The organism is Rahnella sp. CG8, from assembly GCF_023701875.1.
Taxonomy (GTDB): domain Bacteria; phylum Pseudomonadota; class Gammaproteobacteria; order Enterobacterales; family Enterobacteriaceae; genus Rahnella; species Rahnella aceris.
Genome location: NZ_JABAED010000030.1, coordinates 1 through 51,429 on the forward strand (window position 1 = coordinate 1; position 51,429 = coordinate 51,429).

The following is a 51,429-nucleotide window of genomic DNA, read 5'->3' on the forward strand; positions in this document are numbered from 1 at the left end:
CCCCCCCCCCCCCCCCCCCCTTTTTTTTAATGATACGTAGACCACCTAGAGCTACACTCTCCTCTTCGTCGGCAGCGTCTGATGTGTATAACTGACAGGCGGGGGGATCCGGGGCTTTCTGGTCACAGGCGCTTATCAGAAATAGGATGAGCAGAGCGGGAGAGAAACGAATGTCCATAATACTTCCCCTCATAAACAACACACGAAATAATAAATTAAGACAGAATATATAAGGACATTTAATGTGCTGTGCCAATATATTATATCTCTGACCTATTCTTATTGAGACTCAGGTTATCTGTTGTTTTTGTTAATCTAATTGTTTTTTCAAAGCCGGGAATTAACACTATTTAACACGGTATATTATAGTTTATACAGCTTTACGTATCTTGCCAGAAATTAACATCACAATTCTTGCATTACCCGCATCATTCATGAACCCTTTCAGGGATCAAGGAGTCAGGCATCATGAATAATCCAGCGCCATATTCCGTGAATAAAACAACAGAAACACTGTGGTATCAGCAAAGCGTAGAAGAAAGCCTTACCGGGCTACAGTCCGGGCCTGACGGGCTCTCACCCGAAGACGCGAAAAATAAACTCCACCATTACGGTCCTAACGTCCTGCCGCAAAAAGAAGGTAAATCTCTGTTTATTAAGTTTATCTCGCACTTTAAAGATATTCTTATCTATATATTATTAGCGGCCGCTGTCGTCACGGCCATTATGGGGCACTGGGTTGATACACTGGTGATATTAGGTGTGGCGGTTATTAATGCTTTAATTGGTTTCATCCAGGAAAATAATGCTGAGAAATCATTGAAAAGCATTCAGAATATGCTTTCCAGTGAAGCGCTGGTATTACGCGGCGGACAACAGGTCACCGTCGGTACCGATGAAATCGTGCCGGGAGATATTGTTCTGCTGCGCCCCGGTGACAAAATCCCTGCCGATTTACGTCTGATTGACGTGCATAACTTACGTGTCGAAGAAGCCATTCTGACCGGTGAATCGACCGTGGTTTCGAAAAAGACCGGGGCGCTGGAAGGTGAGAAGTCGATTGGCGACCGTAAAAATCTCGCATTTTCAGGCACCACCGTCAGTTCCGGTACCGCCAGCGGCGTGGTATTTGCCACCGGCGGCCAGACCGAACTCGGCCATATCAATGAAATGTTGTCCTCCATTGAAGACAACAAAACGCCGCTATTGGTGCAGATAGATAAACTGGGGAAATCCATTTTTGTCATCATTCTGTTCATGATGGTGGCATTGCTGATTTTTGGTTATCTGCTGCGCGACATTCCGTTTGCCGAGCTGTTGCTGTCAGTGATCAGCCTGGCGGTGGCGGCGGTGCCGGAAGGGTTACCGGCGATCATTTCGATTATTCTTTCGCTCGGCGTACAGGCGATGGCGCGTTCCAAAGCCATTATCCGCAAGCTGCCCACGGTGGAAACACTGGGTGCGATGTCAGTGATTTGCTCGGATAAAACCGGCACGCTGACCATGAACGAAATGACCGTCAAGGCAGTGATTCTGGCGGATAATGTCTGGACGGTAGAAGGCAACAGTTACGAGCCGATGGGCAGCTTCTCGATTGCCGGTTCGGCGTCGCCGCTGCCTGCAGATTCTTCGCCTTTGCTGACCCAGTTCCTGCGTACGGTAGATATCTGTAACGACAGCACACTGTCGCAGGATGCGCAGGGGCACTGGGGCATTACCGGTGGCCCGACGGAAGGGGCGTTGAAAGTATTGGCAGCCAAGGCGCATTTGCCAGAATTGCCGTTTAACCTCAGCAGTAAAATCCCGTTCGATTCTCTCTATAAATATATGGCGGTGGCCGGTGAGAAAAATGGCCAGTCGCAGATCATGCTGACCGGCGCACCGGACGTGCTGCTCAAACTGTGTCAGTTCCAGCAGACGCCGGAAGGGGCGGTGCCGCTGGATCACGCCTACTGGGAATCGGCGATCACGCAATATGCCAGTGAAGGATTACGCATGGTCGCAGCGGCCTGGAAGCCGGTCGATCATCCGGTTGCTGCACTCGATCATCCGGAACTCAGTCACGGCATGGTGCTGATCGGCATTGCCGGCATGATGGATCCGCCGCGGCCGGAAGCGATTGTGGCGATTGGCGAATGCCAGCAGGCGGGGATCCGCGTCAAGATGATCACCGGTGACCATCAGGAAACCGCGATGGCGATCGGTAAAATGCTCGGTATCGGTAACAGCGAGAATTCCATCACCGGCTATGAGCTGGAGCATATGGATGATGCGCAACTGAGAACGGCGGCGAAGCAGTTTGATATTTTCGCCCGCACCAGTCCGGAACATAAACTGCGTCTGGTCAAAGCGTTGCAGGATACCGGAGAAATTGTCGGCATGACCGGCGACGGCGTGAATGATGCACCGGCGCTGAAACAGGCCAACGTCGGCATTGCGATGGGGATTAAGGGTACGGAAGTAACCAAAGAATCCGCCGACATGATCCTGGTGGACGACAACTTTGCCACCATCGCCAACGCGGTCAGGGAAGGGCGGCGGGTTTACGACAACCTGAAAAAAACCATCCTGTTTATTATGCCGACCAACCTGGCGCAGGGGCTGCTGATCATTATCGCCATTCTGATGGGCAATCTGCTGCCGTTAACACCCGTGCAAATCCTCTGGATGAACATGGCGACTTCCGCCACGTTGTCCTTCGGGCTGGCATTTGAGAAGGCTGAAAGCCGCGTGATGCGCCGTCCGCCGCGTAACGTCAGCGCACACGTCATGGATAAATACGCCATCTGGCGCGTGGCCTTTGTCGGGCTGCTGATTTCCATCAGCGCCTTCATGCTGGAAGCCTGGCTGCAGCCGCGCGGTTATGAACCTGAATTCATCCGCACCGTGCTGTTGCAGACGCTGGTTACCGCGCAGTGGGTGTACATGATCAACTGCCGCGATTCGGATAACTTCTCGCTCAGCCGCGGTCTGCTGCACAATAAAGGCATCTGGATTGTCACCCTGGTGCTGTTTGCGTTGCAGGCGATCATTATCTATGTGCCGCTGATGAACACGCTGTTCGGTACGCGTCCGCTGCCGTTCATCTATTGGATCATCGGCCTGATGATCGGTGTGGCGCTGTTTGTGATTGTTGAAATAGAAAAAGTGCTGACCCGCCGCTGGCGCAAAGCGAGTTAAGGCAAGCCCCTGGGATATTTTCCTCTCAGGGGCCTGTATATTACCGCAGAGAAAATACTCACCCGCTCACCTTCCCGCGCTTCAGCAGCCCGCATAAAAAACATCAACCAGCCGAAAGGCTGGTTTTTTATTGCGCATTCACCTCTCTTAATTGTCTGTAAATTCAACATATTGAAAAATTTACTTTTTAATATTTATCCGAGTTATCTGATAGCCACAATGATTTAAATGCTAATTACCCTGATTTATCTGCACGAATTTACGTTAAAAAGGCATTTTTATAAGAATAGTCTTGGTATTAACAGGCATGGATAATCAAATAATTATTATTATTTGCATGAAAATAAAGAATTAATTCTGTTTACCCTATGAGTTAAGAATGTTCTTGGGTAAATTAGGGGTTACTGGCCCGGTTAATCGCTATGCATAAATGTGTATAAAAGAGCAATAGGTTAGTTTTTTTGAGCGGTTTTTCAGATAATGACTCAATAATGAAATTTGAATGTTTAGTTTTCGTAAAAAGCAAAATCTGAAATCACACTTAAAAAAGTGAAAAATCCTGTTTTAAAACAAAAATACAGACAGTTAAGTGTGTTAATGGAGTTGTTTAAATGAGAGAGATTCTTACTGAGATAGTTCTTAGATTTTGGGGGCGCTTAACCTTAAAAGCGTCGTATACGTCACATTTTGATTACTAATTAGGAATAATTGTAAGAATGCGCCTAGAAAACAGGCATGCATTTAACGATAAGAAAGTGTAAATCGATCGGTCAAACCTATTGTTAGGTCTTATTATGAGCGAGAAAAACGATTTGAAGAGTTTCGGCTGCGTATTACTCTACGTACAGATACTGAAAAGTTTTAAATATGATTTAGAGCGGATCTAAACATTCTTTTTTCTTATCTCTTTCTGAGAGTGCTTTATTCTTCCCCGGATTAACGAGGCAGAATTTGAGCGTTTTTAAAACCACATAATTAGGCGGCCCAATGCCTCGGGTAATAATCTGGAGTGAGTGCCAATTTACTAAATTGGCGTTGAAAGAAATAATCTCCAAGAAGCTGCCTTACGTAGACAATGTCATCCCATTTGACCAGAACGAAGGGATGAACTTGTTTGCGAAAGATTACTTGATCATCGATCCTTCAGGCGGTGGCTTCCACAGGTGTTATGAGTTTTTAAGAGAAAATCTGAATATATTGGACCCGGAGAGAATTCTGATTGTGTCATCAGCTGTTGATATGTTAATGCTCGAGCTTTTACTGAAAAAGGAGTTCAAGTTCCTTAAGAAGAAGAGTGATCTGGTTGATGTCGAGAGATCAGTTGAGCAATTTATCCGGCTTCAGGGCAGCGCGATTAACAAGGAAGAATTCAATTATAATATTACCAAAATGGAAGAAAAAGTTTTGGTGATGATGATGTCTGGTCTGTCTGTCACCAGCATTTCAAATATTCTAAAGCTCAGTGTTAAAACGATTAGTGTTCATAAATGCAACTCATTAAGAAAAATAGGCGTTGATGCCAGCAGCAGTTCAGCTTTGTTCTTTTTGCACAAACACGCCGTGGGTAACAGAATTGTCAGATAACAAAAAAACTTTTTAAGCTGACCTTGCACAGTGCAGGTCCGCGACAGACGTTGCTATTTTTTCAGGGGTATGAAATGCGATCACTCAAAAGAAGTCATCCTGGCTTCCTGTATGAACCCATTGTGTCCGTCTCGGGAGTGATACTTGGTTTTGAGCTGGTTAAGAAAAAGAATACAAAGGAAAGCAACGAGTATTCAGAGGATTACGCATTACCTCTTTCTGCTGAAGAGAAGGTCAAGGACTTCTTCGAGCAGGTCACCACAGCGTGTGTGAATGAAAGTATCTTTGTCGCCAACGGCTTTTTATTGTCGATCAATATTGACTATGAGATTGCGGTGCATATTGCCAGCAATCAGGCGATACAAAAGGTTTTGCAGCAGCACAAATATATAAGACTGGAGGTGAGTGAGGATTTTCACGAATTCAATGCCGGGCAGGAACGCCCTGTGCTTCAGTCTTTTGCTGCATGCTGCCCCTTATGGCTGGATAATTTTGGCGCAGGTAACACCAGTCTTACGCTGGTGATGAGCGAAAAGTTTGAATATATAAAAATCAGTAAGACCTTTTTTTGGCAACACCAGGGAACTCAATCTCTAAGAAAAGTGATCGCCCATCTCAGGCCCTATTGCCGTGGCATTATTATCAATGGTGTCGAGAATTCGCAGCATATTGAGTACTTAAGCGGCAGTGATATTCTTGCTATGCAAGGTGCGTTATGGCTGCCTTATAGTCAGGATGAATTAATACAGTCATTTTTTTGAAAAAATTGACTTTTAAAATAACGCAGTAATAAGCACTAATAGCTAATTACTGCGGTTATTTTAAATGTACGGGAACCTATCGCCTGACCTATTTTTGGCGAGGGGAACCTGTGCGAATTATTACCGGAATTATCGTTTGGCAAATTGGTGGCCGTAAACCAGGGGCGGTAGCATAGCTAAAATATATACCGGTCTTAAATTGTACAATAATTATTTTCTATTGATATACTCAAAGGGCCCATTGGTTATTGGGTGAACAATTCGTTTGTCAATTGAAGAGGAGTAATTATGAGAAAATTTATGTTTTCTGTTATTGCCCTGATGCTGCTGCCGCTATATTCGCAGACAACATCTGCTGCTGAACTTAGCTCAGGGGAAACAGTGGCGGCAGTGGTCGGTACCAGCGGTGCAATATTAGCCGCAGGTCTGATTGCTGTAGGTAACGATGATAGTGATGGTAACAGCAACACCAATACCTCAACTACCACCACAACCTCACGCTAATAAGTCACTTAATTATAACCACACATCCGTGTGGTTATTTTCCCACATGATAATAAAGATATAGGGAATCACTTGTGCGCTATTCCTTATTGTTCCTCTGCCTCTTGTTACAAGCATGTTCCCCTTCGCAAAACAGTCTGGTTGATACTTTTAAGGTTGCCATTAAAGGGCCGCAGGATGTTGTGGTGCCACCCCAAAGAATTGCCGCTATTCCTTACGGCAGCATTTATTTAAAACTGCCTACGTCTGCGCAAATCTTTGTGGTCGGTTATCTCCAGGATGGCTTTGAAAAATGGAGTACCGGCGACCAGGTCGTATTTATTACCCAAAATGGTCGCCTGGTCCGTTCGGCCGGTTATTCGCAAGGGGATCTGCTGGAAGTCACCAATCTGCAACAAGACCCGCTGTTGCATGCAGCAAATTTGCGTGAAGGGGCTGGCTGGACACGTCTGATGCGCTGGACGGAGAACCGGCAGCCATTGTCATCCGTTGTGACATCCCGTTTCAGCCGTGAGGACGACGAAACCCTGACACTTCCCGGAAGAGTCGTCGCCTGTCAGGTGTGGCGCGAGGATGTGACGCTTGAGGCCACGGGTGACCGCTGGCAAAACACTTTCTGGGTAGATCCGCACAGCGGATTGGTGCTCAAGAGCAATCAGAGGTTGGGAGCAGATATGCCGGTGAGTATGACGTTGCTCAAACCTGCCAATGCGGGGATCCCACCAGCATGAAAATAAAAACGCTTTTATTCATTTTTAGCGCCTTGCCGGGGATGGCATTTTCCGAGGGCAACGTGGCCGTTTACACCAGCGCCTCTCAGGGGCAGCCTGCCCAGGTACTCAGCCATATTAAAGATATGCGCCAGATGATGGCGGAGTCCGATCTGATCCGCCAATCCTGGTCGCCCGGCACCGTGATTGCTGTGCCTGCCGCCACGCCTGAGGCGCAGCAACAGTATCTGTCCATGCAGAACCAGCTCAAGGCCTGGCGTGCCACGGAGAGTGGCGATACGCAGCAGACCATTAACCGCGTCATTCAGCAGTTGCAGGGGTTGCAGGTTACCGGTCGTCAGTTTACCCCGATGGATGTGGATTTGATCCTCAACAACAATGCCGCTAACCGCCAGTTACAGGGGGATTATCGCGTCTATACCGCAACGCGTCCCAACAGCGTGTTGTTGCTGGGTGCGGTGAGTGGTGCGGGAAAACAGCCGTGGGTTGCAGGTCGTACGATTCGTGAATATCTCGCAGACCATCAATTTCTTTCTGGTGCCAATCTGAATGAAGCCGTGGTGATTGATCCCAATGGAACCATCCGGGTCGTGCCGGTCGCGTACTGGAATTATCGCCACGCTGAAGCCCAGCCGGGCAGTATCATTTGGGTCGGTTTTTCTGACTGGACGCTGCCGCGCCAGTTTAAAAACCTTAATCAGCACATCGTCTCTGTTTTGGCGCACCGGATCCCTGAATGATGAAACCAAAATATCTTCTCAGCCTGCTTGCTGTGTCCGTGGTTTACGCTAATTCCGTCCGGGCGCAAACGTATGATGAACCCCTTGGTCCTTCACAGTCCGATTTCGGCGGCGCGGGACTTTTACAAACACCGACGGCGCGGGTCCCGAAAGAAGGGGAGTTCAGTGCCAACTACCGCGATAATGATGCCTACCGTTTTTATTCGGTCTCGATGGCGTTGTTTCCCTGGCTGGAGACCACGTTGCGTTATACCGACGTGCGTGACCGGCTTTACAGTAGTGATCCAAACTTCAGCGGCAATCAAACCTATAAAGACAAGTCTTTCGATGTGAAATTAAGACTGTGGGAAGAGGGCTACTATCTTCCGCAGGTTGCGTTGGGCAAGCGCGATATCGGCGGCACGGGGTTGTTTGACAGTGAATATCTGGTCGCCAGCAAAGCGGCCGGACCGCTAGATTTCACGCTGGGGATAGGCTGGGGTTATATCGGCAACAGCGGCAATATCACGAACCCTTTCTGCAAAGCCAGCGATAAATATTGTACCCGCGCGCAAAGCCATTCCACCGGCGATATTTCACTCAATGATATGTTCCGCGGCCCTGCGGGGGTATTCGGCGGCGTGGAGTATCAGACCCCCTGGCAGCCGTTGCGCCTGAAGATGGAATACGATGGGAATAATTACCGCGATGATTTCGCCGGGGCACTAAAACAGAACAGTAAGTTTAACTTCGGTGCTGTTTATCGCCTGGCAAGCTGGATGGATGTCAACGCCAGCTACGAGCGTGGCAATACCTTTATGTTCGGGTTTACCCTGCGCAGTAACATGAACGATTGGGTTCCTCATCAGATTGATGATCCGGTTCCTGCCTATCAGCCGCAGCCGCAAAGTGCGGGAATGGTTAATTACAGCGTCGCGACCGGGCAACTGGCTCAGCTGAAAGGCAATGCCGGGTTTAGCGAACCGCGTATCGACATCCGTGACGACACCCTCAACGTTACGGGTCAGCAGGATAAATATCGCAATACGTCCAAAGGCGTAGAGCGTGCCAATCTCATCATGCTGAATAATCTGCCGGAGAATGTTGACACACTGGATGTTACCCAAAACCGCTTTGGTATGCCGATGGTCACCACACGTACCCGCGTGGCGAGCCTGCGTCAGCAGCAACAGGGTTATCCGCTGGGGCAGGAACAGTCCCTGAACCAGCAACGGATTGAACCGGTCACAGACGTCGGTCAGGGATTCTTTATCGGCAAGGACCGGTTTAATTACAGCCTGTCGCCGGTATTAAGACAATCTGTCGGCGGCCCTGAAAACTTTTATATGTATCAGATCGGGGTGCTGGCGGATGCCAACTACTGGCTGACAGATCATCTGCTTGTCGATGGCGGCGTGTTTGGCAACGTTGCCAATAACTACGATAAGTTCCGCTATGACGGCGTCAGTAATGACTCTTCTCTGCCACGCGTACGAACGCATATCCGCGAATACGTTCAGAACGATGTCTATGTGAATAACCTGCAAGCCAACTACTTCCGTTATCTGGGCAACGGTTTCTACGGACAGCTTTATGGCGGTTATCTGGAGATGATGTACGGCGGCGTCGGGGGCGAAGTGCTCTACCGGCCACTGGATTCTGACTGGGCACTGGGTATTGATGCTAACTATGTCAAACAGCGCGACTGGGACGACATGATGCGCTTCACTAACTACAAGGCCGCAACCGGCAACCTGACAGCCTACTGGCGGCCGGCATTTATGGATGATGTGCTGGTGAAAATGAGTGTCGGGCAATATCTGGCTAAAGACAAAGGCGGCACGTTGGATCTCTCCAAACGCTTTGACAGCGGTGTCACCGTGGGAGCCTATGCGACGCTGACGAATGTCTCTAAACAGGAATACGGTGAAGGCTCCTTTACTAAAGGCTTCTACATCTCTGTTCCGCTGGACTTGCTGACGGTCAAACCGACACGCAGCACGCCAGCGGTCAGCTGGACACCACTGACGCGTGATGGTGGCCAGATGCTGGGCAGACAGTACGGCTTGTACGGTATTACTTCAGACAGAGATACGCCGCAGTTGCCTTAATGAAAGGTTGTGCCTGACTGCAACAGTCAGGCACCTACAAAATGACTTATTTATTATTTTTCTGATATGTCAGCATGTCAGGAGACCGTTAATGAAGTCCATTATTATAAGCCTATTAACCTGATGCTCTCAGGTAATAATTATTTTTTGATACTTGTTGTGAGGGAAATATGACATTTCTCACCAGAAATTTTTACTCAAGCCTGTTTCTTGCTCTTTCGGATTTCGTCAGTTTTACCCTGTCGATTTATGTCGCTAAAATATTACTGAGCTTTATGCTCAAAGAGTTTGATGACTATATTCCCGCTCAACATGTTACTGCCCTGGTTTTATTACACTGGACGCTGGCATTTTGTTGTGTTGGCTGGTTCTCCATGCGCTTGCGGCATTATTACTACCGCAAAACCTTCTGGTTTGAACTGAAAGAAATTTTACGCACGCTGGTCATTTTTGCCGTTATTGAGATCGCGGTGATGGCTTTCGCGGAGTGGAATTTTTCCCGTTATATGTGGATCCTCACCTGGTTGTTGGTGCTGATATTTGTACCTTGTGCCCGCATGATGACTAAGCGTGTATTAACGGTTCTGGGTATCTGGCAACGCGATGCCATTATTATTGGTACCGGTAAAAATGCTCACGAGGCTTACAAAGCGATTCAAAGCGAAAAGAATCTCGGGCTGAACGTCACCGGTTTTATTTCCAGCGAACTCACTGACAAGCCGGGTGACAGCATTGATGGCATTCCGATCATATTCTGCGATGACCTGTGGTTATTAACCCCGTGCGATAAGAAAACCCAGTTTATTGTCGCCGTGGAAGCACACCAGAGCGATATCCGTAACTACTGGCTGCGGGTGTTTATGATCCACGGTTACCGCTATGTCTCAGTGATCCCGACACTGCGCGGCATGCCGCTCGACAGTACGGATATGTCGTTTATTTTCAGTCACGAAGTGATGATCTTACGTGTTCATCAGAACCTGGCGAAATGGTCATCACGCTTCCTGAAACGTGCTTTCGATATTGTGGCTTCACTGGGGATTATTGCCATATTGTCTCCGCTGCTGCTGTATATCAGCTTCAAAGTGAGAAAAGATGGCGGCCCGGCAATTTATGGCCATGAGCGTATTGGTAAAGGCGGCCGTCCTTTCAAATGTCTTAAATTCCGCTCAATGGTAATCAATTCCAAGGAAGTGCTTGAGGAATTGCTGGCAAATAACCCGGAAGCACGCGCTGAGTGGGATGAGACATTTAAGCTGAAAAACGATCCACGTATTACGCGCATCGGGCATTTATTGCGTAAAACCAGCATGGATGAATTGCCGCAGTTATTTAATGTATTAAAAGGAGAGATGAGCCTTGTTGGTCCGAGGCCTATTATTAACGCTGAACTGGAGCGTTACAGTGATGAGGTAGATTATTACTTGCTGAGCAAACCGGGAATGACCGGATTATGGCAGGTGAGTGGTCGCAGTGATGTGGATTACGAGACCCGCGTCTATCTTGACGCCTGGTATGTAAAAAACTGGTCGATGTGGAATGACATTGCCATCTTATTTAAAACAGTAAGTGTTGTGCTTAGAAAAGACGGTGCTTATTAACAATCATTTAAATAATGCATCACCCTCATGTATTGGCTGCTAGTTATTAGCGTCATGGCCAACATCAATTTCTGTTGAACCACATGATATGGATTTTATGAAAAATAAAACGTTTAAGATTTCTGCATTATTCGGGGCTTTGTTACTGAGCGGATGTACGGTTATTCCAGGGCAGTCGTTAAGTACCACGGACAAAGATGTTGTTCAACCTACTGATAGCAATTATGACATTGATAAATTAGTGAACGTGTACCCGATGACGCCCGGCCTGATCGATCAGCTGCGCCCTGACAGCGTTCAGGCACGGCCAAATCCTCAGCTGGATATACAACTGCAAAACTACCAATACCGTATTGGGGTTGGTGATGTGCTGATGGTTACCGTCTGGGATCACCCGGAACTGACTACCCCGGCAGGTCAGTACCGCAGTGCCAGTGATACGGGTAACTGGGTGAATGCCGACGGGACAATTTTCTATCCTTATATCGGGAAACTGAAGGTCACCGGAAAAACTGTCAGTGAAGTACGTCAGGAGATCAGCAGCCGTCTGGCGACGTACATTGAAAGTCCGCAGGTTGACGTCAGCATTGCGGCATTCCGTTCGCAGAAAATTTATACCACTGGCGAAGTCGTCAAGTCCGGACAACAGCCTATTACCAATATCCCGCTTACCGTGATTGATGCCATTAATGCCGCAGGGGGCTTAGCGCCTGATGCTGACTGGCGTAACGTGGTGCTCAATCACAACGGTCAGGATACACAGATTTCTCTTCAGGCCCTGATGCAGAAAGGTGACCTCACACAGAACCGCTTGCTTTACCCTGGCGATATTCTGTTTGTGCCACGAAATGATGACCTGAAAGTGTTTGTGATGGGCGAAGTCACCAAACAGAGCACGTTGAAAATGGACCGTAGCGGGATGACTCTCGCCGAGGCGTTAGGGAATTCGGAGGGGATTAGCCAAAGTATGTCTGATGCTTCCGGGATATTTGTTATTCGTCCGCTGAAGGGAAGTCAGAAAGGCAAAATCGCCAATATTTATCAGCTGAATGCCAAAGATGCCTCTTCTATGGTGATGAGTACGGAATTCCAGCTCCAGCCTTACGATATCGTTTATGTCACCACTGCGCCGATTGTTCGCTGGAATCGTGTCATTTCACAGATTGTTCCGACCATTTCTGGAGTACATGACATGATTGAAGGCACACGTTACATCAATCAATGGAACTAACTATGTTCTCTTCAGTTCTTGTTGTATGTACCGGAAATATATGTCGTTCTCCTATTGCGGAGAGGCTGCTGAGGCAGGCATTACCCGAGAAAAAAATAGATTCAGCCGGAATAGCTGCTTTGGTTGGTCACTCTGCAGATGAGGGGGCGATCACGGCAGCAGGAAAGCACCAACTACTACTTGATAACCACCGGGCAACTCAATTCACTTCTGCGCTCGGGCGCCAGTATGACCTTATTTTAGTCATGGAAAAATTCCACCAAGAGCAGATTAGTCGTATCTCACCTGAAGCCCGCGGGAAAATAATGTTGCTGGGCCACTGGCTCGGGCAGAGGGAGATTCCAGATCCATATCGCAAAAGTCAGGAAGCCTTTGAGTCTGTTTACCGATTAATTGATCAGGCGTGTCAGTCCTGGTTGCAAAAGCTGAACGGATAACTTCACCAGGAAAAATACGTATGTCTCCAGTAATTTCAAAAACCCCCGCTTCACCAGATTCAGATGAAATTGATTTAGGTCGTTTGATTGGTGAGCTCATCGACCACCGCAAACTTATTATTATCATCACATCCGTATTTACGTTGCTTGCGATTATATATGTACTTTTCGCTACGCCTATTTATCAGGCTGATGCATTAATTCAGGTTGAGCAGAAACAAGGTAATGCAATTCTTGAAAGTCTGAGCCAGGTATTACCTGATTCTCAGCCACAATCTGCGCCAGAAATTGCTTTATTACAGTCACGGATGATTTTAGGAAAAACAGTAGATGATCTGAATTTGCAGGCTGTTGTTGAACAAAAATATTTCCCAGTATTTGGTCGTGGATGGGCAAGATTAACAGGAGAGCAACCTGGCCAGCTTTCGATTGGTCGTTTGTATCTACCTGCAGGCGATGGTGATATACCGCAAATCACGATTAAGGTCATCGATAAAAATAACTATCTGGTCGAAGGGGATGATTTTGAGATAAAAGGTTCTGTGGGAAGTCTTCTTAATGAGAAAGGGATTTCCTTATTAGTCAATGATATTAATGGCGCACCAGGTACCGAGTTTAACGTTTATTATCTTACCCGTCTACGCGCGATTAATAACTTACTCGATGTGTTTGATGTAAATGATCAAGGGAAAGATACCGGTATCCTGAATCTGTCGCTGAACGGCGATAATCAGGAACTGATCTCTGCCATACTGAACAGTATCAGCCAAAACTATCTTGATCAAAATATTGCGCGTCAGGCAGCGCAGGACGCCAAAAGCCTTGATTTTCTTGAACGCCAACTTCCTCAGGTACGTACCGAACTTAATGCATCAGAAGATGCATTGAATGCCTATCGTAGGCAGAAAGACTCGGTTGACCTGTCGTTAGAAGCGAAATCTGTGTTGGATCAAATCGTCAATGTTGAAAGTCAACTGAACGAATTAACGTTTCGTGAAGCAGAGATCTCGCAGCTTTATACAAAAGATCATCCTACATACAAAGCACTGCTAGAAAAGCGTGAAACCTTAGTAAAAGAGAGAGAGCGGCTGAACAAAAGTGTTTCTGCCATGCCAGCGACACAGCAGGAAGTTGCCAGGCTGAGCCGTGATGCGGAATCTAACCGCGCCATTTATATGCAACTTCTTAACCGCCAGCAAGAACTGAGCATAGCCAAATCCAGTGCCATTGGTAATGTACGTATTATCGATTCTGCCGTGACTGAGCCTAAAGCGGTTAAACCCAAAAAAGCGATAATCGTACTGGCGGGACTTATTCTGGGCGGGATTATATCCGTTGGGTTAGTGTTTCTGCGTGTATTCTTACGTAGAGGGATTGATTCACCCGAGCAACTTGAAGAGCAGGGAATCAATGTCTATGCCAGCATACCCTTGTCGGAATGGCTCAGTAAAAAAGGTAAACCGGGAAAATCAAAATCATCCAAGAGTAAAAAGGAAGGTGCCGGACAAAGTTTTCTTGCTGTCGAAAACTCTGCTGACCTAGCTATAGAGGCAATCAGAAGTTTGCGAACTAGTCTTCATTTTGCCATGATGGAAGCTAAAAATAATGTGCTGATGATTTCAGGACCCAGCCAAAGTGTCGGTAAAACTTTTATCAGCAGCAATCTGGCTGCCGTTATCTCGCAAGCTAATAAAAAGGTGCTATTTATCGATGCCGATATGCGTAGGGGTTATGTGCATAAACTTTTCAAAACTGGTTTGGAAAATGGATTATCTGGCGTTCTTTCAGGAAAAATCACCCCAGAACAAGCTATAAAACGCATTTCCTCTATTGAAATAGATTTTATTTCCCGTGGTGAGAATCCACCTAATCCTGCTGAATTACTTATGCATGCGAGATTTGGATCACTTATTAACTGGGCATCCCAAAATTATGATCTTGTGATTGTTGATACTCCTCCGATTCTGGCAGTAACAGATGCCGCTATAATTGGTCGCTATGTGGGAACAACATTACTTGTAGCACGCTTTGAAGTGAACACAGTCAAAGAAGTGGAAGTGAGTATCAAGCGTTTCGAACAAAGTGGTGTCACGGTTAAAGGATGCATTCTTAACAGTGTGATCAAAAAGGCGAGTAGCTATTATGGTTATGGATATACAAACTACGATTACTCATACTCTGATAAAAAATAAATTCTAAATAATATAAAATGAATACTTTTGACTTCTGAACCCTATTAAAGCAATGATCATAGTAAGAGGAGCGAGTAACGTAATGATTTTAATCGTGAGAGTGACGTCTCGATAAACGAAGGCTTTTGAAACTAATAGATATTCATTGAAGAGATAAATGATGTTACCCTATTTAATAGTAACCATGTTTAGTGTTTTTTTTGTTTATATTCAAAACAAATCACTTGGGAGCAGAGGGGTATTTCTACCACTATTTCTCCTTACTTCACTCGCATCTGTTAGAGACTACACAATCGGGACTGATTCTCATGTTTATACAAGATATTTCAGATTTCCATTTAATCATTATCCACTAACATTAGACCCTGAAGTTGAGAAAGGATATCAGCTGTTGGTAATGATGATTCATGGGATTTCGGATGACTATTTTTTTTACTTTGTTGTTATGTCCCTAATATCAATATTGCCCGTGCTATTAATATTGAGGAAATATTCAGTAAACTATACACTTTCCATTTATATCTATATTACCTTCGGTTTGTACTTTGCTTTTTACAATCAGGTTCGTCAGGCAATAGCAATGGGGATCTGCTTTCTGGCCCTAAGGTTTTTAGTTGAAAAACGGTTTATAGTTTATACCCTATTCATTTTAGTTGCTATGCAGTTTCATATTAGTGCAGTCATGATGTTAGTTTTCTATTTCTTATGTCATGCAAAGTTTCGTATTGAATTAAAAATGGTTGGAACATTTTTGACAGGACTGATTGCTACGCCAGTGATTATCGCTCGTATGGCAATTAATAACAGCCGGTATGAGGGGTATACCGAAGGTGCTACAAACGGGAAGAATGGACTAATGACTGTAGCACTCTACGTTATGATTGCAATTGTCATTTATTTATTAGGGAAAAAACACAGGAAAGAGAGTGTTGAATATAGCTGCATAGAATGTATATACCTTTGTGGTATATCAGCATTAATCCCTGTAACGATGTTAGGAACAAACCCGGCGGGGCCACAACGAGTTGCTCAATACTTTGTCTATTATTTAATGTTGATTTTCCCTATATTGCTTAAAAGAATTAACAATAAGATCATTAGTTTTGCTTTTTGCTTTTTCTCTGCGATGTACTTTTTATTAATTATTTTGAGTAACTTGGGTGGGATTTACCCATTCAAATTCAATGATGCTTTTAATATTTTTTAGTATTTTATTTATAATTATTCAATGTTTGTGTCATCTAGAAAAGATAACACTTAAATTTAAGGAGCAATATATGAAGGTTTTACATGCAGCTGAAACTATCAAGGGGGGCGTCGCCACCGTTATTGATAGTCTTGCACGATACCAGATTGAAAGTAGCAAAATATCAGAGATTAAAATAATTGCACCTGAACAAGACAAGTCAGAGTTATCAGAGGTAATATCACCTAATATAGTTACATTTAGCAGGAATAAAAGAGGAGTGGCAGGTCTTTACGCCTTTGCGAAGTGTTTTCATCATCAGGTTAAGACTTTTAAACCTGATGTTATCCATTTGCATAGTACTTTTGCAGGGTTTGTTGGTCGATTGATTATAGTGTTTTTTTTTTGCGGAAAAAACACCAGGTAATATACTGCCCTCATGGATTTTCATTCCTCGTCAAAACATCATTCATAAAGTTAAAGTTATTCACTCTTTGTGAGTTGTTCTTATCAAAGTTTACACGAAGTATTATTTGCGTCGGTGAGTACGAGTACACTAAATCAGTTGAAATTGGATTTTCTAAAGAAAAGCTTTGTCTTATTAGTAATGGAGTTGATTTACCTAAAGAAAAAAATACAAAAAAGCATAATAATTTGAATCAATATAATCTGCTTTTTGTGGGGAGATTTGACAGGCAGAAAGGGATTGACACTTTACTAGAAGCTCTTAAAACTTTAGATGACAAAAAGCTTGATTTTTCTATTAAACTCACAATGATTGGATCTACTATTAATAGTGATTCTAAGATGGTTTTTCCAAATTTTAAAAATATAGTTGTTGAGTATACGGGCTGGATTTCAAAAGAAGCTATAGGTGAGTATTACCGTAGTTCAGATTGTTTAATAGTATCATCGCGTTGGGAAGGTTTTGCCATGGTACCGCTTGAAGCAATGAGTTTTAATCTACCGATTATTACCAGTGACATTCAAGCTTTTAATGAAATAAATAAAGTCAGTAAATTATTTTTCAATTGTGGTAACAGTTCATCCTTAGCAAGTATTATTTCTTGCATAAATACATATGATCTTGATGGTATGAGTGAACGGCTAATGAAAAGAATGACAGAGCACTACACTAGAGAAAGAATGAATAACATGACGATCAAACTATATTCTGATTATTTGCAAGGATAAAAAATGAAGGATATGCCACTGGTTTCTATATATATTCCAACGTATAACAGACTTCAGTTACTCACGAGGGCGTTAGACTCTGTTCGTAAACAAAGCTATAAAAATATTGAAATTATTGTCGTTGATGATAATTCTGGAGATGGAACACAGGATTATCTTGCCGGAGTAGCTTTATTAGATCATCGTGTTAAATACATATTAAAAGAAGTTAACTCCGGTGCGTGTACAAGCCGAAATATAGCAATTGAACAAGCAACAGGTTTATATATAACTGGTCTTGATGATGATGACTACTTTTTAGAAGACAGGATTTCTTATTTTGTTCAGAATAGACATGAATTAGAAAACTACAGTTTCCTTTATACTAATAATTTAACTATAAACAAAAAACACAAGTATAAAATCAACAGATATCTAAATTTCCTTTTACCCAAGGAAGTTACATCTCAGGATATTTTGTTTAAAAACATTATAGGAAATCAATGTTTTACCTATACCAAAAGAATGAAACAAGTGGGAGGGTTTACTGCGGATATGCCAGCATGGCAAGATCTTGATCTTTTTTATCGTTTATTAATAAGAACAAGTTATAATAAAGCAAAACTATTAAACAAGTCGCTTTATGTACAAGACACATCCCATGATTTAACGCGTATTACATCAGGTAATAAAGATAAAATACGCAAAGCTTATAATCTATTTTGTATCAGAAATAATGTGGTGGGGAAATATAAAAGTATCCTTGAGGCACAACTTGTGAGCTACGGATTGAAGGTTAAAAGCTCAGTGTTCATCACCCGATTTTTTTCACACGCCAGGTTGTATTTTTATGTAGTGGATGTTTTTTTGATTATAAAAAATCAAAAAAATAAATTATGATTTTTCATGCTTCTATCTTTTGGTAATTGGAAGGTGACTGTGGTTTACTTGAGGATTATTATTTTTACATTTCTACTCGTAACGAGTCCCGGCAATGCAGCAAATAAAATGCTAACCGGAGTGTGCTTCCATCCTGATCGTATGTCGATATCAGCTACTGAAACGCTTGATCTACTGAAAAAATACCAATTTGATTCATATAGAACCGATTTCAGATGGCGAGAGATTGAAAAGAAAAAAGGGGTTTACAAAATACCATATGAAAAGTTGCAAGTTATTGTTGATGGTTCTCTAAAAGCGAGAATTACTCCCATCATAATACTGGGCAGCGCAAATCCATTGTATGGTGACAGTAAGCCGGTAACAGAGGAGCAAAGAATTGCTTTTACACATTATGTCTCCTGGGTTGTAGATCAATATCCACATACCCCTATTATATATGAGATCTATAATGAATGGTGGAACGATGATTTTAAAAATAACCCAGAGAGTAATGATGCTATTTCAGCAAAGAATTATTCAGAGTTAATAAAAGAAGTATCCCAAACAATCAGGATGCATAACCCTAACGCCATAATTATTGCGGGAAGCTTAAATCCTTTATCTGCCAGACATCGGAACTGGTTTGATTACATGATTAAAGATGGTGTGCTAAATAACATTGATGGAGTGTCGATACACCCATATTCAAAGCACTCACCAGATAAAGATTTTTCTGTCATTGATCTTTTTGAGCAGCATTTAACAAGGATGAATTCTGGTAAGAAAGTAAGTCTTTTTATTACAGAAATGGGCTATTCAAATTCTCTCCGAGGTCTTCTTCCACCTGTAGTACAGGAAAGCTATACACATCAGTACTTTAGGTTGGCTAGCGAAAGAAGTTATATTAAAGGGCTGTGGTGGTATTCATTGACAGATGAGAAAAGTGTAAATCCCTATGTGTCTAATTTTGGTCTATTAGATATCAACGGTAAGGAAAAAGATATTGCTAAGGGATATCTCAAATGGTCAAAAATAGATAAGTAAACACTGTGTCATATTTTAAGTATGGCCATGTGTTGGTGCAGTGGTCGTTACTGTTTTTCGATTAGTCGATTATTTAAATCCTATATGCGAAAAATTTTAATTTCATAAGTGTTAATTTTTACTTGTGAGTAAGTTAGGGGGATGTATGTGCAGGACAATATTGGCTGTAATACTATACGATAAAGATTTCGCAGATTCGCATACACTCAGTAGCTTGATGAATAAAAACCATGTTGATCTCGATCTGGTGATTATCAACAATGGGCCAAAACATCTTGAGAGCGATATTGATTTTATAAAAAGTCTTGGGTCTTTTGTTAACGATATTGATTATAAAGAGTTTGTTGATAACAGACCTTTGAGTTGGATTTATAATGGTTTGTTTAGGGAATATAATGAATACGATCGTTATATTTTATTGGATGATGATAGTATTGTAAGTGAAGACTACATAAATAAATGTGAACAATATTATACCGATGAAGTAGATATACAATTACCAAATATTCGTGATAGGGTAAGTGGGGGCTTTTATTATCCTAAAATTGATAAAAAGGTACAAAAAATTAGTGATGGTGAGATTATAAACTATCAATCTTATGTGATTTCAATTGGTTCTGGTCTTGTTATTTATCGTTCTTTAATAGAAAAATTTTTCGAATTGAATATGGAGTTATTTGATACCAGATTTGCACTTTATGGTGTTGACTATAGTTTGTTTCACCGGATTGAATCATTAAAGAAGCTGAAGGTTAAAGTCACTATTCAAGTGGTGGGGACTTTCGAACATTCACTTTCTAGAGTAGGCCAGGTCGATAGTGAATGGCGTATAATAGAGCGACTTTACGATAGCGTATTATCAGTGAAATACTATTCTCGCAATAAATATGTCAGCTTAGTTAGACTATTGAAAATATCCTGTTATCAATTAATCAAGTTTAGATTTTCGAGTGTATCCCTTATCGTTAAAATTTTTACCGCCGGCAAACACCCTAGATGCTAATAGATTAGTTTTGGTGTGTTTATTAGCAGTGGATCTGTTTTTACTTTCTTATTTTATTTATACCTTATGAAGGTTTGTTAGTATTTTAAAATCTCATGAAGTATATTTATTTTAATTAATAAGATTATATTGATGTATCTGGTGTCAATGGTTGAGTTTTATAATTTAAATTAAGGGTCGCATATGTCTAAAGTTGCGCTTGTTACCAGTATGACTGGACAGGATAGCCATTATTTGGTTGAGCTCTTACTAAGCAAAGGTTATGTGGTTAACGGTATTATGCAATGTAATTCATTGCTTGAAAATGATTTTACGGAATATGAATATAATGGACAAGTTGCACCTGTCCCTAATTTGTATATTCACTATGGGTTGATATCTGATCCCTCATTTTTGATGGATTTAATAATCACCCTACGTCCAGATGAAATTTATAATATAGGTGGGGGGAATGTAAATTATGATGAGTGCGCAGCCCCCTACAACTCTTCAGTAAGTACTCATATCCCTGCACTGAGAATACTTGAGGCTATACGTTTTCAAGGTTTAGAACATAAAGTCCGTTACTACCATTCTTCACCCTCTGAACTTTGCAGTTTAGTTAATGGTATAAATATCAATGAAATGGTGACAACTAAATATTGCGCAACTGAAACTATGGCGATGGTTTCAGATTTTTGGACGGTAGTAAATTACCGCAATACTTTTGGTATGTATGCCTGCAACGGTATACTTTATAACCATGAGTCTCCTTACCGAAGTGAGCGCTTTGTGACCAGAAAGATTTCAAAAAGTTTAGCGAACATCACCCTGGGTGTTGAAGAGTGCCTCTATTTAGGTAATCTAAATGCACTACGGGATTGGGGGCACACCAGAGATTACGTAAAAATGCAATGGTCAATGTTGCAACAAGCTAAACCTGAAGATTACGTTTTTGCCACGGGTGTGCAGTACACGGTGCGGCAATTTGTCATATTTGCTGCGTTGGCTTTAGGGATAAAACTTCGTTTCGTAGGGAGAGGCATAGAAGAGAAAGGTGTTATAGCAGCAATTATCAGCCCTATTGCTGCTGCTTTAAAAGTTGGAGACGTAGTGGTTGCTGTTGATCCGCGTTATATTCGCATGGTAGAAAAATCCAAGGTTTCAGCGAATCCTATCAAGGCAAGAAATACTCTAGGCTGGTTGCCTGAAACGTCCTTGCAAGATCTGGTAATTGAGATGGTTCAAGCTGATTTAGCATCTGCTAAAGAAACAATACGGTTAAAAAAATCTGGATGAGGGTCTGCACAGATATTGGGTTGATTTATCATTCTCGTCAACTTGCGTAAACATTCCACTGCTATTATTCTCTGCAATACTATGATTTTTTTCATGGAAATATTCCTGTTGTAGTGTATTTTCAGGATAAAAATTCGCGTTTCAGTCAATAGCGAGTGTGATGAAAAATTATGCGTTTTTTTATTAAATTTTGAGTTCCCAGTCAATATAGATAACTTATGAAAATAATATCTAGAATAAATAAAAGTAAATCCATATCTAATATGATTTGGCTTTCTTCGGACAGTATTATCAGATTGGGATTGGGCTTCATCATCAGTGTTTGGCTTGCGAGATACCTGGGCCCAGATGATTTTGGTTTATATAATTATGCATACGCTATGATAGCTATTTACTCTGCTATTGCTTCATTGGGAATGAACGGTGTTGTTGTTCGAGAGTTGGTAAAGGCTGATACTGAAAAAAATGTTTTACTGGGTACTTCCTTTTTCCTACAAATCATTGGAAGTCTTATAGCTTCTGTATTTGTTATTTCTACGACAATGATTCTCAGACCACACGAGTGGAACTTAGTACTCATTGTATTAGTTATGTTACCCTCGGTACTTATAAGGTCTTCTGACGTAGTTAAATATTTTTTTGAGTCTGTTGTATCCGCAAAGTATACAGTTATTTCTCAAAATATAGCATTTGTCATTAGTTCTTTATTGAAAATATTAATAATAGTTAATAACGGATCATATTTAATGATCGGGTTTACAGTGACGATTGAAGCACTGATAACTGCTTTCTTATTGTTTTACTTTTATAAATTAAAACACAAAGAGTTTAACTGGAAGGTCGATTTTCAGGAGGCCAAAAGATTACTTTCACTAAGTTGGCCCCTAATTATTTCTGGCGTTGCATTAATGTTGTACATGCGTATAGACCAGGTAATGATAGGAAATATGATTGGCAATGCCGCCGTTGGTATATATTCTGTTGCTGTCAAAATGGTGGAGGTGTGGTATTTTATACCTGTGGCAATCGTGTCATCGGTATTCCCTAAGATAATTAAGATAAAAGAAGTTAGCGAATTGCAATATAACGAAAGATTGCAGTTGTTATATGATGTTTTAGTCGTTGTCAGTGTTTCTCTTGCGATTTTTGTAAGCTTGTTTGCTGATTATATAATCTCGTTTTTTTATGACATACAGTATATTGAATCATCGAGATTAATTAAAATGTATTCATGGGTTTGTATCTTCTATTTTTTAAGTTCAGCTAGTGGACGATGGTATATCAATGAGGGATTGCAAAAATATGCCTTAAATAGAAATTTAATTGGCCTGCTTATTGGAATATTCCTTAATTATATTTTGATCCCAAAATATGGTATGGATGGTTCAGTTTATGCAACGCTGATAGCTTATTTTTGTGCTGGATATCTCTTCGATGTTTTTAGCCATAAGACAAGACTTGCGTTTTATCAGAAAACGAAGTCTCTATGGCTACCAGGTGCAATATTGAGAATAAAAAAAACCATTTCAAGGTGAAATTTATATGAAGCGAATAGTTGTTCTCTATGGGGCATATGATCGATACAATTACGGCGATAATTTGATGCCAATTCTTTTAGAGAAATACGTAAAAAAATTCCATACTGAAAAGTTGAAAGAAATAGATTTTGTCTATTCCTCAATTAAAGCCTCAGATCTCAGTAATTATAAGTGTATGCCTACAGTTGCCATGCGCGATTTACTTGATATTCCACCCGGATCAACCGTTATTATTGTTGGCGGAGAAGTGCTTGGTGCTTCAGTAGGAATTCTCTACACACATGTTCAAGATAGCTTATTAGTTACTAAATTTTTGCGCCTTATAAACCGCATTTCTCCTTCATTATTGAATAAGTTTGCAAAATCGTATTATGATGCTGTGTGGGAATATCCTTATATTCCTGATAAACGATCCTTTAAAAATAATGTTAAAGTAATTTTTAATACTGTTGGTGCTAAGCCTCCTGTTTCACAACGAAATAATATAAAAAATTCTGACTATATCTCGGTCAGAGATGATCGTACATTTAATTATGTGTCAACCTTTTGTGAATCTAAGCTCGTTCCTGACTCTGTATTGATGGCCTCTGGTATCATTGATAATTCTTTTTTTGATACCGTTGTTCGACAGGAAATTAAAGATAAAATAAGAAAGGATTACATTAGTATTCAGGCTTGTCCTTATAAAGTTAATTTTACTGCTCAAGAATTGGCTAATCAGTTAGATAAGACGATCAATGAACATAACCTCGATGTTATTCTTCTTCCAATAGGTTATGCGAGTGGACATGATGATATTGTTTTTCTCGAAAAAGTCAAAAGTCTCTCTAAGAGAGATATGTTGATTTTAGATGATCTCAACGTATGGGAGATAATGTATATAATTGCAAATTCTAAAGCTTTTTATGGGACTAGTTTACACGGCGTAATTACAGCTATGTCATTTTTGGTACCACATTTCTCTATTAATAAAAAAATTGCCAAGCTTACTTCTTTCGTTAAAACATGGAGTGTTTATCCCTACAATACCCCCATTGAAATTAATGATATCCCCAACACAATTTCAAAGATGGCTGACTATAGTGACGTTGAACTTCGCATTGCTGTTGAAAAAGCACAAGGTATAATCTACAAAAGCCTTGATGAAGTTTCTAACTTATTGTGATTTTTAATAGGAAAATTTAAAGCTGAGGAATGTAGATATTCTTGGTTTTTTTTTCTGCAAAATTATACTCATTTTCAAGGTGTGATAAAATTACAATGCAATTCTGCCTTTGCCACTTTGAAGCAGAGTGATAGGGTTCTTCTACTTAAAGTATTGTTCTTAGCCTTCGCCAAAAAGGCGGCGCGTCTGAAGCTGTACGGCTAACGCCAGTCGCTGTTTCTGACGATGTACGAAAAAAGCCGGAGAATGCGCTGACATTCTCCGGCTTTTTTTTGCCTTCAGAAAAGCTGTTTATTTAGCGCCAAAACAGGCATCCAGCCCTGCCTGAGTATCTTTGCTTGCCAGACCTGGCATAGGTTTATCGGCGATAAGCGTGACGCCGGTATCGACATACCCGGAAACCTTTTTGCCGTGTCTGGCATAGGCAACGGCAGCATCAACACCCATCGCCGCCATCGTTAAAGGATACTGCTGGGCCGTGGCAGCAATCTTGCCTTCACGTACGTAATTTACCCCCGCACACCCGCCATCAACAGAGAGAATCATGGCATTCTTTTGTTTACCTGCTTCCTGCAAGGCTTTGTAGGCTCCGGCTGCGGCCGGTTCATTGACGGTGTAAACCAGATTAATGTCCGGATGGGCTTTCAGGCAATTTGTCATGACCTCGTAGCCTTGTTTCTCAGCCCCTTCGCTATAGCCTGCACACACAATTTCGGGTGCGGCGGACAGTTCACTGGATTCGGCACCTGCCGCAGTTAACCCCAATCCTTTCATAAATCCGTTGTGTCTTCTTGCCCCTACCAGATGTCCTGGCGATAAATCCAGCATCGCTATTTTGAGGGGTTGTCCCGCGAACGTCAGCGGCATGGCCGCCTGAGCATACTGGCCAATCAATTCGCCAGCTTTATAGTTATCGGTGGCGAAGAGGGCATCGACGGCACTGATCGGATCCGTCGGGGAATCGAGGGCGATAACCTGCACGCCTTTCGCCCGGACCTCATCGAGTGCGGGCACAATGGCCTTAGCATCGCTCGGCGTAATGAGCAATGTTGTCGCGCCAGAGGCCACCATGGACTGAATCGCGATGATCTGTGAAGGATAATCGCTGTCTTCTTTACCGGCTGCGGTAAGCAGTTTGACCCCGTGTACGGTGGCCCCCAGCATGGCACCTTCTTTCATTTTCAAAAAGAACGGGTTGGTGTCTGTTTTAGTAATCAGGCCTATCGTGATGTTCTCATTGCTGCTGGCAAGAGCTGCCGATGTCAGCAGGGTCGTCGCCACGGCAAAAACGCAGGAAATTTTCATGTAAATACCTTAGCGGGTGGCTGTTGCAGTGACATTAAGATTTCCCGCACGTGAAATATCAAATGCAGAAATCCCCTCCAGCAAGATATGAGCCTGTTGTTTTAAACTGTCCGCTGCTGCCGCACTTTGTTCTACTAACGCGGCATTCTGCTGCGTCGCCTCGTCCATGTTGACCACGGCTTTATTGACCTGATCGATGCCAGTATGTTGTTCGCTTGAGGCAAGGGTAATCTCAGCCATCAGGCTGTTGACGCCTTTGACCGCGTTCACCACTTCCATCATGGTGGTGCCCGCTTCATCCACCAGCTTAGAACCGACGTTAATCCTTTCAACAGACTCGCTAATCAGGTTTTTAATTTCCTTGGCGGCATTGGCGCTGCGCTGTGCCAGCGTTCGCACTTCACCGGCAACCACTGCAAAACCACGTCCTTGCTCACCGGCACGGGCTGCTTCAACGGCGGCGTTAAGCGCCAGAATATTGGTCTGGAAAGCAATGCCTTCAATGACCGTGATGATCTGTGTCACTTTGCCTGAGCTTTCGGCGATTTCATGCATGGTGCTGACGACGCGTTCAACGACGTTGCCGCCGCGTTGCGCCACTTGTGACGCACTTGTGGCCATCAGATTCCCCTGATGGGCATTGTCGGCGTTGTGTTTCACTGTCGCGGTCAGTTCCTCCATGCTTGCTGATGTCTGTTCCAGTGAGGAAGCCTGGGCTTCGGTCCGGCGACTCAGATCCTCATTGCCCAACGTAATTTCGGTGGATGCACTGACAATGCTTTCAGCGGAATTAGCCACCTGGTTGATTAACTGATGCAGTTTCGCCTGCATTCCGCCAAGCTCTGCCAGGACGCTGTTTTGTGGTGCATTTTCCGCGCCTTTCACTTCACTGAGATCACCCGCAGCAATACGTTGTACCACCTGACCTAAAACAAGCGGTTCTTCACCCAGTGCACGGAACAGGGAACGGATAATAATGCCCCCCAGAATAACCGCCAGACTCAGTGCGACCAGGCTGATAACGATGAAAATGAGGCGGGTTTGTTGATACGCATCTTGTGCGGTATTCAGGCTCTCTTTAGCCCGTACGTTACTGTACTGGAGATAGTCATTGGTCGTATTCAGCAGCAGCGCCAACTGAGGTCGTAGCTCGCGATTCATGCGGTCAATCGCTTCAGCTTTCTTCTCTTCAAGGGCCAGATCAACAATATGTTTAGCAACCGGACGGTATCCTTCTTCCGCATTAGAAATCGCGGTCACGAATTGCCGATCCTTATCTGTGACGTCAGAGTGTTCTTTGATTGCCGCCTGAAGCCGGTTCAGCGCGGCTGCGGTTTTCTCTTCTGCAGCAGCAACTTGTCTTTTACCTGCTTCGATATCAGCAGCCTCACTGACCAGCACCAGCCCGTAAATATTCAATGAACTGTCTTTTACGCCGCTGAGAATTAAATTCACAGCCGCCTCACGGGCGGAAACCTGCTGTACGTGAGTTTTGAATCTGTTGTTGGCCTGGCTTAACGCGTTGATAGAGAGCAGGACTACTGCGAGAACAATGACGACTAAAACGCCAAATCCCAGCGTAAGCTGGGTGCGTACAGTAGTGTGTTTAAAAGACATAGTGGTAACTCCCTGAAATTGCGATTAAAAAGGTGCGGGCACCTTAAGTTATGACAACATTTCAATCAGTCTCGTGCGTAAAATGTCGTTACCGGAGTAGCCTGTCAGGAAACACAGGATAGAAATCTGTCGGGAAGAAACTGAAGTTGGTCACGTGAACCGAATGAGTTTTAGTGATTAAGTTAACGGCACACTGGCGAGGAAACTTGATAGCAGGGGGCGGACAGCCGGTTTGTTTGTCAGGAAAGTGTGATGTCTGTCAGGTTTTCATGCCGGCAATGTTTTCACGCGCTGTTGCGCATAACCTCTGAACGAAAGGCGCGGGCACAGGGCCGTCAGTGTGGCCGTCACGCCGGTTTCATCATCAGAAAAATAATTCCATTTTTATAATCACAGGCAATGATTCAAGTTTCATATTTTGAAACATAAAGCCCTTAATAACCCTCAAACTAAGCTTGCACTATAGAGTATAGCCAGTGCTATATTCGTCTTTGCCGGATAAAATTCACACAAAAATAACAAGCAAGAACAGGGCGGGCAGTATGCGTGGAACAGGCCAGACTTCTTCTCTAACCGACAGAACCAATGCGGCGATTGCTAACGCCATGTCCGGCCGCAAACGCGGCCTGATGACACCGCTGTTGTTTGCGGGGCCTGCGGTGATCGCCTCGATCGCCTATATGGATCCGGGTAATTTTGCGACCAATATTCAGGCTGGCTCGCGCTATGGCTACGCGCTCCTGTGGGTGGTCGTCATGGCCAATATGATCGCCATGCTGTTTCAGGCGCTCTCCGCCAGACTGGGGATCGTCACCAACAGAAATCTGGCGGAAATGTGTCGCGACCAGTTCTCCAGACCCGTGGTTTGGGGGATGTGGGTGGGCAGCGAAATCGCCGCAATGGCGACCGATCTGGCCGAATTCCTCGGGGGGGCTTTAGCCCTGTCGTTACTGTTCCATATGCCGTTACTGGCCGGGATGGGTATCACGGCGCTGGTTACCTACGGCCTTTTGATGGTGGAAAAGCGTGGTTTCCGCCCTGTTGAGCTGATGATCGGCGGGTTAGTGGCGGTGATTGCGCTGTGTTATCTGGTTGAAATGTTTATTGCGCAGGTTGACTGGGCCGCAGCCGGTCTGGGCATGGTGACACCGCAACTGCCCGACGCGCAGGCGCTGACCATTGCCGTGGGGATCATCGGAGCCACCGTGATGCCACATGCGATCTTCCTGCACTCGGGGCTGACTCAGCACCGTACCCATGCCAGGAATCCGGGCGAACGTCGTACACTGCTGCGTTTTTCCAATATTGAAGTGGTGATCGCGCTGACCCTCGCCGGATTGGTGAATATCGCGATGGTGATTATGGCCGCGAGTGCCTTCCATGCCGGCCACAGCGATGTGGCGGAAATCGAAACGGCTTACCACACCCTGACTCCGCTGTTGGGGGCGGGGGCGGCAGGTTTCTTCCTGCTGTCATTGATTGCTTCCGGTATTTCCAGTTCAGTGGTAGGCACTATGGCAGGCCAGATGATCATGCAGGGCTTCGTCGGTTTTCGCATTCCCGTCTGGTTGCGCCGTCTGGTCACCATGATCCCTGCGTTTATCGTGGTGGCGATGGGCGTTAATGCCACCGACGCGCTGGTATACAGCCAGGTGGTGCTCAGCCTGGCGTTGCCTGCGCCGATGATTGCATTGGTGATATTCACCAGCCGTCGCGACATCATGGGGGAGTTTGTTAACAGCCGCCTGACTGTCGTGACTTCCATCATCGGCACCGTGGTGATTGTGGCGCTCAATATCATCCTGCTGCTGCAAACATTTGGCGTGAATATCCCCGGTCTGGAATAATGCCAGAAGGCTTACTTCGCCATCGCCTTCTGGTTCTTCGCCCGCAATTTCTTCGCCCGACTCTCCAGCATCAAATAGCACACCAGCGCCAGCAGCAGCGGCAGGAAGTAGTAGAGCATACGGTAGGCCAGCAGGGCGGCGATAATCGTGCCCTGCGACGTATGTTCTCCGGCCAGCAGGGCGATAAACACCGCTTCCAGCACGCCGATCCCCGCCGGAATATGCACAATAACCCCGGCGATACTGCTGACTAACAGCACGCCCAGCACAAAGAAATAGTTCACATCCTCGCCTAACAGCAGCCAGATAATCGCCCCCATGGCCATCCAGTTGGCGCTGGAAATTACCATCTGCGCCACGGCAAATTTAAACGACGGTAGCACCAGTTTTTGCCCTTTCACCGTCATATGGCGGCGTTTAGCATAGGCGCAGAACCAGACGTAAGTGGCCACCATCGCCAGCAGCACAATGCCCATAATGCGCAGTGTGCCTTCGTCGATGTACCAGTGCGAAGGCAGCTCCACGACGCCGAAGGTGAAGATAATTCCGCCGAGCAAAATATAGCCAAGCCAGTTGGTGGTAATGCTCAGTGAGAAAATGCGGGTGATCGTGGCGCCGGGCAGACCCAGGCGGGAGTAGAGCCGGTAACGCATGCCGATGCCGCCAACCCAGGTGCTGAGCGTGAGGTTAAAGGCGTAGCAGATAAATGACACCAGCATCACCTGACGGGCCGCGAGTTTGTGCCCGCAATAAGCGCGCGCCAGCAGATCGTAACAGCCGTACAGCAGATAGCTGATGATCACCAGCACCACTGATATCAGCAGTGGCGTGCGGTTGTAATTGCGAATGACCTTCCACACGTCTTCCCAGTTGACCGTGCGGGCGTAAACCACCAGCAGCACAGCCACGGCGATAAAGAAAATCCAGGTGAGTATTTTTTTCGCCAGACGCCACTTCGGATGTGATGCAGACATTATGATTTCACCTCTGAATTCTCTGACGTCACCCGATCCTGCGTTTCAATTTCGGGTTGTACGGGCGGCTTTACCTGGGCAAGCCTTGGCGTGTGCGCCGGTAGCCAGCCGACCATGGCCGGAAATTTACGCAGGAAGTGAAACGCCACCACGCTTTTCGCCAGGTTCCACCAGGTGCGTTTCGGGGCCATAGTTTGATCCACGCGCTGGCAGTCTCTGGCGATAATACCGTGCAGGTTCTCGCGCAGCGTCTGGTTAAACGTCCGGTCGTGGATAATCAGATTGGCTTCAAGATTGAGCGACAGGCTCAGCGGATCGAGATTACTGGAGCCGATCGTCGCCCAGTGAGCATCCATCAGCGCGACCTTGCCGTGCAGCGGACGACGGCGATATTCATACACCTGCACACCGCCTTTCAGCAGATAGTTGTACAGCAGCTCTGCACCGACTTTTACAATCGGCATATCCGGCTCGCCCTGCACGATGAGTTTTACCTGCACGCCGCGGCGGGCTGCATTGCGCATGGCGTGAAGCAGACGGTAACCAGGAAAGAAATAGGCGTTGGCGATAATCACTTCGCGCCTGGCGCTGGCCAGCATTTTCAGATAGTGACGCTCAATATCATCCCGGTGATCGTCATTATCGCGCCAGACAAACAGCGCCTGCGCCTCGCCGGGATTGCGATTTTCCGCCGCATGATAGCGGCGACGTTGCTGCCACCATCGGTGGGTATGCGCATGATCAGGCAGATTTTCCAGCTCAAACTGCAAAATGTCATCCACCACCGGGCCTTCCACCCGTACGGCGTAATCCTGCTTGGCCTCAGGACCGTAATCGGACATGTGCTCGGCGGAGTAATTAATCCCGCCGACAAACGCCACTGTATTGTCGATGACAACAATTTTACGGTGCATACGGCGGAAGAGATTGGTTCGCATACCGAACAGCGGCGGGCGCGGGTCGTAATAGCGAAACACCACGCCTGCTGAAGTCAGTTCGCCGACGAAATCATCGCTCAAATCAGGCGATCCGTAGCCGTCGAGCAGCACTTCAACCCCGATACCGCGCTGTGCGGCGCGCAGGAGCACCGCGTGTAACTGGCGACCCACGTCATCCTCAAACCAGATAAAGGTTTCGAGAATCACTTTACGCTGAGCGTTATCGATAGCGTCAAATACCGCCGGGTAATATTCGTCGCCATTTTCCAGAAGCTGGATGCGGTTGCCTTCCCGCCAAGCGGTTTTCATAGATGGATCTCCGCGCTTAACGGGGCATGATCGGACAGATGACGCCAGTTACGCAGCGGCAGCACCGCAGGCGCGCTGGCATTGGCATTTTTCACATAGATCCTGTCAAGACGCAGAAGCGGCATCCTGACCGGGAAAGTGCGCGCCGGGCGGCCTTTTGCGCGGGTGAAAATCTCATCGAGTCCCGCCTGTACTTTAAGCGGGCGATTGGCTTTTTGCCGCCAGTCGTTGAAATCGCCCGCCACCAGCACCGGTTCTCCCTGCGGGAAAGCGTTAACCCAGTCGGCCAGCATCTTGAGCTGCGCCTGGCGGTGCGCTTCGCGCAGACCCAGATGTACGCAAATCACGTGGACAGGAGACCCAAGCTGCGGGGGCACGATACGGCAGTACAACAGGCCGCGATTCTCGCTACCCGCGACTGACACGTCGCGATTCTCGTAATGTTCAATGGGATAGCGTGAAAGGACGGCATTGCCGTGATGACCTTCCGGGTAGACCGCGTTGCGCCCGTAGGCGAAGTCGCTCCACATGGTGTCAGCAAGAAATTCGTAATGGGGGATGTCCGGCCAGCTTTCCACGTGCGACGAATGCACATCATGTGCGCCCGTCACTTCCTGCAGGCAGACGATATCGGCACCGACGGTGCGTACCGCGTCGCGCAGCTCGGGTAAAATGAAGCGTTTATTAAACGCGGTGAAGCCCTTGTGAGTATTAATCGTCAGTACTTTCAATGAAAATTGCGGTCTTTGTTGGGTCATTCTTTATCCTGCCAGCGTCACTATCCTGATGAAAATAAAGTATAGTTTCTGTTACGAAAAGAGGCGGCGTCATGTGTGTCCGGGTGAAACGAGCACCGGGGTAATGCGCGCCCTCTTTTGACAGCCCCTCACTTTCGATGGCTCTTTTCTGCTCCTTTCTTCTCACTTCGCCAAATCAAAAATTCCCATTTTTGTTTACTTCCGTTTTGCTGGTTAAGCTATGAGCATCATCACTCTTTAATCAGTTTCGTGCACTTATTCTGAATACAGAGAAGGCGGGTGGATATGTTTCTTGAAGAACGTCGGCAGCAAATCCTGGAATATCTGGATAAAAACGAGCGGGTAAAAGTGGAGGTTTTGGCGTCCCTGTTTGCGGTGACCAGAGAGACCATTCGCAGTGATCTGAATGCTCTGGCGGCTGAAAAATTGGTTCAGCGATGTCATGGCGGTGCAATGGTGATACGGCGGAGTTTGCAGTCAAAGCTAATTGCTGACACCGGTGGCAACTTTGAAGTGTTGCTGCAACGGCTGCAGAGTCAGAAAAGAAAGCAGAGCGTACAACAGGGGAAAGGAAAGAACATGAAAGGTAAGGTTTGCATTCTGGGTTCATTTAACGTCGATATCGTGGCGAAGGTTGAACGTTTTCCAAAAGGCGGAGAATCCCTGTTGGCGCTGGGCAGCACGCTCGGCCCGGGCGGCAAAGGGGCGAATCAGGCCACGGCGGTCAGTCGTGCGGGTGCCAGAGTGCATTTCGTTTCCAAGGTGGGTAAGGATCAGTTCAGCCAGTTTGCTTATGATCACCTGACCTCCTCGGAGATCCACTCCTTTACCCTTTATCAGTCGGACACTGAGCCGACCGGCAACGCCATCATTTATGTCTCGCAGGAAAACGGCGAGAACATGATTGCCATTTATTCCGGTGCCAATAAAACCATCAGCGAAGACGAAGTGGCAGCGATCGCCCCCGAACTGGAAGATTCGGACGTGCTGCTCGTACAGCTCGAAAACAATTTTGCCGCTACCCTGAGCGCGATGAAATTGGCCAAAGCGCTGGGCGTGAAGGTGATACTCAACCCGGCCCCTTTCTCGAGCCATGCGCTTGAGTGTCTTGAATATGTTGACGTTATTACACCTAATGAAACTGAGGCATCGCAGCTTTCCGGCATTGACGTGAAGGATTTAGCCAGCGCCAAAGAGGCTGCACAGCGTATCGTCAGCCAGGGGGCGAGGCGGGTGATTATTACCATGGGATCGCGCGGCGCGTTGCTGTTTGACGGTAATCAGTTCCAGCACATTCCGGCCTTCCCGGCGCTGAGCGTTGATACCACCGGTGCAGGCGATGCTTTCAACGGCGCGCTGGCCTCAAGTATTGCCAATGGACAAAGTCTGGTTCAGGCGGCGACCTATGCCGCGGCGTTTGCCTCGCTGGCCGTCGAGCGTGAAGGTGCATCAAACATGCCTGATAAGGCTCAGGTTTCAGCACGTCTGGCGCAGCGATAAATGCTGCGGTAATTCTTTAGTTTCTTGTGACGGTCGCTGCCTTGATGCATTGAGTTTAGCGGCCACGTAATCGATTCCGTCTTAAGGAGCAGTCATGACTAAAAGTATTGAAGGCATCGTGCCGGTGATGTTGACCCCTTTCACCGAAGACAACCAGATTGACTATCCGGGCCTGACCCGTTTGATCGACTGGTATCTTGAGAAAGGTGTAGATGCGCTGTTCGCCGTGTGTCAGTCGAGCGAAATGCAGTTTCTGACCCTCGAAGAGCGCGTTGCGCTGGCCGGGTTTGTGGTGAAGCACGTCGCGGGGCGCGTGCCGGTAATTGCCTCGGGCCATATCAGTGATGATATCAATGACCAAATCAGTGAGCTGAGTGCGATGGCGAAAACCGGAGCCGACGCACTGGTGCTGGTCACCAACCATCTCGATCCGAAAAATCAGGGCAGTGAGACCTTCTTTGCCACCCTGGATAAGTTGCTGAGTGCCTTGCCTGAATCCATGCCGCTGGGTTTGTATGAGTGTCCTGCACCGTATCGCCGTCTGCTGACCGACGAAGAGCTCACTTACTGCGCCAACACCGGCCGCTTCGTTGTACTGAAAGACGTGAGCTGTGACCTGGCAACCGTTACCCGCCGCGTGAAGCTGGTGGCAAATACGCCGTTGAACATCATTAATGCTAATGCCGCGATTGCTTATCCGGCGATGCTGGCGGGGTCTAAAGGATTCAGCGGCGTGTTCACCAATTTCCACCCCGAGCTTTACAGCTGGCTGTATCACAAGGCGGCAACCCAGCCGCAACTCGCCGACGAGTTAGCCATTTTCCTGTCGCTGGGCGCGGTGACTGAAACACTGGGGTATCCGAAGAATGCCAAGATTTATCATCAGCGTCTGGGCACTTTCGACAGCGAGTTCTGCCGTGTGAATAAAGACAATGTGCTGGAAAAGTTCTGGGGGCTGACCGTATTGCTGGATCAAATTCACAGCGGCACGGCGCTGTGGCAGAAAAAAATCGCCGCCGTATAAGGTGAGATAGCCATGAGTGAGTGATGCGGATGAGTTGCCATCTTATCCGCTGATTAATGGCCTGGTCGGATATTCTATGCACATGATGATGCTGCCAGGCCGTCAGTTTCAAATCTATAACCTTTTTAGCCGTAATCCGACCCTGAATATAAATATAAAAGGATTATTCAACATGATCGTATGTTGCCTGAGAGACTGGGAACGTGAGAAATTCGCTTTCCATCCGATTATTAATAAAGGTATTGAGTATATTACTCAAACTGATTTTACCACGCTGACACCAGGGAAATTCGATATTATTCCGGACAAGATGTTTTGCCTTCTCCAGGAAATGAATACCGTTCCTGCTCATGAAATGCGGGCTGAGTCACATTTCAGGTTTGCAGATATTCAATTTCTCTTGCAGGGAGAAGAAACCATCGGTGTGGCGCGCGGTGCGGCGGAGCACGAGGTGGCAGAAGACCGGGCGGAGAAGCATGACATCGTGTTTTATCAGGAAACGAATAATGAATCGCTGATTCGTTTGGAACCCGGCATGTTTGCCGTTTTCTTTCCGCAAGATTTACATCGCCCTTGCTGTAATACCCGAAGTCAGTCTTTTATTCGTAAAGCTGTGATTAAAATTCACCTGAGTCTGTTCAATGATGACTTATTTATGAATAACCAATAGTGGATAATTAAAATGATGAAAGACGCTACCTCTCCTCCCGATACATCTTTGGTTAAAACGGCTGCTCCTGTTGTTTCACGCTTGCGCTGGGGCATTATTTTTATTTTGTTAATGGCGGCGGTCATTAATTATCTCGACCGTGCCAATTTAAGTATTGCTAATACCACCATTGCGAAAGAGTTTGGTTTCAGCCAGACGGAAATGGGCCTGCTGCTGTCTGCTTTCCTGTGGCCATATGCGCTGGCAAACCTGCCTGCGGGCTGGTTGGTTGACCGTTTCGGTCCTAAAAAAATGTTCTCGTGGGGCGTGGGGCTGTGGTCCACCTTCACGGTGATGGCAGGTTTCGTTAATGGTTATTCCATGTTCTATGCCCTGCGCATGCTGCTGGGCATTTCCGAATCACCGTTCTTTACCTCCGGCATCAAGATTACTCACCGCTGGTTCTCTGATAAAGAGCGCGCGCTGCCGACCTCCATCATCAATACCGGTTCGCAGATTGCCAATGCCATTGCACCGCCAATCCTGACCGTGCTGCTGTTAACGCTCGGCTGGCGCGGCATGTTTATTGCCATTGGCCTGGCGGGGATTCCGCTGCTGCTGGTATGGCTGAAATTTTACCGCAATCCGACCGAGCGCGAAGAAAAGGTGATCCACGCCAATTCTCAGCTGGTGCAGAAGTCGGTGACCGAAGTTAACGGCAATAACAAGGCGAGTTGGGGAGCGTTGTTCAGGCATAAAACCACCTGGTTTATGGTGATCGGCAACTTTTCTATCATGTTCACTATCTGGGTTTACCTGACCTGGCTGCCGGGCTACCTGGAAAAATCGCTGGGTTTTAGCCTGAAACAAACAGGCTGGCTGGCGGCCATTCCGTTCCTGGCGGGGATTTTAGGTGTGCTGTGCGGCGGGGCTATCTCTGACCGTCTTATCCGTCGCGGTGTGAAGACGATTACCGCGCGTAAGGTGCCGATTGTGGCCGGTGCAGCGCTGGCGGCTTGCTTTGTGGCGCCGATTCCTTTTGTGCACAACACAACACTGAGTATCGCGCTGCTGTCAGTTGGCTACTTCTTCTCGCAACTGCCGCAGGGTGTCATCTGGACGCTGGCCTCAGACATTGCGCCGAAAGAGCAGGTGGCATCGATGGGCGCCATTCAGAACTTTGGTGGTTTCCTGGGGGCGGCCTGTGCGCCGATTGTCACCGGGCTTATTCTGGATGCAACCGGGCAGTTCACCAACGTCTTCTTTCTCGGCGCCGGTTTACTGATGCTGGGCGCGTTAAGCTACGGACTGTTCGTGAAAAAGCCTATTTTGGTGACAATGTCGAAATAGCGACAATCGTAAACTTCATTAAACGCCTGACTATCGGGCGTTTAATGAGTACGGGTTTCCCATGTTTCGCCTTTTGACACACTGAAGACAGTATGGAGAGTCCGTATTTCTGAAAGCAAAAAACCCGCCATAGGCGGGTTTCTTTAAATATGGTGCCCGGACTCGGACTAACGCCGCAGGCGTTTGAACAACGGCTTTGCCGTTGGCCCGCAGGGCGAGCCTGTCAAGGCGAGTCATCGAACGGAGTTCGATGGAGAGTCCGCATCTCTGAAAGCAAAAAACCCGCCATAGGCGGGTTTCTTTAAATATGGTGCCCGGACTCGGAATCGATAGTAATCGTAATGCGCTGTTTAATAAAATGATTTAATGGTTAAGTGCGATATTAAGCCCCTCTTAAAGCCCCCAGGCCAAATGACTTCATTTTTGAGATATTTCGCAGAAATATCAGAATTTTTGATTACTCTTTCCAGAAGGTGGCTATTCACCAGAGCCACAGGTTGAATAATAAACGCTCTATTGACTCCAACAGAAATTATCCGAAGTCAGTAACTGGCTGCCGCTAGTATTGCACGCTTTAGCCCTGCTGACAGGCATTATAACCCAGCGCAATCCAGGTAGTTTTTGCCGCAACCACTCGGACCCGTTATCAGCCGGTCTTTGTGCCCCCCACTCGTTTTGACTCAGTTGGCTATCTGGGAACGCTCCAGGTTTCCCGGCGTCTGGTAGTCGATAAAGCTCATTTATCAATGAATTAATTTGGGGCAGGTAAGCTAGCGGGCAGGAACTCCGTCGCTAATTGCACGAACTGATAGGAGCATTCCAGTAGAGCCAAGCGCCCACAGTCCAGTTCGGTATAGCGCACACCTGCAAGTGTCTCAGCCACCGTGGAATTAATCGCCACTATCCTTGGGGGATTATTAGCTGCCGTTGAGTCTTGGCTGATTGATTCTCATGCAACAAATTAATAAAAAACTAAAAAAGATAGCCATGCCTAAGAAGCCAAATGCAATAATCGAGTCCGTTGTGCTGAGAATATAACCCATAACGAATGGGCTCACGGCCGCACCCGCTGCTCCAAGGTTTTGTACCGAAAAATAGCTTCCACGAGCGTATGCTGGTGCTATCAGATCGGTTATTAAAAATAACGCAGGAACAAAAATAACCTCGCCCAGTGCAAAGAGGAACATGCCAGCGATCCAGGCTGGACGATACTCGCTAGCATGAAAAAAAATAATGAGGCCAACTACAAAGCAACCTGTTGCAATCATAAGAAACTTAAGCATATTGCTCTGAGTTATCTTACTGATAATATAATGCTGAAACAGCAACACGACTGCAGCATTAGTGAACATCATCAGTGCGACTATGCTGGATGCTGTCTGTGCACTGTAGTGCTGCACCAGATGTTGCGAAAGATAGGCAACGGGATTTCCGTATACGAATGCTCCAAAAAATGAAGCTAGGGTTAACAGAAACAGATTTCCTGAAGAGAGATCCTCCAGGCGGGGTATAGTTTTGCTATCAGTTGATAACGCATCATTATTTTCTGTTTGCTGGATACTGAACCCTCTGAGAACATCAGTCCGTATAATTAGCCAGACAAGCGGTAAAAGTGACGCAACTGCACCTGCGTAAAAAATCGCATTTAGTTGCCAACTCTGGACCAGAGCGCCAAGCAACGGCCCAAGAGCCCATCCCATATTAACTGCAAAATAATTGGCCGAAAAAATCTTCTTTTTATCGACGATATCCTTCCGACCGGAGATGTAAGTTCGAAGTAGGATTTCGATGCAGGAATAAGCGAAATTCATCACGATAAGTAAAATTGTAAGCGTGACAAGCCCATCTGACAAAGCACCCAAAAACACCGAGAGAAGAAACAATAGCAGGAGAACGAATACTGTCAGCCATGCGTTTTCAGCGCGGGCAAGCCTGCCCGCGTAAAGGCTTAAAACAATGCCAGCAATGGAGCTCAACGATAGTGCAAAACCGGCAGAAGTGATGCTTTCACCGAAGGCGGCAGTCATGTACACCGCCAAAAACGGGATGACCGCACCGCGAGCGATAGTAAGAAGAAACGAGGAAAAAAGGAAAAACGAAACAACCGGATTACCTCTTGTTACTGTTACGCTTAATTTCATCGATACCCACTTTATTGACTGTCAATTTATCGTTATCGCTCGGTTTATTTTCGGGATAAAAATTAATGTTAATTCCATCATGATAACCGTAGATAATCCCGATGGAGTGAAAGAGTATTATTATGATTTCTTTAAAATAACTTTCATTATCTTTATTGGCAAGATCTACGGTTTTATTTTGTTTTTTTCCTATTATCAGGATTATGCATAAAAAACCTCATCAATAGATACATTCGTTCTGAGAGATACTGTTTTTTATTATGTAAATAAACAGACCGGTACGAGAAGGTCAGGAGGCATAATTATGAGTAGCGTGATCCTTAGGATTTCGCAATTTACTCTTTCCTTTGTGCGTAATTTATTAAAAATAAAGGATTTTTTATTAACTCCTATTTTATCAGTAAGATAAAATAAATAGCACAAATTGCTAAAGCCTATTTACCTAACACAACAATTGGAGAGTAATCAATAAATCAAAATGTTACTGGTTTCATAATAAGAAAATCCTTAACATCAAAATTACAAATAAACAACAAAAATAAAAAATAGTGTTGACTTGAAACCTTTGTTTGAGGTTAATTATTTGTGAACGAAGCAGGTCTAATACGAAGGCAGGCAGAATATTTTCCTATTCTGTCAGGGCATTATTTGTCTTGAAATAATCATCAAGGTAATACTAGTAATAATAACTAATAGTTATTATTACTGTCCGCCATTTTATTTGCATCTGCTTCGGGCCCGCGCTCTACGTCAGCAGTTCGTTATCCGAAAACATTATTTCCTATGTGAACATACGTTCAGGAGAAGATTATGCAAAACGTTACCGGTCAATCAGCCATCTCCACCCGCGTTCTCAATGCCGCCATTGTCAGCAAGAATGAGCTCAGCCGAATTTCTGAAAATGCAAATGCAATCCGAGCGAAAGCAATGGAACTCACTGATTCCTGGGAGGGAGTTATGTTTGCGCTTCCATCCGAAGATCTGGAGCGCATCGCGCTCGCTTTGGGGTTCACCCCCGAAGTGGCTGAGAACATCCATAATGAAATTCGCTCACTGGGTTATGCTAAAACCCAATCAATGGCAGGCCCCGCTTCAATTGCGACCTATCATGCATCGGATGTCAGCCTGCTGGCTCTGCGTGGCGTGACGGACTTCGATAATGCTCTTTCGCACGTCAATGACAGTAATCTCCAGCAACTGCTGAACGATAACCAAGATACCTTCCAGCGCATCCGCAACGCCCTGCCGGAGCACGCTGCGCGCATGAATTTCAAACCTGAAACCGCCGCCGCTGTATTGAAATCTCTCGGAGCAAATATCTCCCCCGATCTGCTCTATGAAATTTGCCCGAAATACGGTACTAGCTCCGTTATTGATCTTGAAGGGCGCCGCGGTGTGACCACTGAATTTATTCGCTGCGTGACACTGACTCTGGGCACCACTGTTTCCTGATCCTCATCCATGACAGTGTACTGGTAACGACAGTGATCGGTATGCTGTCTCTTTTTTATCAGGAGACTCGTTATGAACGATCCTGCATTTCTCCATGTTAATGATATCCGGAAACAACAGTACCTCCGGGATGGTTATCTGCTTGTAGAATCACTGCTGGACCCGACCTGGGTTAAGGACCTCAACAGTGTGATTCACCAGTTAACCGAGGATTCGCTGCGCTCCGGCAAGTATGAGCATGTACTTGAATTCGAAAAAGGTACGGTGGATGGCCATCAGGTCCCTCGTCGTATTTTCAATCCCTATGAGCAACATGAGTCTTTTCGTCAGGCGGCGGTTGATGACCGTATAATGGCATATGTGCAGGCGCTGATAGGCCCGGATATCGCCCTTCAACACAGTAAGTTGAATATGAAACCGCGCAAAGTCGGCTCTGTTGTTGAATGGCATCAGGATTATACCTACTTCCCGCACACAAATGACAGCCTGACGGGTGTACTCATCTACCTGGATGACGCTACCGCTGAAAACGGTTGCCTCGAAGTGCTTCCGGGGTTGCATACCCGAACCTTTGATCATGCGCTTGCGGATGGCAGTTTTGCCGGCATGATAACTGAAGATATGAACGAGCGCATTTATGGCAGACCCGTGAGCCTGGCCGCTCCCGCAGGTAGTGTGATTTTTCTGCATCCGTTCACACCTCATCGCTCAGCACCAAATACGTCAGATGCTCCCCGGAGCACATTGATATTTGAATATCGTGCAACGGACGCTTTTCCGCTTTACACCGGGAGTCAACTGATTTCTATGGAAGCCTGTGCCCATCATTTACGAGGTGAGCGAAAGAAAACAGCCCGCTTCGGCGGACCAGCACCAGATATTTACACCCCGAAAGACATTCCCAAATCACTTTATGAACTCCAGGATGCATCCCGTGATGCACTGAGCCAGAGCTGAACCACACTAACCGACGGAGCTGATTTATGTCACAGACTGGTATTAACCGTATCGCTGCCGACTATCACGAAAACGGCTATGCGGTTCTAAGAAATGTCTTTTCGCCGGACGAGGTCTTAAACCCTGTCATGATTGCCTATGATGCATACTGCGACAGCCTGGCAGAAAAATGGCTGGCAGATGGCACCATCGGTACTTATGAACCGCATGATACAACTGAAAATAAGATGCTTTCACTGATGCGCCAGACGGATGGTAATTGCTTTCAGAGTCTCGATATTACACTGCCTGTTGAAGACACTATCCGTAAGGACTCGCCACTTTATCTGGATGAAACCATTTTCCGATTGCTTCGCCATCCCCGGCTTTTGGATGCCATAGAGCAAATCATCGGGCCTGAGATTTATTCCGTCCCGGTGCAGCACATGCGAATCAAGCCACCCCAGAAAAATATCACCCAGGAAACGCGTAGCCATACACTCACACTAACCGGAAAAACATTTTGGCATCAGGACCTGGCAGTCGTGACTCCGGATGCAGACAGAACGTCCATGTTGGGTGTCTGGTTGCCTATCAACGAGGCGACCGAAGAGAACGGCTGCCTTATTGTGGTACCAGGCAGTCACAAAGGCGGATTGGTGCATCACTGCGATAAACCACACCTCCAGGGGATACCTGACGAACTCGTCGGTGAAGATTTTGTCGCTCTTCCTGTCAGGCCGGGTGATGCGATTTTTCTTCACTCCTTGACCATGCATGCGTCTTTGGCCAATGCAAGTCGAGGAGGACGGTGGAGTTTCGACCTGCGATATTGCCCGACTGGCCAACCAACGGGCAGAGAATGGTTCCCCGGTTTTGTGGCAAGAAGTCGAAATAATCCAGTGTCTGAGCTCAAAGATCATGCATCCTGGGTACAGGCTTGGCATAACGCCCGCTTCGCGCTGGCCGGTCAGCCACATCCCAAGTTTGATCGCTGGGATAAACATGATCGCAGTCCGATTTGCGCCTAGGAGGTAAAGATGTTTGATATCTCTATGCTCAAAAAATCAGGTACTTTTTCTGTCTCTGAGGGTCCACCGAGGCTGGCACTGGTGCATCATGGATTTCGGACTACCCAACTAGGCGCCGCAGATAAACGTCAGGATAAATTTGCCGCTCGTTATGCCTCCCTGGGCCTGCTAAATCTAGCTCGCTCTGCCCAAGTGGACGCTGAGCGCGGGCTAATCCCCTTCAAACCTCACATAAAATATTTTGATGAGGATAATTACAGCGGAGATGCGGAGCTGGCCACCGCTATTTCCGAGTGGCTGAGACCGGCCAGTGCTCGCTTTGTGCTTATCAGCCTCTATTCACTTGCGTTTGAACGTACTCGGTCCATGGTTTCCCTGATGGACCCCGAAGAATTTTGTATCATGGTTGGCGGCGCACACCCTACGGTTGCACCAGAAATAGATTTTGCCCATTTAGTGGTGAGAGGTGAAGGGGGCGGTGCTCTCAGGCATACACTCTCCACGTTTCTTAAGCCCGACTTTGGTGAAGGAGAAGAGGCCCGGGGCATTTGTTTTGTGCGTGATGGGAAAGTCACCATGGGCGCCACCGTTTTTGATAAATCGTTGGCTAGTATTCCCTCGCCTGCATTTGCCTATGAGCTTATCCAGGATGACACCACTCTGGCCGGCGAGTCTCGCGAGCGATGGTGGAAGGCCGTTGGTGAGTCCCAGCAGATTTATATCTGTACCCAAAGCTGTAGAGCTCGATGCACCTTTTGCTCAACCTATCTCATTCACGGCAAACTTGTTTCACGACCGGTTGAATTAATCGAAGGTGACATCAGGTATCTCTTGCAATTCGGGAACGACTCTATTCAGTTTCATGATGATGATCTGCTTCAGCACGAGAGCCTGGATGAGCTGCTCGAAATGCTATCAAATTACAATATACTATGGACATGCAATGCCCGCTCGGAAGTGATGAATGCCAATCTCGCCGCGCGCATGTACCGCGCTGGTTGCCGCAAGGTCTTTCTGGGCTTGGAATCCATGGACCAGCGAAGCCTCGATTATTACAACAAGGCCACCACGGTGGAGATGAACATTAATGCGGTCACTGTCTTGGATGCCGCCGGCATAGGTGTTGTCTGCGGCTATATCATCGGTGCGCCTCATGACACTATAACCAGTATTTTGGATGACTTGGATCGGGTGCTGAAACTGCCTATTTTCTTCTTGGCAACAGCAATACTGACGCCGGATATCGGCACAACAGAATACAAACGTGCGTTGAGGCGAATTCCCTTACTGCAGGAACTGGGTGACGGGGGAACAAAAATGAACATTCGGCCCCGGCCTGATCTCTTTGGCGCGTCTGCTCCCTACGGACTTCCAACTGTTGCGGAGGCCGTAACCAAAGATCAGCTTAATGAGCTCTATGCAATGGTCAATTGTGAGTTCATACTCCGGCCAGAACTGCTGGAAAGAGTCCACCGCTATGTTTATCCCACCCGCCTTAACGAAGCATTATCCTGGTGTTCCCTGCAGCGACAAAGAGTCAGGGAGCTTGCCACTGGCGCTACTATTCCAGAGGTCAGGCAGCGAGCAAAGCGGCTTTCTCAATTTATCGAGAATAGAGGATTGTTATCTGAATATGAAATGAGGGATTCCGCATGAACACCAAGTCGTTCGCAAGTAGCTATGTTCCCTGGTTTCCTGAGCAGATACAGGCGATGTTGCGTGAAGGAAAAGATCCCCACAAGGATTTGGTTGAGCTGTTTATGACAAATACCGCAATACATGCCACCAGTGAACAGCGACGCGCTATTGTGGAAAGTCACTACCGTATTTCTAACGAACTCATTAGCCCACATAGTACGCAGGATATTCTTTCGTTTTGTACCGAAATTCTCTCTCTTACGCAAAGCCGCCCGGGATGTGTGGTTGAGGCGGGGTGCTTCAAAGGTTCAAGCACAGCCAAGTTCAGCCTGGCCGCGGCGCTTGCTGGGAGGCCGTTCGTGGTGTTTGATTCATTCATGGGCTTGCCGGCACATAACGAGGACCATGGTATCAGTATTGAAGGCCGGGAGGTTATATTTCGCGAAGGTGAGTTTTGCGGCTCGCTGGAAGAAGTGAAGGCAAACGTTGAAAAGTATGGTGACATCACAATATGCGAGTTTGTGCCTGGATGGTTTTCAGAGACAATGCGTAACTGGTCCAGGCCCGTTGCCACGGCATTTCTGGATGTTGACCTGCTGCTTTCAACCCGCGAATGCCTGCGGTGCCTCTACCCCTGCCTCGTGCCAGGAGGGAATATTTACTCACAGGATGGACATCTTCCACTTATCTTGGAACTGCTGGAGGATGAACAGTTTTGGCGGGAGGAACTCAATACTGAACCGCCCATCCTTGAAGGTATAAGAAAAGGCAAACTGATAAAAATCACCCGACCTTTTATGTAATAGATGTCAGCGTCTACTTGACGATAAAACGGTGACGTTTACCCATCCAGAGGAGCATGCCTGACTCCGGATAAATCGTTGCCAGTTCATCGGTCTCTTTGTGGGCATTGATCCTTACTGCCCCCGAACGGATAAGCCGCCGGATCTCAGAGCGGCTCATTTCGGCAAGGGCCTGGCTGCAGAAATCAATCAGTGACAGGCGCGTATGTCCGTCAAGAATGAGGGGAAGATGGTCTTCTTCGGTGGGATTGTGTTGTTGAAATATCCGCTCAAAATGTTTGCCAGCAGTGTCAGCCGCTTCGTCACCATGGTAGATGGCAACTATCTTGTGTGCCAGATCCTTTTTTAAAAGAATGGGATTCATTCCCCGTTCCACCTGCTCTCTGGCCTCAGTGATGTGTTCTGCTGGCACATTCGTGGCCAGGCTGAGATAACTGAAAATGAGATGATCGGGCAGCGACATGACTTTCCCGTACATATCCTCAGGGCTGTCGGTTAACGCAATATAGTTCCCTTTCGATTTACTCATTTTATCCTTGCCGTCCAGCCCCTCTAGCAAAGGCATAGTGATGACCGACTGCCCCTCACTTCCGAAGGACTCCTGTAGCATTCGCCCTACCATGTTATTGAAGAGCTGATCCGTACCACCAAGCTCGATGTCCGCGTTGATCATCACAGAGTCATATCCCTGAAGCACTGGATACAGGAGCTCGTGTAGATAAATAGGGGAGGATGCGGCATACCGGTTTTTGAAATCATCACGCTGCATCATTTGTGCCAGCGTGACGCGGGAAACAAGCCCAATGATTTCAGAAAAAGACATTTTTCTGAACCAGTCGGAGTTGCGGCGTACTTCTATACGGGAAATATCTATAATTCGGCCGAGCTGGTCGATATAGGTCTGACTATTAATAGCGATTTGTTCTTCACTTAATGGTGGACGCAGCTTGTTGCGACCCGTCGGATCACCAATAGAGGCAGTAAAGTCACCAATAATAATGACAATACTGTGACCAGCATCCTGAAACTGCCTCAATTTACGTAATACAACAGCATGCCCGAGATGAAGATCAGGTGCAGTAGGGTCGAATCCAAGCTTAATGACCAGCCTACGATTTTCTTTTGCGGCGAGTGCAAGCTTTTTTTCAAGTCCATCAGAGGGTTCCATTATGGCAATATTTGAAGCCAATACTGCAATATCATTATCAGTGTTCATTGACATTCTCAGGAGAGTTAACAGGCAGTTAACGTTATTTTCTTAAGTACGTTCCTGTCAAGTCAGAGTACAATATAAAAAATAGCTTCTGCGCAGCATCGGTTGAGCTTGAGACAGTTCAGATTCCAGAATCTCACAGCCTAAAGCTATCCCCCACGTTCCCCCTAAAGGGCACCTTCCCACTTATTCCCCCACTGCGTTCACGTGGATACGGTTTCCCCATTGATTTTAAACTATTTTTTTATTCCCCCACTTACTCTGTGCCTAGACACGCGTAAAGTGGGGGGATTAGCCATAGTTTTTGGTTTTCTCCCGGATTCCCCCCACCTCATGCCCTAGTTACTCACGACGAAAAAGGCTTCATTCAAGCAAAGCGTGTTCATGGGACATTAATGCGCGTTAGCGCATGGCAGGCGGCAAAGGAAATCGCAGAAAGCGACAGTGCTGATAGCCGCCGGAACCCGGCGAAGCCGGTTAAGGGCGTTCAAAGCCCACGTAACCCCGCACGCCCTGCAAAGCCATACGATCTTACCGGCAACACCCGAGTTGAGGTACGTCCCGCCCCGTTAGCGCGGCAACGCCGCGATGTATCGGGGCTCCGGACGTTGCTGACTTACCGGCAACGTCCGGGGGGCGTGTATGCCTGTCGTATCACAATGGCATATGGATGTCGAATGATGGCGGACCAGGCTAAGTTATTCTTCCTGCTCTTTATGCCGGGGGCGGATAATTTCGCCTTCGATCGTCAACAGCCCGTCGTTGACCAGCTTATCCAGCCAGCGGGTAAATTTCTTCGACACATCCACCCCCATGGCCCGCAGGTCATCACGTACCAGCGTCCGGGTACATGGTTCACCGGCGGCGGTACGCGAGCGCACGCACTGCCATAACGCCACATGGTTACTGGTCAGGCGCGGCACCGAGGCCAGGTAAGGGTCCAGGGCCGGATTGTCCGCTTCCGGGGGGTGACCTTCATCGTTCAGCACCAGCGACACAATCTGCTCCTCATCGTCATCGGTATACAATGGCACCCGGCTTAAGGCGTAAGCCCTATGCGGCGGCTCCTCCGCATCCTTCATCTTGGTGCACTTCAGCACCAGACCCTGACCGGATTCCTCTCGCCGCACATGGAACTCCGCGTCCAGCGCCGCCCGGAAGGCGCTGGAGCCGCGTGCGCCCTTGTCCTCATCCTTGCCGGAGTGGTGGATAATCAGCACTGTGGCGCGGGTTTTCGCCTTGATATAATCACAGCCCTGGATAAATGCGCCCATATCGCGGGCGGCATTCTCATCCGAGCCGCCAAAGCAGCGGGCCAGCGTATCGAGCACCACCAGCCTGACCGCCATGCCCGTTTGGTTTTCTACTTCGCGGGCGGCCAGCACCACTTGCTCCGCGCTTTCAGGGCTGGCCGGGAATACCGGGCAGTCAATGCGCCACAGCGTGCCGATGGGGCTGTCGCCGTTAAAGGTACGCTCCCAGGCCTTAATCCGGCGCGGCACGCCGATACCGCCTTCCCCGACGATATACAGCACCGAGCCCTGGGCGACCCGCCGTCTCGCCCAGGGCATGCCGGTGGCAATATGGCAGGCCCAGGCAATCGCCAGGAAGGATTTATAGGAGCCGCTGGGGCCGTAAATGCTGGTCAGGGCGTCACTGGGTAAATGTCCCTTGATAAGATAATCCTGGCGGGTGTCATAGCCCTGCGAGCCAGGATGCAAGGGTAACGTGGTGGTGAAGGGGGACTTCTGCTGGTCAACCAGCGTTAAGGGTGGCTTCATGGTGACCTCCACAGTCATTTATCAATATTCATAAGGAAAACGTCAGCGCAGCCCGGACAACAAATATCCCTGCGTCCGGGCTGGCGTCTCTGTGGTACTTTTCCCCTGGCTGGCCTCATTTTTTTCCTCCCGCCATCTGCTGGACATATACCCGTTTGACAAACTCGCCCCGGCCGTCACCGTGCCCCAGGTCCATCGCCACCCGCGCCAGGGCCTCTTTGTGACCCGCTCCCTGTTGCCGGTGCCAGTTCAGGCTGTCTTGCGCCCAGGCGTAACGCAGGCTTTGGGACGCCTGCCGTCCGGTCAGACCCAGCCGCCGGAGATGGTAGTGGTAATAGTTCATGGCGGTTTTCAGTTCGGGACGGTCAATCAGTCGCCCGTGGCGCTCAGCGGCAATCTGGCGGGCGGTATCGATAGCGGCGGATACCTGCTCTGTATTGATGGCCGATGTTTCGCGCAGACGTCCGCCCTTGGTGCCGTAAGTTACCGTCAGCCTGGGTTGCCCGCTGTCCAGCTCATGCCGCCAGGTCTCCAGTGATTTCACCGCCTGAACCGCTTCCTGGGCGCGTAGCCCCAGCAGACGCTGAAGTTGCAGCGTCGCCGCCAGTCCGGCGTCACGCTCACGCGCATCTTGATAAATTTGTGCATACACCGCATCCGGCAGCGGGTCTTTGGTCCCCATCCTGCTGGCGCCGCTCAGCCCCAGCGCGGTATTGCTCAGACGCCTATCATCCGCCAGCCGGTCGCGCCCGGCCTGATGGAGTACCGTCCTGATGGCGGCCATCTCGTTTTGCAGGCTGCGTGCACTGATGCCCTCCGCCTTACGGGCCTCGATATAGCTTTCAATATGTTTAGCTTTAATCTGATTCACGCTGCGGGACTGGATATTCAGTGCGCGCAGGTGCTGCACAAACCGCCGGGCCATGCCGGTGCGGTCGTTCACGGTCTTGTAACTGCCGCCCGCCTGGCGAGCCAGCCGGATTAACTCTCGTTGCAGGGTTGACATAAAACCCCTCCCATACCTTATCCGTATTGTCTGTAACCCACACTCATCACTACCCCTCGGCAGCGGTACTGACCTTTCCCCGGTGACACGGTCCTGAAGACGAATACCTGCACCGGGGCGGGGTGTCAGGTGAGGTGTTGCGGGGTACGGTGACGCACTCGGTGCGGCCGCCTGACTCTCGTCAGGATATTCCCCCAGGCCTTCCGGCCTGCCTCGGTATTCGGTCTTTTTCCTCCTTAGTAGTCGATGGTTGACGGGGATAATTGCAGGCCGGAGAGGCCTGTCAGATGGTGACGGTTGCGGCAGAAGCCGCACGGACAAGGGCTGGCTGCGGCAGTGCGGGGACGGTCACTTTGCGCTGTCGCTTAAAGTGACCGTCCCGCCCGCGGGCCGGTGAAAAGGCGTATTGCCGCAGTTGGCATGGAGCAGCAGCAGCCGCAAAAGGATAACGCTCCTCCGGGCAGGTGCCCGGTAGCAGAGAGCAGTAAGCAGTAAAAGAGTGGGCAAGTGGAGTGGTTGCCCTGAAGAAAAATGCGAACAAGGTGAAATCAATCGGGCCTGGAGGCCATGAAAAAACATCACACCCATGCGTCAAAACATGCGCCTGCGTAAACGGTGTGTGGGCAGGCTTGGGGAGGTCACAGCCGGAGGAACCGGTCTGCGCAGCCTTAAAGACCTGAGCTGCCTGGGATGCTGTTAACAAACAGCGATTGCGCTTTTTTTATACAACCATTTGGCCGCTAGTGCAAGTGCTGGCAGCAGTCTGATGATCGGCTAACGCGCTTTGCTTGTTATCCGGGCATGGCGCGAGTAAACAAGTGACTCACGCCATGCCCGGAGTTGTTCAAAGGCAAACGAGAACGAATGGTCCCCCAATCTGCTTAGGGTGATTAAGTGATTTACTACAGGCGAGATCCGTATTCTGTTTTAGCATAACGGTATCAGGGCTTGTTTGTGTGACGGTATTCAGGTGAAATGTGTTCGGGCGTTTCCGGTGTCGTCCCGGGTTGTTTGTACTCCGTTTATCCTGTCGCCTGCCCGTCGCCGGAAATGTCCGTTTTGCCTTCCAGCAGTTAGTCCTCTTCTGAAACAATAATTCTTCCACAGGTCAGTAAATTTTCAGAAAGGGAGCACCGCCATAAATTAAGTCGGCAAATCTGTGTCCTTCTCCTTTCACTCTAAATCTACCCATCGTCCGTCCATAAAAGCGGTGAGTCCGTATGCCGTATTGTTAGGTGATAGCAGTCAAACCGTCAGGCACGATGGGCCAGTTGACGCTGATGTTATCAGCCCAACCCAGTCAGCCAGGATCTTCAGGGCTGCGGCGTGTCTTCACACGCAGATCCGGTCCGCTGCGCATCACATGGCGGACAACGTGCCTCGGCACTGATGCTGCATTTTCCCCGGTGATACCACCGCGTTCCCTGCGGGTACATCTCACCTTAACTACCATTTTCACAGGAGATGAAATCATGACTATCCCCGACATGTGTTCATCCACGCACAGCCACAGGCAGATTACTGTCAAGCTGGCGTTGACTTTAACAGACTTGAAATATGTAAGGTATTACCTTACAATGGAGTCATTATGATCCGGAGTTTCAGACACAAGGGACTCCGGGCTTTGTATGAGTGCGGCGATCCCTCCGGTGTCCACGCGGCGCACGTTCCACGGCTGAGGCGTCTGTTGATGTATCTGAATGACGCCAGCGCCCCGGGCGACATTGCCGGTTTTCGCCTGCACCCGCTTAAGGGTCAGCTCAAAGGTTTCTGGTCGGTAAGTATCTCAGGCAACTGGCGAGTTATCTTCCGGTTCAACGGCTCCGATGTAGAGCTGATTGATTACCTTGATTATCATTAGGAGGCCAGTATGGCGATGTACAATCCGCCCCATCCCGGGGAATCGCTGCGTGAAGATGTTCTTCCGGCCATCGGCATGACGGTAACCGGCCTGGCACGGCACATAGGCTATTCGCGCGGACACCTGTCTTCGGTGCTGAATGAGCATGCACCAATAACAGCAGACCTGGCTTATCGACTGGAATTAGCGGGTATCGGCTCTGCACGCGTATTCCTGGCAGCGCAGGCCGCTTATGATCTGTGGCAGGTGCAACACCGTGAACATCCTGTTATCGGACGTCTGGCATTTGCCTGACTGCCCATTTTTATCCAACCGGCTCCACCTGTGAATGGTTTTCCCTAAATGCTGTACAGCTGAAGGGACGGGACCATGGGTGGAGTCTTCACTCGTTATGAGCACGACTTTCGTATCACCTCCTGCTGCCTTGAAATACGTTTTGCCCCCGGGCTCCAAGAGGGCGCGCACGGTACCTCCCATTAAGTTCGAACGGCAGGCAGGCGAATGCCAGTATCGCATTCACCCTCCCGGTCAGTCGCCGCAATATGCGCCTCAAAACGATAAGGTCTGACAAAAACCTTACTGCTTGCGTTAGCATCAAGATAATCAGCCCACCATTGCATCATTTGCTGCCGCTCTTCCAGATGTTCAGCTTTGTGGATATAGGCGGCCCTGACGCTGTTACGCTCCTGATGGCTCATCTGGGCTCTACCGCATCCCTTGACCAGCGCCCGGACTCAACCAGGGCGCTACAGGCCATTGTCCGGAATCCATGTCCACAAATCTCTGTTGTGCCATACCCCATCGTGCGCAGGGCCTTATTGATGGTATTTTCACTCATAGGTTTGTACGGTGAGTGATCACCGGGAAAAAGCAAGGGCAACTCACCGGAAAGGGCGCGGATTTCCCGGAGAACCCGGATAGCCTGTCGTGACAAGGGAACCAGGTGGGTGGCCTTCATTTTTGCGCCGCGTGAGGA

At 47.2% G+C, this 51,429-nt stretch carries 41 protein-coding genes and 1 pseudogene; 32 read left to right on the forward strand and 10 right to left on the reverse strand.

Going from position 1 to position 51,429, the window contains the following annotated elements; all coding sequences use genetic code 11:
• Nucleotides 1–468: 468 nt before the first annotated feature.
• The 20 genes from HGO41_RS21430 to HGO41_RS21525 all read left to right on the forward strand — a co-directional run bounded on the left by HGO41_RS21430 (nt 469) and on the right by HGO41_RS21525 (nt 24,320).
• A complete protein-coding gene (locus HGO41_RS21430; RefSeq protein ID WP_250981381.1) occupies nt 469–3,180 on the forward strand; it encodes a cation-transporting P-type ATPase in 2,712 nt (903 codons plus the stop codon).
• A 1,110-nt stretch (nt 3,181–4,290) separates the two neighbouring features.
• Nucleotides 4,291–4,764: a helix-turn-helix transcriptional regulator gene (locus HGO41_RS21435; protein WP_223509121.1), complete on the forward strand. Its 474-nt coding sequence runs from the start codon at nt 4,291–4,293 to the stop codon at nt 4,762–4,764.
• Between the two features lie 74 nt (nt 4,765–4,838).
• On the forward strand, nt 4,839–5,525 hold the full coding sequence (locus tag HGO41_RS21440) for an EAL domain-containing protein (RefSeq protein ID WP_112150918.1): 687 nt from the start codon (nt 4,839–4,841) through the stop codon (nt 5,523–5,525).
• A gap of 288 nt (nt 5,526–5,813) precedes the next feature.
• Nucleotides 5,814–6,029 (forward strand): hypothetical protein, encoded by a 216-nt coding sequence (locus tag HGO41_RS21445; RefSeq protein ID WP_013576884.1) that lies wholly within the window; start codon nt 5,814–5,816, stop codon nt 6,027–6,029.
• A gap of 74 nt (nt 6,030–6,103) precedes the next feature.
• Nucleotides 6,104–6,760 (forward strand): YjbF family lipoprotein, encoded by a 657-nt coding sequence (locus HGO41_RS21450; RefSeq protein ID WP_013576883.1) that lies wholly within the window; start codon nt 6,104–6,106, stop codon nt 6,758–6,760.
• Nucleotides 6,757–7,500, forward strand: coding sequence for a capsule biosynthesis GfcC family protein (locus tag HGO41_RS21455; RefSeq protein WP_250981382.1), 744 nt, complete (start codon nt 6,757–6,759; stop codon nt 7,498–7,500). The genes HGO41_RS21450 and HGO41_RS21455 overlap by 4 nt, the downstream gene beginning before the upstream one ends.
• Nucleotides 7,500–9,590 carry a YjbH domain-containing protein gene (locus tag HGO41_RS21460; RefSeq protein ID WP_250981396.1) on the forward strand — a complete coding sequence of 697 codons (2,091 nt, stop codon included), beginning with the start codon at nt 7,500–7,502 and terminating at the stop codon, nt 9,588–9,590. The genes HGO41_RS21455 and HGO41_RS21460 overlap by 1 nt, the downstream gene beginning before the upstream one ends.
• Before the next feature lie 170 nt (nt 9,591–9,760).
• A complete protein-coding gene (gene wbaP / locus HGO41_RS21465; protein ID WP_013576880.1) occupies nt 9,761–11,191 on the forward strand; it encodes an undecaprenyl-phosphate galactose phosphotransferase WbaP in 1,431 nt (476 codons plus the stop codon).
• A gap of 97 nt (nt 11,192–11,288) precedes the next feature.
• On the forward strand, nt 11,289–12,422 hold the full coding sequence (locus tag HGO41_RS21470) for a polysaccharide export protein (RefSeq protein ID WP_015690374.1): 1,134 nt from the start codon (nt 11,289–11,291) through the stop codon (nt 12,420–12,422).
• A gap of 2 nt (nt 12,423–12,424) precedes the next feature.
• A complete protein-coding gene (locus HGO41_RS21475) occupies nt 12,425–12,859 on the forward strand; it encodes an arsenate reductase/protein-tyrosine-phosphatase family protein (protein WP_241916940.1) in 435 nt (144 codons plus the stop codon).
• A 20-nt stretch (nt 12,860–12,879) separates the two neighbouring features.
• The gene (locus tag HGO41_RS21480; RefSeq protein WP_241916941.1) at nt 12,880–15,051 is read left to right on the forward strand and encodes a polysaccharide biosynthesis tyrosine autokinase; all 2,172 of its coding nucleotides are present in this window, start codon (nt 12,880–12,882) and stop codon (nt 15,049–15,051) included.
• Between the two features lie 157 nt (nt 15,052–15,208).
• Nucleotides 15,209–16,258 carry an EpsG family protein gene (locus tag HGO41_RS21485; RefSeq protein ID WP_241916942.1) on the forward strand — a complete coding sequence of 350 codons (1,050 nt, stop codon included), beginning with the start codon at nt 15,209–15,211 and terminating at the stop codon, nt 16,256–16,258.
• A 70-nt stretch (nt 16,259–16,328) separates the two neighbouring features.
• The gene (locus HGO41_RS21490; RefSeq protein WP_241916943.1) at nt 16,329–16,664 is read left to right on the forward strand and encodes a glycosyltransferase family 4 protein; all 336 of its coding nucleotides are present in this window, start codon (nt 16,329–16,331) and stop codon (nt 16,662–16,664) included.
• 74 nt (nt 16,665–16,738) lie between these two features.
• Nucleotides 16,739–17,431, forward strand: coding sequence for a glycosyltransferase (locus HGO41_RS21495; RefSeq protein WP_285427266.1), 693 nt, complete (start codon nt 16,739–16,741; stop codon nt 17,429–17,431).
• 3 nt (nt 17,432–17,434) lie between these two features.
• Entirely contained in the window at nt 17,435–18,310 is an 876-nt protein-coding gene (locus HGO41_RS21500; RefSeq protein WP_241916945.1) for a glycosyltransferase, read from the forward strand.
• 108 nt (nt 18,311–18,418) lie between these two features.
• Nucleotides 18,419–19,336 carry a cellulase family glycosylhydrolase gene (locus HGO41_RS21505; RefSeq protein ID WP_241916946.1) on the forward strand — a complete coding sequence of 306 codons (918 nt, stop codon included), beginning with the start codon at nt 18,419–18,421 and terminating at the stop codon, nt 19,334–19,336.
• A 160-nt stretch (nt 19,337–19,496) separates the two neighbouring features.
• On the forward strand, nt 19,497–20,339 hold the full coding sequence (locus tag HGO41_RS21510; protein ID WP_250981383.1) for a hypothetical protein: 843 nt from the start codon (nt 19,497–19,499) through the stop codon (nt 20,337–20,339).
• 183 nt (nt 20,340–20,522) lie between these two features.
• Entirely contained in the window at nt 20,523–21,617 is a 1,095-nt protein-coding gene (locus tag HGO41_RS21515; protein WP_241916948.1) for a GDP-mannose 4,6-dehydratase, read from the forward strand.
• A gap of 218 nt (nt 21,618–21,835) precedes the next feature.
• The gene (locus tag HGO41_RS21520; RefSeq protein WP_241916949.1) at nt 21,836–23,152 is read left to right on the forward strand and encodes a flippase; all 1,317 of its coding nucleotides are present in this window, start codon (nt 21,836–21,838) and stop codon (nt 23,150–23,152) included.
• A gap of 7 nt (nt 23,153–23,159) precedes the next feature.
• Nucleotides 23,160–24,320, forward strand: a complete 1,161-nt coding sequence (locus tag HGO41_RS21525) for a polysaccharide pyruvyl transferase family protein (protein WP_250981384.1) — start codon at nt 23,160–23,162, stop codon at nt 24,318–24,320.
• Nucleotides 24,321–24,611: 291 nt separating this feature from the next.
• Here the strand turns inward: HGO41_RS21525 and HGO41_RS21530 are convergent, their stop codons facing one another.
• Both HGO41_RS21530 and HGO41_RS21535 read right to left on the reverse strand, forming a co-directional pair.
• Nucleotides 24,612–25,625 carry a substrate-binding domain-containing protein gene (locus HGO41_RS21530; RefSeq protein WP_037033306.1) on the reverse strand — a complete coding sequence of 338 codons (1,014 nt, stop codon included), beginning with the start codon at nt 25,623–25,625 and terminating at the stop codon, nt 24,612–24,614.
• Nucleotides 25,626–25,634: 9 nt separating this feature from the next.
• Entirely contained in the window at nt 25,635–27,242 is a 1,608-nt protein-coding gene (locus tag HGO41_RS21535; protein ID WP_013576863.1) for a methyl-accepting chemotaxis protein, read from the reverse strand.
• A gap of 542 nt (nt 27,243–27,784) precedes the next feature.
• Between HGO41_RS21535 and HGO41_RS21540 the strand changes: the two genes are divergently transcribed.
• Entirely contained in the window at nt 27,785–29,089 is a 1,305-nt protein-coding gene (locus tag HGO41_RS21540; protein ID WP_013576862.1) for an Nramp family divalent metal transporter, read from the forward strand.
• A gap of 11 nt (nt 29,090–29,100) precedes the next feature.
• Here HGO41_RS21540 and HGO41_RS21545 read toward each other — a convergent pair whose 3' ends face one another.
• Genes HGO41_RS21545 through HGO41_RS21555 form a run of 3 tightly spaced genes read right to left on the reverse strand, consistent with a single transcriptional unit; the run spans nt 29,101 to nt 32,068 of the window.
• A complete protein-coding gene (locus tag HGO41_RS21545) occupies nt 29,101–30,063 on the reverse strand; it encodes a lysylphosphatidylglycerol synthase domain-containing protein (protein ID WP_015690358.1) in 963 nt (320 codons plus the stop codon).
• On the reverse strand, nt 30,063–31,310 hold the full coding sequence (gene clsB, locus HGO41_RS21550; protein WP_015690357.1) for a cardiolipin synthase ClsB: 1,248 nt from the start codon (nt 31,308–31,310) through the stop codon (nt 30,063–30,065). The genes HGO41_RS21545 and clsB overlap by 1 nt, the downstream gene beginning before the upstream one ends.
• Nucleotides 31,307–32,068, reverse strand: a complete 762-nt coding sequence (locus HGO41_RS21555; protein WP_200222831.1) for an endonuclease/exonuclease/phosphatase family protein — start codon at nt 32,066–32,068, stop codon at nt 31,307–31,309. Before HGO41_RS21555 ends, clsB begins: the two co-directional genes overlap by 4 nt.
• A 285-nt stretch (nt 32,069–32,353) precedes the next feature.
• Here HGO41_RS21555 and rbsK point away from each other — a divergent pair, with 285 nt between their 5' ends.
• From rbsK to HGO41_RS21575, 4 genes are all read left to right on the forward strand, one after another.
• Nucleotides 32,354–33,568 carry a ribokinase gene (gene rbsK, locus HGO41_RS21560; RefSeq protein ID WP_013576858.1) on the forward strand — a complete coding sequence of 405 codons (1,215 nt, stop codon included), beginning with the start codon at nt 32,354–32,356 and terminating at the stop codon, nt 33,566–33,568.
• A 94-nt stretch (nt 33,569–33,662) separates the two neighbouring features.
• Entirely contained in the window at nt 33,663–34,592 is a 930-nt protein-coding gene (locus HGO41_RS21565; protein WP_015690356.1) for a dihydrodipicolinate synthase family protein, read from the forward strand.
• Nucleotides 34,593–34,764: 172 nt separating this feature from the next.
• On the forward strand, nt 34,765–35,262 hold the full coding sequence (locus tag HGO41_RS21570) for a NanQ anomerase/TabA/YiaL family protein (protein WP_041673240.1): 498 nt from the start codon (nt 34,765–34,767) through the stop codon (nt 35,260–35,262).
• 15 nt (nt 35,263–35,277) lie between these two features.
• Entirely contained in the window at nt 35,278–36,591 is a 1,314-nt protein-coding gene (locus HGO41_RS21575; protein WP_173362116.1) for an MFS transporter, read from the forward strand.
• 917 nt (nt 36,592–37,508) lie between these two features.
• Here the strand turns inward: HGO41_RS21575 and HGO41_RS21580 are convergent.
• Nucleotides 37,509–38,732: an MFS transporter gene (locus HGO41_RS21580; RefSeq protein WP_250981385.1), complete on the reverse strand. Its 1,224-nt coding sequence runs from the start codon at nt 38,730–38,732 to the stop codon at nt 37,509–37,511.
• 810 nt (nt 38,733–39,542) lie between these two features.
• Here HGO41_RS21580 and HGO41_RS21585 point away from each other — a divergent pair.
• From HGO41_RS21585 to HGO41_RS21605, 5 genes are all read left to right on the forward strand, one after another.
• Nucleotides 39,543–40,184: a hypothetical protein gene (locus HGO41_RS21585; RefSeq protein ID WP_250981386.1), complete on the forward strand. Its 642-nt coding sequence runs from the start codon at nt 39,543–39,545 to the stop codon at nt 40,182–40,184.
• A gap of 72 nt (nt 40,185–40,256) precedes the next feature.
• Nucleotides 40,257–41,141 carry a phytanoyl-CoA dioxygenase family protein gene (locus HGO41_RS21590; RefSeq protein ID WP_250981387.1) on the forward strand — a complete coding sequence of 295 codons (885 nt, stop codon included), beginning with the start codon at nt 40,257–40,259 and terminating at the stop codon, nt 41,139–41,141.
• Nucleotides 41,142–41,167: 26 nt separating this feature from the next.
• The gene (locus HGO41_RS21595) at nt 41,168–42,151 is read left to right on the forward strand and encodes a phytanoyl-CoA dioxygenase family protein (protein WP_250981388.1); all 984 of its coding nucleotides are present in this window, start codon (nt 41,168–41,170) and stop codon (nt 42,149–42,151) included.
• A gap of 9 nt (nt 42,152–42,160) precedes the next feature.
• The gene (locus HGO41_RS21600) at nt 42,161–43,807 is read left to right on the forward strand and encodes a B12-binding domain-containing radical SAM protein (protein ID WP_250981389.1); all 1,647 of its coding nucleotides are present in this window, start codon (nt 42,161–42,163) and stop codon (nt 43,805–43,807) included.
• On the forward strand, nt 43,804–44,592 hold the full coding sequence (locus tag HGO41_RS21605) for a TylF/MycF/NovP-related O-methyltransferase (RefSeq protein WP_250981390.1): 789 nt from the start codon (nt 43,804–43,806) through the stop codon (nt 44,590–44,592). The genes HGO41_RS21600 and HGO41_RS21605 overlap by 4 nt, the downstream gene beginning before the upstream one ends.
• 13 nt (nt 44,593–44,605) lie before the next feature.
• Here the strand turns inward: HGO41_RS21605 and tyrS are convergent, their stop codons facing one another.
• The 3 genes from tyrS to HGO41_RS21620 all read right to left on the reverse strand — a co-directional run bounded on the left by tyrS (nt 44,606) and on the right by HGO41_RS21620 (nt 48,592).
• Nucleotides 44,606–45,808, reverse strand: coding sequence for a tyrosine--tRNA ligase (gene tyrS, locus HGO41_RS21610; RefSeq protein ID WP_250981391.1), 1,203 nt, complete (start codon nt 45,806–45,808; stop codon nt 44,606–44,608).
• Between the two features lie 695 nt (nt 45,809–46,503).
• On the reverse strand, nt 46,504–47,586 hold the full coding sequence (locus HGO41_RS21615) for a helicase RepA family protein (RefSeq protein WP_250981392.1): 1,083 nt from the start codon (nt 47,584–47,586) through the stop codon (nt 46,504–46,506).
• 115 nt (nt 47,587–47,701) lie between these two features.
• Nucleotides 47,702–48,592 (reverse strand): integrase domain-containing protein, encoded by an 891-nt coding sequence (locus HGO41_RS21620; RefSeq protein ID WP_250981393.1) that lies wholly within the window; start codon nt 48,590–48,592, stop codon nt 47,702–47,704.
• A gap of 1,588 nt (nt 48,593–50,180) precedes the next feature.
• Between HGO41_RS21620 and HGO41_RS21625 the strand changes: the two genes are divergently transcribed.
• A complete protein-coding gene (locus HGO41_RS21625; RefSeq protein WP_250981394.1) occupies nt 50,181–50,453 on the forward strand; it encodes a type II toxin-antitoxin system RelE/ParE family toxin in 273 nt (90 codons plus the stop codon).
• Between the two features lie 9 nt (nt 50,454–50,462).
• Nucleotides 50,463–50,747 carry a HigA family addiction module antitoxin gene (locus HGO41_RS21630; RefSeq protein WP_250981395.1) on the forward strand — a complete coding sequence of 95 codons (285 nt, stop codon included), beginning with the start codon at nt 50,463–50,465 and terminating at the stop codon, nt 50,745–50,747.
• Between the two features lie 182 nt (nt 50,748–50,929).
• On the opposite strand, the pseudogene HGO41_RS21635 reads toward HGO41_RS21630, so the two are convergent.
• Nucleotides 50,930–51,429: pseudogene (locus HGO41_RS21635) on the reverse strand (tyrosine-type recombinase/integrase); the annotation flags it as partial.

Bases quoted from the DNA above. Each gene is read 5' to 3' on its own strand.
- HGO41_RS21430 (WP_250981381.1), top strand. From the start codon at position 469: ATGAATAATCCAGCGCCATATTCCGTGAATAAAACAACAGAAACACTG.
- HGO41_RS21440 (WP_112150918.1), top strand. From the start codon at position 4,839: ATGCGATCACTCAAAAGAAGTCATCCTGGCTTCCTGTATGAACCCATT.
- HGO41_RS21445 (WP_013576884.1), top strand. From the start codon at position 5,814: ATGAGAAAATTTATGTTTTCTGTTATTGCCCTGATGCTGCTGCCGCTA.
- HGO41_RS21455 (WP_250981382.1), top strand. From the start codon at position 6,757: ATGAAAATAAAAACGCTTTTATTCATTTTTAGCGCCTTGCCGGGGATG.
- HGO41_RS21460 (WP_250981396.1), top strand. From the start codon at position 7,500: ATGAAACCAAAATATCTTCTCAGCCTGCTTGCTGTGTCCGTGGTTTAC.
- wbaP (WP_013576880.1), top strand. From the start codon at position 9,761: ATGACATTTCTCACCAGAAATTTTTACTCAAGCCTGTTTCTTGCTCTT.
- HGO41_RS21470 (WP_015690374.1), top strand. From the start codon at position 11,289: ATGAAAAATAAAACGTTTAAGATTTCTGCATTATTCGGGGCTTTGTTA.
- HGO41_RS21475 (WP_241916940.1), top strand. From the start codon at position 12,425: ATGTTCTCTTCAGTTCTTGTTGTATGTACCGGAAATATATGTCGTTCT.
- HGO41_RS21480 (WP_241916941.1), top strand. From the start codon at position 12,880: ATGTCTCCAGTAATTTCAAAAACCCCCGCTTCACCAGATTCAGATGAA.
- HGO41_RS21485 (WP_241916942.1), top strand. From the start codon at position 15,209: ATGATGTTACCCTATTTAATAGTAACCATGTTTAGTGTTTTTTTTGTT.
- HGO41_RS21490 (WP_241916943.1), top strand. From the start codon at position 16,329: ATGAAGGTTTTACATGCAGCTGAAACTATCAAGGGGGGCGTCGCCACC.
- HGO41_RS21500 (WP_241916945.1), top strand. From the start codon at position 17,435: ATGAAGGATATGCCACTGGTTTCTATATATATTCCAACGTATAACAGA.
- HGO41_RS21505 (WP_241916946.1), top strand. From the start codon at position 18,419: ATGCTAACCGGAGTGTGCTTCCATCCTGATCGTATGTCGATATCAGCT.
- HGO41_RS21515 (WP_241916948.1), top strand. From the start codon at position 20,523: ATGTCTAAAGTTGCGCTTGTTACCAGTATGACTGGACAGGATAGCCAT.
- HGO41_RS21520 (WP_241916949.1), top strand. From the start codon at position 21,836: ATGAAAATAATATCTAGAATAAATAAAAGTAAATCCATATCTAATATG.
- HGO41_RS21525 (WP_250981384.1), top strand. From the start codon at position 23,160: ATGAAGCGAATAGTTGTTCTCTATGGGGCATATGATCGATACAATTAC.
- HGO41_RS21530 (WP_037033306.1), bottom strand. From the start codon at position 25,625: ATGAAAATTTCCTGCGTTTTTGCCGTGGCGACGACCCTGCTGACATCG.
- HGO41_RS21535 (WP_013576863.1), bottom strand. From the start codon at position 27,242: ATGTCTTTTAAACACACTACTGTACGCACCCAGCTTACGCTGGGATTT.
- HGO41_RS21540 (WP_013576862.1), top strand. From the start codon at position 27,785: ATGCGTGGAACAGGCCAGACTTCTTCTCTAACCGACAGAACCAATGCG.
- HGO41_RS21545 (WP_015690358.1), bottom strand. From the start codon at position 30,063: ATGTCTGCATCACATCCGAAGTGGCGTCTGGCGAAAAAAATACTCACC.
- clsB (WP_015690357.1), bottom strand. From the start codon at position 31,310: ATGAAAACCGCTTGGCGGGAAGGCAACCGCATCCAGCTTCTGGAAAAT.
- HGO41_RS21555 (WP_200222831.1), bottom strand. From the start codon at position 32,068: ATGACCCAACAAAGACCGCAATTTTCATTGAAAGTACTGACGATTAAT.
- rbsK (WP_013576858.1), top strand. From the start codon at position 32,354: ATGTTTCTTGAAGAACGTCGGCAGCAAATCCTGGAATATCTGGATAAA.
- HGO41_RS21565 (WP_015690356.1), top strand. From the start codon at position 33,663: ATGACTAAAAGTATTGAAGGCATCGTGCCGGTGATGTTGACCCCTTTC.
- HGO41_RS21570 (WP_041673240.1), top strand. From the start codon at position 34,765: ATGATCGTATGTTGCCTGAGAGACTGGGAACGTGAGAAATTCGCTTTC.
- HGO41_RS21575 (WP_173362116.1), top strand. From the start codon at position 35,278: ATGAAAGACGCTACCTCTCCTCCCGATACATCTTTGGTTAAAACGGCT.
- HGO41_RS21580 (WP_250981385.1), bottom strand. From the start codon at position 38,732: ATGAAATTAAGCGTAACAGTAACAAGAGGTAATCCGGTTGTTTCGTTT.
- HGO41_RS21585 (WP_250981386.1), top strand. From the start codon at position 39,543: ATGCAAAACGTTACCGGTCAATCAGCCATCTCCACCCGCGTTCTCAAT.
- HGO41_RS21590 (WP_250981387.1), top strand. From the start codon at position 40,257: ATGAACGATCCTGCATTTCTCCATGTTAATGATATCCGGAAACAACAG.
- HGO41_RS21595 (WP_250981388.1), top strand. From the start codon at position 41,168: ATGTCACAGACTGGTATTAACCGTATCGCTGCCGACTATCACGAAAAC.
- HGO41_RS21600 (WP_250981389.1), top strand. From the start codon at position 42,161: ATGTTTGATATCTCTATGCTCAAAAAATCAGGTACTTTTTCTGTCTCT.
- HGO41_RS21605 (WP_250981390.1), top strand. From the start codon at position 43,804: ATGAACACCAAGTCGTTCGCAAGTAGCTATGTTCCCTGGTTTCCTGAG.
- tyrS (WP_250981391.1), bottom strand. From the start codon at position 45,808: ATGAACACTGATAATGATATTGCAGTATTGGCTTCAAATATTGCCATA.
- HGO41_RS21615 (WP_250981392.1), bottom strand. From the start codon at position 47,586: ATGAAGCCACCCTTAACGCTGGTTGACCAGCAGAAGTCCCCCTTCACC.
- HGO41_RS21620 (WP_250981393.1), bottom strand. From the start codon at position 48,592: ATGTCAACCCTGCAACGAGAGTTAATCCGGCTGGCTCGCCAGGCGGGC.
- HGO41_RS21625 (WP_250981394.1), top strand. From the start codon at position 50,181: ATGATCCGGAGTTTCAGACACAAGGGACTCCGGGCTTTGTATGAGTGC.
- HGO41_RS21630 (WP_250981395.1), top strand. From the start codon at position 50,463: ATGGCGATGTACAATCCGCCCCATCCCGGGGAATCGCTGCGTGAAGAT.